Genomic DNA, 57,671 nt, shown 5'->3' with positions numbered 1-57,671 from the left:
CATGATCGATTGTCATTTTGCCAACATTAACTCTGGTGACTACAGCAGCAATGAAGCATGCTCGGGATGTGTTTTTGATCCAATAAAATCGCATTTGCTTCACCTCACTTGACTGATTTCTTGGAGCCGAGCTTTTCTTTATTAGCCTTGATTTCACGACACGCTCTTTCGACTAATTCGCGGTCAAACACGCCTGTATCAATAATGATCTTGGTCGTATCCGGCTGTTTAGGTTTGTTCATTAGCTCGCTCCTTTCTGAAAAGAACACGTTTCGTGCGGTTCAGAGTCAAAAAAAATCTCCTGTACTGTTTTCTTATAGTAATTGGCAATTCGTATTTTAATTTCGTCTTTCGGAATCCGCTGGGCATTTTCATACATTTGCAACGCACTAACGCTGATTCCTATAGCATGTGATGTTTCTTCTCTGCTGGTATCCCCTCGAAGCTCTATGAGTCGCTTAGCTATCAATTGTTTCATAGTTGTTTGCCCCACCTTTCAAAAAACACATTTCGTGTTGTTGATCTTATTATATAGAACACATTATGTGGTGTCAACACGTTTCGTGTCTCTTGATATTTTTTAACACGTATTGTGTTAATATTATGAATGGGTGATAATTAATGGCCACTTTTGGGCAAAAGTTACGTGCAATCCGCACGGGAAACAATCTAACGCAAAAAGACCTTGCTACAATATTCAAGGTCAGTGAAAGCGCGATTGGTATGTATGAAAGAGACGAACGGGAACCGTCATTTAAATTTATTAATGATGTTGCGGACCGTTTTGAGGTAACCACAGATTACTTACTAGGAAGAACTAGTGATACAAATCAAGGTACATCTAAGGTTATTTCAAAAGGAGTAAAAGAATTCCTTAGTGCAATTGAATTAGCTGACGATGAAGCAATTTTGAAACTAAAAGGAATGTTGCGCCACGAAGGTAATGTGTTATCAGATGATGCTATAAGAGAAATTATTTCTTATGCTCGTTACAAAGCAAATCAAGAATAATGCCTGGTAGTTCAAATCCAAGTTCTTCAAAAATGTCCTTAACTTCGTATTCTTCTGTTTGCTCTTGGTCCATGCTGCCACTTCCGTTCCTGTTTCATGATAAAAAAAATAGAACACTTGTTCCTATTTTATTCTAACATGTGCTCCTATGATTGGTAAATCCTCATCAGTTATTTCTTGATAATTATATCTGTGGATCAGCACAGGAACGGTATTAATTGGCTCATACTGGAGTAAAGAGTTACATCTGAAGAACGGCTGCATTTAAACAACAGTTTTACCATCATCTCGTATATCGTCTTTACGAAGTGATGTTTACATATACAACACTAATGTACGAGCAAATTCCCCAACCGATGGGACAGAGAAAAGAGAAGGTATAGAAAGATGAAAAAAGTAGCTTTATTTACTATGGTTTTTGCACTTGTAGCAGTATTATCAGCATGCGGAGATACAAAGGAGAATTCTTCTTCGCAAGCCAGCCAAACAGATACCAAACAAACAGAAATTGAAGCAGAAAACCAGAAACTAAAAGAAGAAGCAGAAGCTTTGAAAAAAGAGTTAGCTGAAAAAGAAGCTTCCGAAGTTGAAACTGCAGCTACTGAGGTGAGCAAAGAAACGCAAGAACCAGAAACTAAAAGTGCTGTTACCGCGGAAATGATGAGTTTAGTTGTTCCTAATCTTGTAGAGGGTGGCGCTGTTGACCAAAAGACATATGATTACTTGGTAAAGAATGCTGATCTCTTTCCAGCTGTAACTGCTGAAACAAAAAAAGCTGCAACTAAGGAAGTAGATAGTAAAATCACTTCGAAGCACCTCTTTAAAAATATTACTCCTTACCTTGATAAGATGGTAAAAGTAACGGGTACCGTTGTGCAAGTACAAGAAGAAGAAACAGATTTCGGTACTGTAGCGTCTATACATATCATGGACGAATCCGGGAACTCCTTGATCGGTTATTATAATAATTCAACAGGAGACATTCTTGACGGTGATGACGTGACAATGCGCGGAGTTCCTACAGCAGTGTATTCTTTTGACAATATAAGTGGTGGAACTACGAATGCTATTATGTTGGCCGTTTCTACAGTTCAAAAAGTCCAATAATTAACTAACAACAGATAGGCCCTTCGGGGCTTTTCTTTCACGCCAAAAACCGAACATACATTCTTACGAGGAGTGAGTTAGATGAAGGCAGCCTTATACATTCGAGTCAGTACCGATAGACAGAACGAGGAAGGCTTCTCCATGGAAGCACAGCATGATTTACTTATGGAGCTGCTGGAGAAGAAAGGAATGGAGCTATACCGTGTCTATTCCGATCCAGGAATCAGTGGTAGAACAATTAAAAAGCGGCCAGGTATTCAAAGACTGATTGAGGATATGAAAGCTGGTAAATTTGAAGCTGTCTTGGTGCATAAGCTAGATCGTTTAAGCCGGAACCTGGGTGACCTGTACGAATTCATCGCCTTGATCAACAAGCTTAATAAGCGGTTCGTCGTAGCCTCCTTAGGTAGCGAGGAAATCGACACACAATCACCAATGGGAAAAGCTTTCCTTTACTTTAACGGAATTTTCGCTGAAATCTATTCGGACAACCTTCGAGAGGAAACTTTAAAGGGTCTCACCAAGAAGATGGAAAACGGCGGGCTGCATATGTCCAAGGCTCCTCTCGGGTACGATATCGAAGTGATCGATGGAGAGCGTAAGCTGATAGTAAATGAATACGAAGCAGAACTGATTAAAGAAGTATTCCAGCTGTACCTTGCTGGCAAAGGGGTAGTGTCCATAGCAAAGCATATGAATGGTCATAGCCGTGGTAAGGAAGGTGGAGTATGGGACAGCAAGTACGTAAGGATCGTACTGCAGAATCATACGTACACCGGACATAACCACTTTAAGCCGGTACTGTGGGAAGAATCCAAAAGAATCATCAAACTTGGGGAACATGAAGCAATTATATCTATGGAGGATTTCCTGAAGGTACGTAAGATGATGGAGCGGCGTGGAGAGAATCATATGAGCAAACATAGTTATGATTATCCGTATGGAGGAATTGTTAAATGCGGGGCATGTGGGGCAACATACATTGGAAATGCGTCAAGACAGACACTCGTAGATGGAACCGTACGAGTATATAGGAGTTACCGCTGCCGAAATCAGTATTCAAACAAAACTTGTGATGCTCCAGGGATTTCAGAACATCACCTTCAGCAGCTCGTCTTCGAGCGACTGCAGATCACCAATAAAAAACTTCAGGACAAAAAAACGAGCGCTCAGGCTAAGAGTGATCAACGAATGCTGCAGAAAGAAATTGAGGTTTCCAATCGACGTCGGAAGAACTGGATGCTTGCCCTCGGTGATGGAAAACTATCTCCTGATGATTATGCCAACTTAATTGACGACGAAGAAGCAAGAATGAAGGCAATCACTGCTCAATACGAAGAGAAAGAGGATTATTACATCAACGAGTTGTCTACCGAAGAGATTAAAGACATGATGGCCAACCTAAAAGATAACTGGGTCCTTATCGAACCCGAGACGCAAAAGCTACTGGTTCAGTCTATGTTCCGTCAGATTGTAATAAAAAAAGAATCAGACAAGTGGGGCATCCTTCAAATGCTCACCGTCTGATTCTTTTTTTTCTTGGAGATTTTCTCTAAACGCCTTCAACATAGTACTTAGTCGTTAAGTACCATCTTGGAGGCGAGGGGAGTCGAACCCCTGTCCGAAGATAACGACACATAAGCTTCTACGGGTGTAGTCACAGTTTTGATGTCACCCGAGTATCGCCCCGTAACCGGCTATACGTTGGGTCAGCCTGATTGTCTTCTTCAGCACACCCCAGGCGGAGATGTGACAGCGTATCCCACTACTTGTTAGCCCCTAATCCTGTCACATGGGCGATGCAGGTTAGAAGCACGCACACAGTTTCTTAGGCTGCGAAAGCGTAGTTTGTTTGTTGTTTGCCGTTTAATAGGCTTTAGCGTTGATGAAGTGGACGCGTCCCCACTACCCGCTACCCATGCTCGAACTATCCCCGTCGAATCCATAAACGCCCCCTCATATAAGAAGGGCTCCAGGATTAATCCGTGAATACGGAGCAAAGGTGCTGCACATCTTTTTCCTCCAAGGTAAAAAGATGTTTCTTTCAAACTCGGCATTCCTGTCTGCTACAAGAACATCATAACACAGGACCAATCACCGATATAGTATAGATTGCTGGAAGACGATCCAACATGCTGAGCAACTGTGCAAGTTTAACCAACACACATATGATGCTCAAGCGTCTACATATTATACCGCGTCCCTCAAGGGAAGTAAAGTTGAGTACCGAGGTGCAGACAATTCATGAGCATGAACAACTTTTCTTAACTATCTTACCCACGATCCGAACAAACTACGCAGCATAAGCAAACATACTGCAACGATTCTTTCCAGCAATCATCAAAAAAAGTTTACCGATACTACTCACAAGCAATTTTCACATGGTACCCGGCAACAACGGGTGTATCTCCCACCATAACTGGAACAATAATCTGAAAGATACCCGCACGGCAGATCAGCGTGTTGCGCCAAACTCATTACACCGCTTCCCCTTAACAAGGAACCTCTAATATACAAAAAAATCCCAAGCTCCACCCCATTACGGGCAAAACTTGAGATCCAAATTTCTAACATAACTCGCGCCTCACACTAACTAACTACCCCGTGCAATTCAACACACAGCAACCCAATCAACGAGCCACCTTCTGCTTCTCGCGCAGTACCCGTTGAATATCGCGTTGTGCGTCGCGTTTGGCTGCAGACTCCCGTTTATCGTACTGCTTCTTACCTTTACCCAGACCGAGCAATAGCTTGGCATACCCGTTACGAATATAGATCTTCAGCGGTACAATACTGTATCCGTCCTGCTTCGACAACCCTAGCAACTTGTGAATCTGCACTTTATGCATCAGCAGTTTGCGTGTACGTGTTGGATCAATTGGATTATGACGGTTCCCTTGTTCAAAAGGACTAATATGCATATTGTGAATATGAATCTCACCGTTTCGAATCGTGGCAAATGCATCACCAATATTCGCACGGCCGTTACGAAGAGATTTAATCTCCGTTCCGGTAAGCACCATGCCCGCTTCATACGTATCTTCAATGAAGTAGTCATGGGAAGCCTTTTTATTCTGTGCAAGCACTTTACTCTGTCCATCATTCTTGCCCATGTCCTCACTCCTTCTCCGTAAAATAAGCCGGTACCTATGCTCTACAGCAGCGCACCACACATTTCCTCAGGTACCACATGCCAGACCTTAATTGTAGCAAGGACCGCTGTTAAAATCAAGAAAGAGGCGGTCTGCGCCGCCTCTTCTCATTACACTCATTTCATGCTCAGCGAAACGCGATTACTTTTTCTTCTTCCGTACAAAAGCCGCCGTTCCGTTGGCAGATGCACCTTTATTCTTTTTGCGCTTACGGCGTGGTGCTCCGCCTTCCTGAACACCGCCCGGTGTAGCTCCTTCTCCGATAAACACACCGCTAGGTGAGGTGTTTTTGCGTCCACTACCGCCTTTGCCACCTTTACCTCCGCCTTTACCGGATTTGAAGCTACCTTCACCGCGACTGCTGCCACTGTTCAGAACATTCCCTTGTCCACCAGTTGAAGTGCCTTCCTGGCCACCCGCTGTAGAGCTATAACCACCTTTGCCCGAGCCGAAACCAAAGCTTACCGCTCCCTTGCTACGGCCAGTTGCTCCGCTGGCATCTCCAGCACGACGCTCACCTCTCGGTTTGCCGCCACCTTTACCACCCGCGCTTCCCGCAGTGTTCGAAGCTCCGCTACGACCGCCACGTCCGCCTTTGCTGCTCTCATCTGCAGATCTGCCACCACGGCTGCCTCCAGCACCAGTAGGGGCACCTTTACCACCACGCGAGCCACTGAATCCACCAGAACCACTCTTCGCGCCGCCGCGTCCGCCGCCACCAGCAGGACGGCCACCTTTACCGCCACGTCCGCCACTGAAGCCACCTGGACGTTCGCCGCGAGGTTTCATGTCGACCATTTCAAAGTCAATGGTGTACTCTTCCATGCTTACACGCGCCACGCGAATCTTCACTTCATCACCGATGCGGAAGACTTTGGAGGTACGTTCGCCAATCAGAGCCATATGTTGATCGTCAAAATGGTAATAGTCGTCCGTGAGCGCACTCAGGCGAATCAAACCTTCTACCGTATTCTCCAGTTCAATGAACATACCGAAGCTGGTTACACTGCTGATCATGCCTTCGAACTCTTCCCCGACCTTATCAAGCATGTACTCAGCTTTCTTCATTTTCTCTGTATCCCGCTCAGCTTCAACCGCCACACGCTCGCGCTCCGAAGACTGCTGCGCAATATCGGCCATACGACCAGCCAAATACTCCTGACGGTTCTCAGGCAAAGCCCCATTGTTCTCAATCACTTCCCGAATGACACGGTGAATGACGAGGTCGGGATAACGACGGATCGGTGATGTAAAGTGACTGTAGAACTCTGCCGCCAGACCAAAGTGACCGGACATCTCGGAATCATACTTCGCCTGTTTCATGGAACGCAGCATCATTGTACTGATAACCGTCTGTTCCTTCGTTCCGTTTATATCCTCAAGCAGGGATTGAAGCGCCCGTGGATGAACCGCGTTGCCACGTCCTTTGACATGGTGTCCGAAATTCGCCGCAAAGGCGAGAAAATTTTGCAGTTTTTCCTGATCTGGATCTTCATGCACACGATAGATGAACGGAACCTTCAACCAGTGGAAATGCTCTGCTACCGTTTCATTGGCTGCCAGCATGAATTCCTCAATGATTTGCTCTGCAATGGAACGCTCCCGTTTCACGATATCCACTGGTTTGCATTCTGCATCCACGATGATTTTGGATTCTTCAAAATCAAAGTCAACCGCACCGCGGCGCATACGCATCGCACGAAGCTTCAAGGCAATCTCTTTCATCAGATGGAAATCGTCCACCAGATCCTTGTAACGCTCCAACAATTCAGGCTCTTCACCTTCAAGAATTTTACGAACGTTGGAATACGTCATCCGCTCTTTGGTCTTAATCACACTTGTGAAAATGTCGTGTTTCACAACCTTCATCTGGTCGTTGAACTCCATCTCACAAGATAACGTCAAGCGATCTACCTGTGGGTTCAAACTACAGATCCCGTTGGACAAACGTTGCGGAAGCATCGGAATAACACGGTCTACCAGATACACGCTGCATCCGCGATTGTAGGCCTCCTGGTCCAGCTTGGAGTTTTCCCGCACATAATAGCCTACATCGGCGATATGAACGCCCAGACGATAGTTACCGTTAGGCAGTTTCTCCACGTTAACAGCGTCATCGAGATCCTTCGCGTCTTCACCATCAATCGTAACGATATTCAGTCCACGCAGATCGCGGCGGCCTTGCTGGATAATTTCTTCTTCCGTAATGGCATCGGGTGCTTTTTCGGATTCTTCCACCACTTCATCCGGGAAGGCTTCAGGCAGCTGATGTTTACGGATTACAGACAGGATATCGATACCCGGTTCATCCTTATGACCAAGAATCTCGATCACTTCACCTTCTGCTGCTGCCCGGCCCTCTGGATAGCTGACGATTTTTGCAACAACTTTTTGCCCGTCAACAGCTCCATTAAAGTTCGTACGTGGGATGAAGATATCCCGGTTAATCCGCTTGTCGTCCGGAATAACGAAGCCGTACACCTCATGGCTTTGGAACACACCTACAACTTGTGTCACAGCACGGGTAACAATACGGACAATCTCACCCTCCAAACGCCCACCGGAAGGACCTTGAGAGGTCACTTTAACAAATACTGTATCGCCATTCATCGCGCTTTTCATGTCATTAGCGTGGATGTACACATCCGGGTGCTCCCGATCCTCAGGGATGAGGAAAGCAAACCCCTTCGCATGAGCCTGCAAACGTCCGCGCACCAAATCCATACGTTCTGGCATACCGTAGCGGTTATTGCGGGTCAGCAAGACTTTGCCGGATTCCTCCAGCGTATTAAGCATAATTAAAAAGGCTTTGAAATCAGCCGCATCTTCAATCTCGAAGTGCTGTTCCAGTTCCTGATAAGTCATCGGTTTATAAGCGGTTTCCCGCATGAAGTCGAGCAATTGTTGTTCTGTTATCATTAATATTCACCTCGGGAAACATAAAAGTGTAATCTTGTCTCATCTCTCTATGTATCGGAAACCTTACCAATAGAAAAGCCATTTAACTCAGGCCTCACTATCTCATACCCTAGTATACACGAATTCAATCCGGCGCATCCGTACCCTGCAAAATAAACCAAGCATGCATGGCCCCTTGCATAACCGCGCTTTCATGCATCATAACAGCATTTATGCTACATGTGTTTTGCTCTCGAAAAGACAGAAAAGAATCGGCCCAGAACAGGGCGAATATGTAGGAAGGTAACCGAACGGAAGTGAGCAGAAATCGAAGATCGGAATCATGTGGTTCATTGGAAAAGACTGGTCATGGATGAATTTATTAAAAAACCTCCGTTTCTTCTCGAAACGAAGGTTAATCATTCAAGCGTTCATTGCTCGAAACTATCGCGTTACATCAGGCACTCCAGCTCTTACTTGGAGACAACCGTAACGATGATAGACAAAATGAAGAATCCTGCACCCAGTACAACTGTTGCACGTTGCAAGAAAAGATCCAGTCCGCGCGCTTTCGTTTTACCGAAAAGATGTTCCGCACCACCGGAGATGGCACCCGCCAAACCAGCGCTTTTCCCGTGCTGCAGCAATACTACAGTGATTAGACCGATCGAAAACACCACGAGCAGCAATTTCAAAGCAATATCCATTCTTTCCACCTCCTACCCATGTGGGCATAACATCTCACCATAAAAACAGTTATTTTAATTGTAACACAGCTATTAACGTGATACAAGTAGTGGCATTTCCTCAATTACTGAGATACCGCCAACATTTTCAACCTTTTTAATCTCGAGCAATTAAAAATCAACTTAATAAAAAAGACAAGCCGGTTACCCGGCTTGCCCGTGAGTTGTCGTAAGACAACTTATTTTTTGAGGTTGTAGAAACCTTTGAGACCATTGTATTGAGCCAGTTCACCCAGTTGATCCTCGATGCGGAGCAATTGGTTGTACTTCGCGATACGGTCTGTACGGGAAGGAGCACCCGTTTTGATTTGACCCGCGTTTGTTGCAACAGCGATATCAGCGATTGTGCTGTCTTCGGACTCACCGGAACGGTGGGAGATTACAGCAGTGTATCCTGCACGTTTAGCCATTTCGATTGCATCGAATGTTTCAGTCAATGTACCGATTTGGTTAACTTTGATCAGGATGGAGTTACCGATACCTTCTTCGATACCTCTACCCAGACGCTCTGTGTTCGTTACGAACAGGTCATCACCAACGAGTTGTACTTTGTCTCCCAATTTTTCTGTGAGCAATTTCCAACCATCCCAGTCATCTTCGGACATACCGTCTTCGATTGTGATGATTGGGTATTTCTCAACCCATGAAGCCAGAAGGTCAACATACTCAGCGGAAGTGTAAGATTTACCTTCGCCAGCAAGTGTGTACTTACCATCTTTGTAGAACTCAGTGGAAGCAACGTCCATACCCAGGAATACGTCAACGCCTGGTTTGTAACCTGCTTTTTCAATTGCTTCGATGATTGTAGTGATTGCTTCTTCGTTAGAACCAAGGTTCGGTGCGAAACCACCTTCGTCACCTACAGCTGTGTTCAGACCTTTGGAGCTCAATACGGATTTCAGGTTGTGGAAGATTTCCGCACCTACACGAAGAGCTTCTTTGAAGCTTGGAGCTCCAACTGGAAGAACCATGAACTCTTGAACATCGATGTTGTTGTCAGCGTGCTCACCACCGTTGATGATGTTCATCATTGGTACTGGCAGTGCTTTAGCGTTGAATCCGCCCAGGTAAACATACAATGGCAGGTCCAGAGCGTCAGCAGCTGCGCGAGCTACAGCCATGGATACAGCCAGGATTGCGTTAGCACCCAGTTTACCTTTGTTTGGCGTACCATCCAAAGTAATCATCAATTTGTCGATACCCAGTTGATCCAATGCATCCATACCGATTACTTCTGGAGCGATTGTTTCGTTTACGTTTTTAACAGCTTGCAGAACGCCTTTACCCAGGTAACGGGATTTGTCGCCATCGCGAAGCTCAACAGCTTCATGGGCACCAGTGGATGCACCGGAAGGAACGATAGCGCGTCCGATTGCGCCGGACTCCAGGTATACTTCAACTTCAACTGTAGGGTTACCGCGGGAGTCGAGGACTTCGCGAGCGTACACGTCAGAAATAATAGTCATGAGTGATAATCTCCTTTAAATTTAAATTTATTAAAAATTAGGACCACTTGTGTTTTCCCTTTTCCACTACGTTAGCAGAATCGTCTTTCGATCTCTGTTATCCCCTGATTTCTTTGAACTTATCGTCATAAGTTGAAATCATGTGATAAAGGCGAACGCTTCGCTTCTTCAGACTATTTCTGCTGCCTTCGTTCAGGGGTAAACGCCAAACTTCCCAATTTCATATATTGTGGCTAAGCAACTTATTTACGGGTAGCGATGACAGATGTACCTGTCATTTCTTCCGGTTTAGGCAATTGCATCAAGTCAAGAATCGTTGGAGCGATATCCGCGAGGATTCCGCCTTCACGCAGGGTAACGTTCGCATCTGTAACGATGAATGGAACCGGGTTCGTTGTGTGAGCCGTGAACGGACGTCCTTGCTCATCGAACACCATATCCGCGTTACCATGATCCGCAGTAATCAGCACAACGCCGCCTTTAGCAAGAACTGCATCCACAACACGGCCCATGCATTCGTCTGTTACTTCTACTGCCTTAATCGTCGGCTCCAGCATGCCGGAGTGTCCAACCATATCAGGGTTAGCAAAGTTCAGAATGATGGCATCATGTTTGTCAGCTTCAATCTCGCGAACACATGCGTCAGCTACTTCATACGCGCTCATCTCTGGTTGCAAGTCGTACGTTGCAACTTTTGGTGAGTTGATCAGCACACGTGTTTCGCCTGGAAGCTCAACATCACGGCCGCCGCTGAAGAAGAAGGTTACGTGCGGGTATTTCTCGGTTTCTGCAATACGCAATTGTTTCTTGTTGTTTTGTACCAAGACTTCACCCAGCGTGTTGTCGAGGTTTTTAGGCGAGTACGCCACATAACCTTCAACGGTCTCGCTGAACAAGGTCAGACACACAAAGTGCAAGCCCACAGGGAACTTCGGACCACGGTCGAAACCACGGAAATCCTGGTTCGTGAATACTTGCGACAGTTGGATCGCACGGTCAGGACGGAAGTTGAGGAAAATGACGGAATCGCCGCTCTCCACCAAACCTACCGGCTGGCCATCCGCTTTAACGATAACCGTTGGTTCAACGAATTCGTCAAATACGGATTTTTCATACGATTCTTCAACCGCTTTAAGTGGATCAGTGTATTTTGGTCCATCACCATAAACGATGGCACGATATGATTTCTCAACACGTTCCCAACGTTTGTCACGGTCCATCGCATAGTAGCGACCTTGAACCGTTGCGATTTGTCCTACACCGACTTCCTCGATTTTGGCAATCAGCTTCTGCATGAACTCTTTACCGCTGTCTGGCATAACATCACGGCCATCCATGAAGGCATGAATGTATACGTCATTCATTTCTTCTTTTTTGGCGAGATCCAGCATAGCGAACAAGTGGTCGATGTGACTATGTACGCCGCCATCGGACAACAAACCATACAAGTGGAGCTTTTTACCGCTTTGCTTCGCTTCGCGAACAGCTTTAACGAGTGTTTCGTTATCGAAAAACTCACCGTCACGAATCGATTTGGAGATACGAGTCAAATCCTGGTATACGATCCGGCCGGCACCAATGTTCAGGTGACCTACCTCGGAGTTCCCCATTTGCCCTTCAGGCAAACCTACAGCTTCACCGCAAGCAGTGAGAGTTGTGTGTGGAAATTGGCTCATAAAACGGTCATAGTTCGGTTTTTTGGCTTGCGCTACCGCGTTGCCTTCCTCCGTGTTACGAAGACCAAAGCCGTCCATAATGATCAGCGCTACAGGTTTTGGAGCTGTCATTACTTCGCCCCCTCAACAAGCGCGATGAACGAAGCCGGCTGCAAGCTGGCACCGCCAACAAGCGCGCCGTCGATGTCGCTTTGTCCGAGGTATTCTGTTACGTTCTCAGGCTTAACACTGCCGCCGTATTGAATACGAACTGCATCTGCTACCTTTTGGTCGTACAGATCCTTCACCAGCGTACGAATGTAAGCAATAACTTCATTCGCATCTTGGGAAGTGGAGGATTTGCCTGTACCAATCGCCCAGATTGGCTCATAAGCGATAACTACTTGTGCTGCCTGATCCGCGGACAGACCTGCAAAAGCAGCTTCCGTTTGCACTTTGCACACGTCTTTCGTTTGATCAGCTTCGCGCTCTTCAAGCGTCTCACCAAGGCAGAAGATTGGAGTCAATCCGTGACGGAATGCTGCGTGCAACTTTTTATTGACAGTCTCATCGGTTTCCGCAAAATATTGACGGCGCTCCGAGTGACCAATAATGACGTAATCCACACCCAGGTCTTTCAGCATCACGCCGCTGATTTCACCTGTGAATGCACCGTTGTCTTCAAAATGAAGATTTTGTGCACCAATTTTGATGTTTGTGCCTTTAACGGCTTCTACCAGAGATGGCAGATTCGTAAACGGTGCGCAAATAACAGTCTCTACGCCTTCAACTTCCGCTTTTCCTTTAACTTCCTGAATGAAGTCATTGGATTCGGAAACCGTTTTGAACATTTTCCAGTTACCTGCGATAATCGGTGTTCTCATGGTTTTCAACTCCTTCATGCTATAGCTTAAAGCTTACTTGTCGTTCAATGCAACTACGCCAGGAAGCACTTTGCCTTCCATGAACTCGAGCGATGCACCGCCACCTGTAGAGATGTGGTCCATTTTGTCAGCCAATTTGAACTTCTCAGCTGCTGCTGCGGAGTCACCGCCACCAATGATGGTGTATGCAGATGTCTCAGCGCAAGCTTCCGCTACTGCACGAGTACCGTGGGAGAAAGGCTCGATTTCGAATACGCCCATTGGTCCGTTCCATACAACGAGTTTGGAGTTTTTAACAACGTCAGCATAGATCTCACGTGTTTTAGGACCGATGTCGATGCCTTCCCAATCTGCAGGAATGTCGCCAACTTCAACAATCTTCGTGTTTGCGTTCGCACTGAAGTCGTCGGAGATAACGATATCAACTGGCAGATAGAAGTTTTTACCCAGTTTTTTCGCTTTTTCAATGAAGCCCAGAGCTACATCCAGTTTGGACTCATCCAGCAGGGATTGACCTACTTCATAACCTTGAGCCTTCATGAATGTGTAGGAAAGACCGCCACCGATGATTACGTTGTCTGCAATGTTCAACAGATTGTCGATCACATCGATTTTGTCTTTAACTTTGGAACCACCGATGATTGCTGTGAAAGGACGCTCAGGGTTGGAGATTGCTTTGCCCAACACTTCAAGTTCTTTCTCCATCAACAGACCGGATACTGCTGGCAACAAGTGAGCGATACCTTCTGTTGAAGCGTGTGCTCTGTGAGCTGCTCCGAATGCATCGTTAACGAATACGTCAGCCAGCTCAGCAAATTGTTTTGCGAGTTCTGGATCGTTTTTCTCTTCGCCTGCGTGGAAACGAACGTTCTCAAGCAACAATACGTCGCCATTGTTCAGTTCAGCGATTTGAGCTTTTACTGTTTCGCCAACGCAATCATCCGCTTTAACGACTTTTTTACCGAGCAATTCGGACAAACGCTCAGCAGCTGGAGTCAAACGCATGGATTCAACCACTTCGCCTTTTGGACGACCCATGTGGCTTGCCAAAATAACTTTAGCGCCTTTTTCGATCAAGTAATTGATCGTAGGAAGCGTGGCACGAATACGTTTGTCATCTGTAATTTTACCATCTTCGAGCGGCACGTTAAAATCTACACGCACAAATGCCCGTTTTCCTGTCAATTCGATATCACGTACACTTTTTTTGTTCATCTGTATTTCCTCCGCACCCATGTATTTGGTGGACCAATCAAGGGCCCAAATCCCTTGTCAATCCTGGTGTTTTTGAGAAATTTGCAAAATGTTGATATATAAAGAGCGGAAACAATAGCATCTGTTTCCGCTCTATGTTATTGCAGATATTACTTGATCATTTTTGCAAAGTGCTCCAAAGTGCGAACCAGTTGAGCAGTGTAGGACATTTCATTGTCATACCAAGCTACAGTTTTAACCAATTGTTGGTCGCCAACAGTCAGAACTTTAGTTTGAGTTGCATCAAACAGGGAACCGAAAGTGATTCCTTGGATATCGGAAGATACGATTTCGTCTTCTGTGTATCCGAAAGTTTGTGGATCGGAAGCTTCTTTCATTACTGCGTTAACTTCTTCAGCAGTAACTTTTTTACCCAATACAGTTACGAGCTCAGTCAGGGAACCAGTAGCTACTGGTACACGTTGAGCTGCACCGTCGAGTTTACCTTGCAGTTCTGGAATAACCAAACCGATTGCTTTAGCAGCACCAGTTGTGTTAGGGATGATGTTTTCAGCTGCTGCGCGAGCACGACGGAAGTCACCTTTAGGGTGTGGAGCATCCAATGTGTTTTGGTCGCCAGTGTAAGCGTGAATTGTAGTCATCAAACCTTGAACGATTCCGAATTTGTCTTGCAGTGTTTTTGCCATAGGTGCCAGGCAGTTTGTTGTGCAAGATGCGCCGGAAATTACAGTTTCAGTACCGTCGAGGATTTCATGGTTTACGTTGTAAACGATGGTTTTCATGTCGCCAGTAGCAGGTGCGGAGATAACAACTTTCTTAGCTCCACCTTTCAAGTGTTTCTCAGCTGCTTCTTTAGTTGTGAAGAAACCAGTACATTCCAGAACGATATCTACGCCCAGGTCGCCCCAAGGAAGTTCTTCTGGGTTACGGTTAGCCAATACTTTAACTTCTTTGCCGTTCACTTTGAAGAAGCCATCGTGTACTTCAACATCGCCATCGAAGCGACCTTGAGTTGTATCATATTTGAGCAAATGAGCCAGCATTTTAGCATCAGTCAAGTCGTTGATTGCTACAACTTCAATGCCCTCTACATTTTGAATACGGCGGAATGCCAAACGACCAATACGTCCAAAACCGTTAATACCTACTTTAATCATGAGTAAGTTCCTCCCAAGTTTTGATTGATTTTTTTATGAAGCTTATATATTCAAGACAGACGGTGAAGTCCGTCAAGACAACAATGGTTGTGGTGCAAAATAAAACCTTATTCCATTTCGGCGACGATGACTTCAGCAGCAGCCTCATCAATAATCAGAATATCTTCCTGACCAAATCTCAGAACAGAGTGTATGGCAGCAGCCTTGCTCTTGCCACCTGCAATCCCAATCACGACATCGGTTCGTTCAATATCCTGGAGTCGCATGCCCAGCGTAAGCATGGTATGTACCACCTCACCCTGATCATTAAAGTAATAACCGAAGGATTCCGATACGGCCCCTTGCTCCTGAAGTTCATCTATGATCTCTGTCGCAAGTTTGCGGCGCCGTGCCATCTCTACGGCATCACCGATTCCATGAATGACGATTCGCGATTTTCGGATCAGCTGCAGAATCTCCTGAACACTCGGGTCCTGGATTAATGATTCATAGGCATGATCACTAAGCAAATCCGGTACATGCAGGAGTTTGTATTGAGCCCCTACCCGTTTTGCCATCGTGGATGCAATCGTATTGGCCTGAATTTCGAGACTTTCTCCCAGCCCACCGCGTGCCGGTACGAACCAGACACCTTTTAGCGATGTTGGTGGAGTCAGTTGCTCTGCGACTTCAGCCGTTGTTGAACCGCCAGTTACGGCGACAACATCGTTATCACTCATAATATTACCCAGAGCCTTCGCTCCGGCTCTGCCCAGTTCCCGTTTGGCAAATGGAGAAATGTCCGAATCGCCGGGAACCACAACTACCTTTTGCAGACCGTAGGCTTGCTTGATGCGTTCTTCCAGTTCGGATAATCCAAACAGCTCTTTGGCGACGGGTTCCAACTGCTGCAGCAATTCATGCCCTGCCTCACTGATCTTCATGCCTGCACTGTCAATTTCAATAAGTCCCTGAGCCTTTAACAAATCGGTCTCAGCCCTCAGAACCCGCTCGGTCATCTGCATGGAATTAGCTAACGTTCTTCGTCCGATCACATCCGATAACATGATCTGGCGCAGAATCGTATACCTCTTCTTCAAGACATCCATGAGATCAGGCAGAAGCTGCTTTTGCACTTCTAAAATCGTTCGCATGCTTTCCACTCCCGCAAGCTTCTCGTTCCAAGCTTTCTTTCATGGCCCTAAAACGTCCCGGGTTAACTTTTTAAGTCCCACGTCTATTCTACCTAAAACTGACGCGACATGCAAGTGTTTCGAATCGTTATTTCGACACATTTCAGGCGTTTGTACGCGCCTATTTTCACAATGTCAATCTCCCATGATCGAGAACAATCTGTTCCATACCATATATAGAAGCAAAGTGAAAATCACATCTATATATTGCTTACTGTCGTTTTTCATATGGCAAGTCCAAAACCTCTTTTAGCATTTACTTATTTGCGTTCTTTATCCACTTATCTTCATCATGATCATCTTCAGCGTATTCCAAACCAACACGGCGAACATCTGCTTGCAATTCAATTATTCATGAGCTATAATCATTATTGCTGTCACATATTTGAAACTTCTATTTCAAAACTGCTTTTATGCAACTATGTTTACAGCAATAATCAATGTGCGCCCGTGGTCCAATGGATATGACGTAGGCCTCCGAAGCCTGAGATCCAAGTTCGATTCTTGGCGGGCGCGCCATTCTTAATTAGCAGCTCATAACCCTTTTAACCAATGAAACCGAATAGGTTTCTTTTTTTTCAAACTTAGTTTGACTTTCTTTGACTTTTTGTTTGAAATTGTTTATGATGTGGGTAATACGGTAACAGTTTATATATAAACACCAATTTAACATTTACATTTCCGAGGAGGTTTTTCACGTGAGTTATATTCCAATGGTCGTTGAACAGAGCAACCGCGGTGAGCGCGCCTATGACATCTATTCCAGATTGCTGAAGGATCGCATCATCTTCCTTGGCAGTGATGTAAATGACGTTGTGGCGAATGCCATCATGGCACAGATGTTGTTCCTAGCTGCGGAAGATCCGGAGAAAGACATTCACTTATACATCAATAGCCCAGGCGGATCCATTACAGCCGGTATGGCAATTTACGATACAATGCAATTCATCAAACCGGATGTATCTACCATCTGTGTCGGTATGGCAGCTTCCATGGGTGCATTCCTGTTGAACGCAGGTGCCAAAGGTAAACGTTTTGCATTGCCTAACAGCGAAATTATGATTCACCAACCACTTGGTGGTGCGCAAGGTCAGGCTTCGGACATCGAAATTCGTGCCCGCCGCATCCTGAAAATGCGTGATACCTTGAACCGTATCATCGCTGAGCGCTCAGGCCAACCGCTGGAGCGTATCGAGAAAGACACAGATCGTGACTACTTTATGAGTGCTGCTGAAGCTGCTGATTACGGTATCATCGATAAAGTCATCGAAAACGTAGGTTCCCAAGGCATCTAAGCCGAGGCGAATCACCAATTAAACGGATATACCATATAGCCAACTCAAACGGCAACGCCAGTTGAGTTGGCCATATGAAAAAAGGACGCTCTCGTCAATATGACGTGGGCGTCCTTTTTTTGAGGATAATTTAAGATTGCATGATACAAATTCAATCGATTCACTTAACTTTCATATCATTACGCTAGCAATAAGCCCAACACATACTTTACTTGTTGGCTGTTAAGCCACTAAATGGCGCTGTGCCTTTAGGCAGCAACTCTTTGTACGTGAACGGGAATTCCGGGAAGCCTTCCGCATAAGCTGTGTACTCATACAACTGGAAGAATACAACTACACCTGTTGGTGTTACATAGAAGTCCTGATCTTTATTCAGGCCTTTGTAGCCTTCAAGGTAGCCACCACGAGCTTTAAGCTGATCTCCCACTTTTTTGCTTACTGTCTCACGCACGGTTTTGTTATTTTGAATCACATCATCCAGACTCAGTTCCTTACCGGAATCCAGGGCAAAGGTGTGTCCTGAACGAGTCGTCATACCATGTGCACCAGCATAGTCCTCATAACGTTGAGTAACCAGACCCAACACACCATTTTCGTTGTACGTCACCACATAAGTGCTCTCAAATGCATATGGACGGTTCGCTGCCGCGTCGCCAAATTCCTTGGTTTGTTTTTTGAAATCTGCTACAAAAACATCAACTTCATCTTTCAGCACCTTGTTGATAGCTGCTTCTGCCTTATCGTTTGCCAGTCCGCTCACCTGAGGATATTGAATATCCACTTCAGCGTTCTTGATGCTGACTTTTACTGTTGCCGCTTTGACTGTCACGCTATTTTGCTTCACTTTGCTCAGCGTTAGTGTCTTGGCTTTTCCATCCCAGTTGCCCTGAACTCCCAAATAATCTCTCATTGCAGAAAACGGAATGTACAAACGGCCATTGATCAGTTTTGCTTCCACTTGCGGATAGTAGTTATTAACTCTAACACTCGGTGCCCCATCGATCATGCTGATGGTCATTGTATTATTAGCTGCCGTTAAGGAGTACTCCTTAGCTTTCGCATCATATTTCAAGCTTCCACCTGCAACATCTTTCACTGCGGTAAGCGATACCCAAGTAGATCCACTTTGAAGGAGTCCTTTTTGAGTAAGTGTTTTACCTCCTGATTTCAGAGTTACCTCTGTAGGTGTTGTCACTTTTGTCGATACCGAAGCTGCCTGTACGGAACTATCCTGCCATACAGCCCCGCTCCCCACAATAATTCCAGCCGCCAGTAGTGCACTTGTCCATTTTTTCCATGATGTCATATATAAAACTCCTCTCTTGAATTCAAATTTGAGTGTCATTGCGTATGTATCCTGATTTGATCGTATGCCTCATACGCTCACCTCTTTATTATAATTAACCCAATTCCGGAAAGGTTTACAGCTCCAGTTACAATGTTGTTCGATCCAGATGCCTATAATGAAGGTTTTGTTACGAACAAATGGACAAAAAAGATACCAAAAAACAGCAATTTAATTCGTCATATTTCATCTCTTCTTTTCAAACTTCATCAAAGTCCGCCTTTATAACAAAAAAGACGCTGTCCATCGGACAACGTCTTTGTCATTATTGCCTTTCGCCCGCTCAAGCATATCTTTAACGGACATCCAGCCTTTATTTACTTCGCTTATTTCATTTCATAAGTAATATTCAGCGTTGTGCTTACTTTAACCTGTCCTGTTTCAATTTCTGTGCTACCAGCAGAATCAGCTGACGCTTTGGACATCAGAGCCTCACTTGCATAGAACACAGGTACATTGGCATCACCTTGGCTTACGGATAGAACAGCACCCAATTGACGTTTAACCGCTTTTGCAATAGCTCCAGCTTTTACATCCGCATTGGCAACAGCTTTCTCAATTACTTGAGCTTCAAAGCTTTCCGGTTTTTCTACCGTAAAACGAACATTTTCAATATTGTTGGCACCAGCTTGGGATGCAGCATCCAGGAGTTCACCAATCTTATCCATCTCCCGGTACGTTACAGTCAATGTGTGATGAGCTGTGTACCCTTTGATCTTCTGTCCGTCTTTTTCACTATACGTGTAGTTAGGCTGTACGTAGAACTGGCTGGTTTGAATATCATCTGCACTGATTTTCCACGTATTTTTCAGCAGATTGCTAACCTTTTGAATTTTAGCTGCATTCGCTTTTTGAGCAGAAGCTGCCGTATCTGCCGTACTGTTCACTCCAATGGAAAGATAAGCGATGTCAGGCTTCACCTGAATCTCACCTGTACCCACAACGTTAATCACGTTTTGCTGTACCCCCTGTACCTCAGCAGCATACGCATAATTACTAGGTGCCACCCACGCAGTACCTCCAACAAGCAATGTCCCTGCAACCATCACCGCGCCCAGCGGTTTCATCCATAGTTTACCCATTACGTTAGCCTCCTTAAGTTTTAACATCTCAAACTCAAATCGATTTGATACCTAACAGACGGGCTTAATTCCAGAATGTTGCACTTGACAGTCTAAAAACGCAAAAAAGCCCCTTTCGGGACTTCTTCATTGGGTTCAAATCATATCTTATTGGTTCTCAAGCTCTTCCTTGCTTACCAGACTAACTAAAGCGTTTACAGCCTGTTCGGCGTCCGCGCCTTCTGCACTAATCTGGATTTCCGTACCAGTACTGATTGCAAGGCTCATGATCCCCATGATACTTTTTGCATTTACTTTTTTGTCGTCCTTCTCGACGAACACTTCAGATGAGTACTTATTCGCTTCTTGAACGAACAGTGCCGCAGGTCTGGCATGGAGACCCGTTTTCAAACGGACAACTACCGGGTGCTTTGTCATGGAAACTTACCCCCTATTATGAAATCTGGACATTAAATACACAATTATATTTATAACATTATACCATATAACCAGAGCAGGACACTAGAAGAAAAAACTCAGGGTGATTGGATGTCATTATTATGACCCATTTTAGCCTTTTTACATCACCTCATTACACCTGAGCAGTTCTCCAAGATCCTTACAGGCTGACTTTAAGCTGGCCTTTTGGTGAAAACTAAAGCAATCAGTTTTGCCAGCAGCCCTACCCTTAATTTAACCGTAACGCTCGGTACGAACCTTCTCTGCCAGTTCATCAATCTTGCGAAGCCGGTGATTCACTCCGGACTTGCTGACTGTACCCTTAAGCAGTTCGCCTACTTCCTTCAAGTTAATATCCGGATGGGCGAGTCTGACTTCGGCTACTTCACGAAGCTTTTCGGGCAACGATTCTAAACCAACTTCCTTTTGCAGCAGTCTGATGTTATCGATCTGTCTGACGGCTGCTCCAATCGTTTTGTTCAGGTTCGCCGTCTCACAATTGACGATTCGGTTGACGGAATTACGCATATCTCGCATGATACGCACATCCTCGAACTTGAAAAGGGCCTGATGTGCACCAATGATACTGAGCAGCTCAATGATTTTCTCGCCTTCCTTAATGTATAGGATGAATCCTTTTTTACGTTCTATACACCGGGCATTGAGATGAAATTCATTCGCCAGATCCACCAGGGCCTGACAATGCTCCTCATACATGGATGCAATCTCCAGATGGTAGGATGAACCCTCGGGATTGTTGACTGATCCTCCCGCCATAAATGCCCCTCGAAGATAAGCACGTTTACAGCAGTTATTATTGAACAGCTCCCCACTGATTCCGGGAGTAAACAAAAACCCTTCCGAAACAATGTACAGATCTTTTAAAATCTCCTGTACCATGGTTGGAATCCGAACAATATATACATTGTTCTTTTTCAGCCGCATTTTTTTGCGGACAAGCAATTCCGTATGCACTTGAAAATGCTTTTTAAGCAGAGAGTATGCCCGTCTTGCAATGGCGGCATTCTCCGTCGAAATATCCAAGATCACTTTTTTATTCGATAACTGCACCGCACCAAGCATACGGATGAGGGCTGAAAGTTCCGCCTTTTCGCAGCACGGTTCGCTTTCGATCATCGTTAGTTCTTTTTTGGTCTGTGCTGCAAACGACATGGGACTTCACCTCTTCCGTAACATCCAATTTTGTACAAGTTGATAGATGTGATGGCTCAGCTTGTCGGCATCATGACGCAGATAAGTCCGGAATAGGACTAGTGTATCCGCAACGACTTGATAGCCGGCACTCTTCAGCACATCCATATCCAACACAACCGGTTTAGCTCCTTTTTCCGCATACTTATTCTGCACCTGCAGCGGAATATCACCATTATTTACAATGACATAGTCGAAAATTTGGTGTCCTACATGTTCATGTACCGCCTTGAGGTGGTCACTCACCGTGTAATTATCCGTCTCTCCCGGCTGTGTCATCACATTACAAATAAACATCTTCATTGCGTCCGCCTCAACGACAGCTTCAGCCAGCTTAGGCACAAGCAGATTGGGCAGAATGCTCGTGTAGAGACTACCAGGCCCAATTAGAATGGCGTCTGCCTGACGAATAGCCTCAACAGCCTCTGGCAACGGCTCCACGTGATCCGGTTCAAGGAAAACGCGTTTGATCCGTAAGCCAGCTTCAGGGATTTTGGACTCGCCCGTAACAATTGAGCCATCCTCCATCTCTGCATGCAGTATAACGGCCTGCCCGGCTGCGGGCAATACCTCACCCCGAACGGCAAACACGCGGCTAAGTTCCCGCACAGCGGTCACGAAGTCGCCCGATATATCCGTCATTGCAGCCAAAATCAAGTTACCCAGGCTGTGGCCTGCAAGCCCCGCGCCTGTATTGAAGCGATAATTCAGCATATCCGACAACAACGGTTCTACATCTGCCAGCGCTGTGAGTACGTTACGAATGTCGCCCGGAGGCGGCATTTGCAACTCATTACGCAGGATGCCCGAACTTCCTCCGTCATCCGCCACCGTCACGATGGCCGTGATGTCCAGCGGCTTCTCCTTCAAACCGCGCAGCATCACGGATAATCCGGTTCCGCCGCCCATGACTACTATTCTCGGACGTTCTCTTCGTGGTCCGGCTTCTTTCATCCCTTCACCCTCTTCAATGACGGTCCCGGTCGGCGTCGCGATGGCTCACGGTGACAGCCTCAGTTTCGCTGCTTCCCAACATTTTGCCCAAATATTCCGATATTGCTACCGAACGATGCTTGCCTCCGGTACAGCCGATTCCAATAATAACCTGGCTTTTGCCTTCCTTCCGGTATTGCGGAATCAGAAAATGCAGCATATCCAGCAGCTTGGTCAGAAACGCCTGCGTCTCCGGCCATTTCATAACATATTCGTATACATCACTATTCTGTCCCGTATTCGGACGTAAATGTTCAATATAATGCGGATTTGGCAAGAAACGAACGTCAAACACCAGATCCGCATCAATCGGAATACCGTATTTGAACCCAAACGACGTAATATTTACCGACAGCATATGGCTTTCCAGATGAGAAAAGCGGGATATAATACGCTCTTTCAGTTGAGCAGGCTTCATCGTACTGGTATTCAGTACCTGAGTGGCGGAATTTTTGAGTTCCTCCAGCATCTTACGTTCCAGCCGGATACCATCAAGCGGCATGCCCTCAGGAGCCAGTGGATGTCTGCGCCTGCTCTCCTTATAGCGCTGGACTAATACAGAGTCTGTCGCGTCCAGGAATAGAATTTCACAATGAATGGTAAAATGATCTTTAATATAGTTCAGTGACTCGGACAAAGCCGTAAAGAACTCACGACCGCGAAGGTCGATAACCAGTGCAACCTTGCCAATTTTGCCGTTCGATTGCTCAATCAACTCCGCAAATTTTGGAATCAATACCGGTGGCAGATTATCCACACAGAAGAAACCAAGATCCTCCAGGCTTTGTACTGCAATCGTCTTGCCTGCTCCGGACATGCCCGTAATGATAATGAGCGTGGCGCCTGTGCCCGGTGAAACTTCACCTTCAAGCATAAATGTCCCCTCCTTATCATATTGCTGTCGGATTATACTGTTACGAGGTTACTAGGAACGCAAGAGAAGACCAGCCGCGCCAACAATACCTGCATTGTTGCCAAGCGTTGCTTCAAGAATTTTAACCCCTTCTTGCAGCGGTTCAGGTGTCAGTTTCGCAAATACAGTCCGTACTTCATCAAACAAAATATTACCCGCTTTGGATACACCGCCACCGATAATGAACATCTCCGGGTTAATCACAGCCGCTACAGCCGCCATCGATTTGCCCAGATAGAACGCTGCACGATTGACGATACGCAGAGCAACTTCATCGCCCGCTTTAGCTGCATCAAATACTTCTTTAGCTGCAATCTTGTCGACGAGTGCCAGTGATGTATGGTCTCCACGCTCTACAGCGTCTTTGGCCATACGAATAATTCCGGTAGCTGAAGATACGGTTTCCACGCATCCCATTTTGCCACATCCGCACTGAATGGCCTCCAGATCAGGAACAACACTGACATGACCAAGCTCACCAGCCATACCGGAGAAACCTTGATAGATCTTGCCGTTCAAGATCAGTCCGCCACCAACGCCTGTACCAAGCGTATAGCATACACAGTTGTCCACGCCCTTGCCAGCACCTGCCCAAGCTTCGCCCAGTGCAGCCACGTTTGCATCGTTATCTATTTTGACTGGCTTGCCCAGACGTTCTTCCAAAATCGAACGAATGGCTACATTCCGAAATCCAATGTTAGGGGCAAGAACGATAATTCCCTCGCGTACATTGGTGAACCCAGCCACTCCTGCTCCCACACCTTCAAGCTGTTCCCAGCTGTAAGGCGATTCGGCAACGATATGACGGACATACTTTTCGATGTTGGCAATGACCGTGTCAACGCCCTTATCCACTTCAGTCGGTCCTTCATACGTATGCATAAGCTGACCGTGTTCATCACATATACCGACCTTGATTGCTGTTCCGCCGAGATCGACCCCAACGTAGATTTTCTCAGACATGCTACAAGCCACCTTTATCTATCTATAATAGTTTAATCCTACGTACCAACTATAATTGAAGGATACGCCTGGGTCAAGACGATAAGACCTTTGCTGTGATTAGCTTCCCCGCTATTGTGAACAACATCACAGGCTAGATTTGAATACGTATACAACCTCATTTGTCTCTATCAAAAACGCAGGCTTCATTCTTCCTCCATAGAGGAGGAAGCCTCAACTCATGATATTTCATATCCACTCGTTCCATGCGTAAAAGATGACAATTGTCATCTGAATCTAATGACAATCCTTACTAATCACGTCTAAGGCAGTTCGGTAAGATGGAAATATCTTATAGAACAGTACAAGGACGTGATTCAATATGAGCTCACCCGTTATAAAGCTTGAACAGGTATGCAAAAGGTACGGCAACAAAGAAGTTGTCAACAATATCTCCTTAGAGATCAACCGTGGTTCGGTTGTTGCGATCCTTGGCCCGAATGGCGCCGGCAAAACAACAACCATGAAAATGATGCTCGGCCTGTCCACAGCTACATCAGGACTTGTGACTGTGCTGGGCCAGAAACCGAATCACAAACAGGTTCGACAGAAGACTGGTGTCATGCTGCAGGATGTGAGCGTAATGGATGGGCTTACCGTTCGAGAGATTATACGCATGGTACGCAGCTATTATCCCGCACCGCTTCATGCAGATCATATCGAAGAACTGACGGGACTCCCTCCAGCCGACTTGAACAAAAGAGCAGAGAAACTTTCTGGCGGACAAAAGCGCAGCCTGAATTTTGCCCTAGCCATGGCAGGTAATCCCGACATTCTATTTTTTGATGAGCCTACAGTCGGACTGGATGCCGAAACAAGAAGACATTTCTGGGAACGAGTCCGCCAACTGGCACAGGAGGGCAAAACCGTAATCTTCACAACGCACTACCTCCATGAAGCAGATGAAGCAGCGGATCGAATCATTCTCTTTAACCGAGGTACCATTGTTGCAGACGGAACACCTGGGAATATCAAGGCCGGGATCACCATACGAACGATTTCCTTTTTAATTACGCATAGCATGTTTGCCAATGATGACGTATCCAACACGGAGATGGCAGCCGAAGCCGATGTCAGTGCACAAATTGAAGATTTGCCTGATGTCGATGGGATCGAGTATCACAAAGATCGTTGCATTCTGCACACCAAAAATACGGATGTGCTGCTCCGTCACCTCATTGAACGCCGGATTCCCGTTAGCGACATTCGAATTGAAACCGGACAACTGGACGACGCCTATGCAAACCTGATGGACACCGTGAAGGAGGAAAATTAATATGTTGATGCTTCTCGCCCAATCCCGTGTTGAAATGCTCCGCATGTCCCGCAATGTCTACTTTATTTTCTGGTCCTTGATGATGCCCGTCGCCTTCTATTTTCTTTATACACGCATATTCACTACAGGAACAACAGATTCTGAACAATGGAATGCCCACTACTTGATGTCTATGACCTGCTTCAGCATCATGGGATCCTCGATCATGACACTCGGTATCCGACTTGTCCAAGAAAGGGCACAGGGCTGGGTCGCTTACCTGCAAGTGACTCCGTTACCCTACTCGATTTATTTTGGAGGCAAAATGGTAGGACAAACGATAATGCACCTGTTTTCCATCATCGTCATCTTTACAGCCGGATTCCTGATTAATGGTGTATCACTTCCTCCTGCTCAATGGATCGGCTCCGCCCTTTGGATTCTGGCTGGTTCTCTCCCCTTTCTTGCACTTGGTACCTGTATAGGAACATTCCGACGGGTGGACACCGCCAGTGGATTGAGCAACGCTCTCTATCTGTCTCTGGCCTTGCTGGGCGGGATGTGGATGCCTCTTGACATTATGCCGAGCTGGCTACGACAGATCGGCAACTGGCTGCCCTCCCATAGCTTTGGAAATGGAGCGTGGGTTATTATAGCCGGAGGCGTGCCTGCCCTGCGAGATATCCTACTTTTGGCAGCATATCTGGTTGGATTTATGTTACTATCCACATATATCCGTAACAAACAAAGGGAGGCGTAATCTTCAAATATGCTTCAGCATTTCGAGCTTTTCCCTAAGCGATATGGCTTTTACCCGTATATATGGATGATCTACCTGGCTATGCCAATCTATTATTTGTGGAACGCACAGGGACATGAGTGGTACATCGGCGTAACCTCCTTCATCGTATTTATCCTGACTTATCGGCAGCTCTACATGACATCAGGTACCTCACTCTTTTCCTACTGGCTAAGCCTACAGATGCTTTGCGTTCTGGTACTAAGCCTGGTGATCGATCCTAATATGTTTTTCCTCGGATTTTTCACAGCCAATTTTATCGGATGGTACACGGAGAAACGTCAGTTCAGAATGTTTTTGGTCATATTCGCCATTGTCCAGACCATCCCAATTGCTTTAAAAATTCAATACCTTAGCGCTTATCGACTCATGTTTTTTGCACCATTTTATCTCATTATGCTTGCTTCACCCTTCGGGATCCGTTCCATGCTGGATCGACAAAAACTGGAGGCCCAGCTGGATGAAGCCCAGCAGCATATCAAGGAATTAATCAAACGTGAAGAGCGAATGCGAATTGCCAGGGATCTGCATGATACCATGGGACATACGCTCTCTCTGATCACACTGAAGAGTGAGCTGGTTACCAAACTCATTGTCAAAAATCCAGAACGGGCCCTACAGGAAGCACGTGAGATTGAGCGTACCTCCCGCGCAGCTTTGCGGGAAGTACGCCAGCTCGTCTCTGACATGCGGGCAATCAGCATGGTTGATGCACTTGCCGATGCCAAAGAAATGTTGAAGAGTGCTGATATCGAGCTTCAATTAATAGGAGAACAGCGCCTATTTCATGATGTGCCCGATCTAACCCAGAACATGGCGAGCCTCTGCCTGCTTGAAGCCGTAACGAATATTGTAAAACACAGCAAAGCCACCTGCTGTGTAATTAAGCTGGAACGAACTCATGAAGGCATAAGCATAAGGGTTAAAGATAACGGTAATGGTATTAGTCCAGATGATCATCAAGGCAATGGCCTAAAAGGCATGTCTGAACGACTGAACCTTATCGACGGCTCCCTCCAGATATCCTCAGACTCTGGAGGAACCGATCTTGTCTTGTCTTTTCCCCTGATCGCCACTGAACACCAAGGAGGAATTCGAGCATGATTCGTATTATGATTGCTGAAGATCAACGAATGCTGAGAGGTGCACTTGCCTCACTTTTAGACCTTGAAGATGATTTTGAGGTCATCGGTGAAGCAGGTAATGGAGACGAAGCTCTGAAGCAGATTGTTTCCCTCCAGCCGGATATATGTCTTATGGATATTGAGATGCCTGTGATGAGCGGGCTGGACGTAGCGGAACGCATACAACAACTCGGACTGCCCTGTCGTATTATTATCCTCACTACCTTTGCCCGTCCGGGATTCCTGGAGCGTGCCATCCAGGCCGGAGTACAAGGATATTTGCTTAAGGACGAGCCGAGCGATCGTTTGGCAGGAGCTATTCGTCGGGTCATGAATGGTGGACGAGAGGTTTCCCCAGAGCTCGTTTTCGGTGCCGCCAAAGAAACGAATCCGTTAACTGAACGTGAGAAAGAAGTGCTTAAGCTCGCAGCCACTGGTATGAATGCGAATCATATCGCTGCCTCGCTTCATCTTTCCTATGGTACTGTGCGCAACTACCTGTCTGAAGCTTTTAACAAGCTTGATGCCAAGAACCGTATGGAGGCCGTCAGCATTGCAGAGCAGAAAGGATGGTTGTAGAAACTAGCGCGCTCGGTTCATAAGCACCAACAATTGTACTAAATACATCCCCTTACATACATCTTCAAGTGAATATGGACAGAGAAAAACGCCTTCCCGGAACGGGAGGCGTTTCTCTACTTTTAAGAATATTGCATTAACCTATCCTTCAGCAGCTATTCAGCTACTGGTCACAACTTCGTTTCCACACGTACGGGCTCTTCCGTTTTTTCCATCTTGTTGACGTCCAGAATATCGAGCAGGAAGACAAAGATCGGAATACCGATGATAAGCCCCCAGATCCCCAGGAAATGTTGAGATAGAATCAGTACGATAAACGTGTAGAACATCGGTAACTTGGTTTTGTGTGCCATCAGCTTCGGATTCAGGAAGTACGTCTCCAGCGCATGAATAATGATGATCATAATGACCACAATCACGCTAAGCTGTAACCCACCCAGCTGATAACCGATTAGACACAGCGGAATCAGTGAGATGATAACCCCCGCAACGGGTACCAGACTCAGCATGAATACCAGAATAGTCAAAGCGAACAAATACGGGAAACCGAGTATCCATAATCCAAGAATCGTCAAAGCTGTATTAAACACCGCAATCAACAATTGAGCCTCGATTACTTTACCAAAAGAAGATACAAACTTGTCTCCGAGATAAGCCACTTCATTATAGAACCAGCCGATTTTGCTTGTTTTGAATTTGGAGGTAAACTTGGAAATCTCCCGCTTCTGCAACAAGAAAAACAGACTCAGGATGATGACCAGCAGAATGAACTCCAACCATTTGCTTAACGCAAAGATGTATTTCAATGCATCGTTGGTATAGTTTTTGATATCGAACGATTGAAGATAACCTGCAATTTTGGAAGCAAAATTATCCCCGTCAGCAGTATCAAGAAACTTCATGATCTCATTTGTTAACTGAACGACCTGATCCACGATCCGTGGTGAATACCTGGAGATGCCCAGTACAATGGCTGCAATAACGATAAGATAGAGCAGTATGACCACGACTTTATAATTAACCGGAAATAAACGATTCAACTTCTCTGTGATAAAATGCTGCAACCTGTTCATGACATACGTCACCAGGAATAACAGCAAAATCATGTGCAGCATACTCCCCATGCTGAATAGAACCAAACAAAACAACAGCAGAATCAGAAAACGCCGCACTGTTGCATTCTGTAACCAATCTTTTATCATTTCCCCCAAAGTCTTCACCTCACAGCTAATATGCCCATTATGTATACGATCTCATGCCCACTTTGGTTTCAAAAAAAGAGAAGCCTTCCGGCTTCTCACATCATGAGACTTCCCGTTGTCTCTTCTACTTAATTTATGCCAAACCATACCCTTTTCATGCTTACTTATCCAGTGTTTCGCTCCAGTCGTGTACAATGCTGCCTTCAAGGTATTTCTCGCAGTCCATTGCAGCCATACACCCTGAACCTGCTGCTGTAATGGCTTGACGATACTTCGTATCCTGAACATCACCGCAGGCGAACACACCCGGAATGTTGGTCTCGGTTGTACCCGGTTTAACGACAACATAGCCGTGTTCATCCAAAGTAATCTGGTTGCTCAGGAACCCCGTATTCGGTGTATGTCCAATGGCTATGAATACGCCATCCGCTTCAAGTAATTCTTCCTGTCCGGTTTCGTTATTGCGGACCTTAAGCCCTTTGACACCAAGAGCCTCAGGCACAACTTCGAGCGGTGTACGATTCAAAGCCCATTTCACCTTCTCGTTGCTGCGAGCCCGATCCTGCATAATTTTCGATGCACGTAATTCGTCCCGGCGGTGAACCAAGGTAACATCTGTTGCAAAACGGGTCAGGAAGCTGGCTTCCTCCATCGCGGAGTCTCCACCGCCAACAACGACGATCTTTTTACCACGGAAAAAGAATCCGTCACAAGTGGCACATGTACTTACCCCACGTCCCACATTCTCCTGCTCTCCGGGAATGCCGAGATAACGGGCCGAAGCGCCGGTAGAGATAATGATCGAATCGGCTTCCAGATCACCGATGCCTCCAACTTTAACCTTGAAGGGCGGTTTACTGAAATCCACTTCTTCCACCCAACCATTTTTGAACTCAGCTCCAAAACGTTCCGCTTGCTTACGCATATTATCCATCAGTTCCGGACCCATAATGCCTTGCGGAAAACCAGGGAAATTCTCAACTTCCGTTGTCGTCGTCAATTGACCACCCGGCTGAAGACCTTCGATAACCAGTGGGTTTAGATTAGCACGAGCCAGATATATCGCTGCTGTCAGACCCGCAGGTCCGGTTCCGATCACAATCGTTCTGTATTTAGACATATAGATACAGCCTCCTTAATAAGGTTGAGAGTGTGTTGAGTGGCGATTAACTTGCTATGATGAAATCCTACAGGCATGTCGGGACCTATTCGTTAAGTTTACCCGTTTTCCAGGCCTATGTATCCTTCACGCAATGAAGTCTATTCCAAAGCGAGAATTTTTAAGGACATTTATTGGACCGGTGGGTTGGAATTGCACACTTTATTAATTTGCCGTGCATATTTGCTGACTGTGGCAGCTGATATGCCATACCGATCGGCTATGCTTTGGTAGGTCACTGGACGACTATGAATTTTAGCAGCCAAATATTCCAATCCCGCAGCCAAGCCTTCAATTTGCTTCGTGCCAGGTACCTCCGGGTGTACGCGAGATACATAATCGGTCCACAGCCGCTCCATTTCTTGCTGTAATTCCGCTTTGGCCTCAGACATCTGTAACGCACGGTCCACGACCGCCTGCCAATGCGAAGAAGGTTTAGCCTCCGTTTGTTCCGTCATCGATTCCATCTTTGGAATCGTGCGCTTACTCAATGCAGTTAGCGGTCGCAGAACAGGAGATTCATCCTGCTCAGCTCCTTCTGAACCAAGACCGTTTAATACGGAACGAGCAGCTTCCACCAATTCCTGATCTTCACCAGGTTCCTGGATAAAGGATTGCAGTGCTTGTTGCACCTCATAATCACCGATCATGCCAAGCGCATGAATGACCTGAAGCTTGGTAGCCCGATCTCCATGTCGCAACGCCCAGAAGAAAGAGGAACGGATCAAGGGATCATTTTTCATCTCTTCAGGTATGCCGTTGCCATAGTTCTCCCACTGTCTGAATTGCTCGTCAAATGGCAGATGATAGTGATAACTTAATTTCTCAGGATCTTTTTCTCCCTGTCTCACAGCCTCAAGACCCGACAGATAATACCGGGATACTTCCGAACCCGGATCCAACTTGCCCACATGACGCCACAGACGTTCAGCTGAATCGTAACGTTCGGTATTATAAGCTGCAACTGCTGCATAATGTGCGAGGGCCGGATCTGCAGCGGTATCTTCATCCTTCAACAGACGACGGAAATGTACATAAGCCGTATCATGTTGACCCAGGATACCCATGGTGGTAGCCAGCTTGTATACCTGTTCGTGCTGAAAAGGCACGATGACACGCAATTTTTTGATCAGAAGCAGCACTTGGTCGGCTCTATTCTCGTTCTGGTGGAAGATCGCCAGATTACACAGTGCATGCAAATTACCTGGCTCCTGCTCCAGGACCTCGGCAATCGTATCTTTGGCTTTGGGAAACAGCCCCATATAATAATAGGCAAGCGCCAAGTTGTTGCGAGCAGCCAAATAATCAGGATAATCCGGTGACATGCCTTCCAGCAGCTCAGCCGCCTGTGCAAACTTTCCTTGCTCCAACAATTCTCGCGCCTGATCGTGCTCAACGACACCTTTACGTGATTTGATCCGGTTCAGTTTGGCTGGTCGATCCAGCTCGTAGTACAGAAGCTCCATCATCTCTTCGGCTTCCGTCATAAACTGACCCTGGGTATCCTCCTCCAAATACGTAACAAGCGCTTGCTCAGCTTCTTCAAACCGATCCATATTCGCATAATTGTTCGCCATGTAGAAATAACATTCCGTCATGGACGGATCTACCACGTCGAGCACATGCGCAAGAACGGCATTGGAAGCCTCGTAATCCCCCTTCTCTGATAATATACCCGCCATATTACAATGATTCACCGGATTTTCCGGTTCATATTCAACAGCTTTACGAAAATATTTTAATGCCTTGTCGACGTGATTACGGTCCAGCGAGCGGACAGCTCTCTCAAAAAAGAAAGAAGCATCCAAGTGAATCGGTATTACATTGGCAAGGTGTCCCTCAGCCCGCAGTAGCTTGCCCTTCATCTTCCAAGGCACCTCCTCTTTGCTTTCATTCATACTCTCCAGTATACCACATCTTAAGGCCCACTTCTCAATATGTAGTTTCATGTCGTTTATGCCAAAAATGCGCAAAAAAGATGACACCCCTCATCCCTTTCGAATGAAATGTCATCTTTTTGCATCATGTACTCTTCCTCATAAAGAGATTCATCAGAATTACAGCTTCAACGCCAAGGATGGCGAAAGAGAGATATCAACCGTTTTGTGGAAAGGGGTCATAAAGTTAACCAGCACAACTTTACACTTATCAGGCAGCTTCGCCTCACGTACAGTTGCCGCCAAATGCCCCACTTCGCCTCCGGTCAGCTCAATCCAATCATCTCCGCAGGAATAACGCAACGTGCCGCTCTTCCATAAATAATGGCCCTCATCCGTCTTAAGCAATTCCCCACGGGAAAGCTCGCCCTCGCTTCCGAACACGAAAGACAGCTGCACCATAATCTGCTCTGGCTGCTCTCCTGCCAGTTTTAGTGTCCAGCCATTTTCGGTTCTTACTACTTCAGTCTGTACAAGAAACGTCTGCTCATGGGTGAGCGCTCGACTCTGATGGGGCAATAAATACCACGGACTGATAGCTGTTCCCGCCGTCTCAGGCAGTTGGTTAATCGGGATCGGACCGTAGTAACCTTTCTTCTGTTCGCCCGTCAGGCGGTAACCTGCTGGCAATCGAGACATGTGCTGCATCGGCACATACCCTGGATTAAAATAGGAGGCCAACTGAACGGCCAGCAGACGTACCGCACCATGACGAAGGGCAAAGAATGAAGGCACCTCCGTCATGACAGTGGCACTTGTATTACCGGACCGAATACGTGCTACAGGTGCGCCGAATTCCGTATGCAACCGGCTGTGCGAGATGCGTCCATGATGACCTGCCGAATCCATTCGCTGTAAATAGTCCTCCCGCACAAATCGTTCATTCAGTATGATCTCGTACCGCTCAGGCAGCTGATCGCGTGCCTTACGTGCCTGCTGAAGCTCCGGCTCCAGCAGCAGCCGGACGAGTGCGTTGACCGAGCAGACGCCGGGATCTGTTAACATTTCCCCCGCCCAATCTGCCATGCCGGCAAAGATCGGATCACCATCCAACCGGGCCAAAATGGCATATGGCAAGTAATACGGTGATAAATCATGCACGCTCCCCAGATCCTGGCGACCTGAGTAATCCGTAACAACCTCACCTGTTGGATGTACAAGATACACCATCATGCGAAGATTGAGTCTCACCGATTCCAGCAATTCGGGACGGTCTAACAGGCGTGCCGCATGAATCAACATGATGTCGCTAACCGCGTTGTAGATTCCGTTGCTTCGTTCAGTCCACTCCCCATCAGGCGTAATGTCCATACCTTCAGTCAGCCACTGCTCTACACGCTGCACAGCTTCCTCCATGTCAAACAATTGATGCAGGAAACCGAGCGCCGCGCATAGCACCCAGCGATGATTCGGCGTATGACAGCCTCCAGTCAGCAAGACTGGAGCAGTTCGTTCCAGAAACAGGCGCATATTGTCCAACACAGGTTGCAATAGCTCCCAGTCCTGTTGCTGAAGAAGTTGGTATAACTGGGCATATCCCACGACGAGAAATGCAGTATCCGGTGGAGAATGGGAATTGGTCCAACCGGGGGAGATAGAGCCGTCTCCATGCTGATTACGTAGTACGTACTCCGATGCAAGCCGCAGACGATTTAACAGATCCTCATCCCGATAATAGATCGAATCCGGATTGACGAGTGCTGCACCCCAGTAACACATGTCCGTAGGTGTTCCGGTCGTATGGTTGACCCAGGCAATACCTGTAGAGGGATCAATCGTCCCTCCAAAATAACGGCTTTCCGAATCAAGCACTTGCCGTAATATCCCTTTTTGAACTGCTCTGTCATTGCTTTCCACCAGTTGTCTGTACATATCTATTCCCTCCAAACGAATGCATTTAACGATGTGCCAACGACCTGCGTTTGCGCTATGCCCCTTACATCAACCCTTGACCGCCCCAAGCATGGCACCGCTAACAAAATATTTTTGCAGCCATGGATAGACAAGAAGAATCGGTACGGTTGCGAAGATAACAGTGGCAGCCTTGAGACTTTCCGGAGTTAAAGGTGTACGGTTTGCCCCCTCCATCTGTGTAAGCTCGCTGACCATGTTATTCTGTACCATTTGGAAGAGCTTCAGCTGTAGTGGGTACAGCTTTGGATCATTGATATACATCAGGGAATCCTGGAAGCCATTCCAGCGTCCAACCGCATAGAAAAGGGCCAGAGTAGCCAGCACAGGCATGGATAAGGGCAAGATGATTTTAAAGAGCGTGTGTATATGTGAGCTACCATCAATTTCTGCCGATTCCTCCAGACTTTCCGGTATGCCCCTGAAGAACGAAATCAGGATAATCAGGTTAAACGGACTCACGAGACCCGGCAGAATCAGTGCCCAAACCGAATTGAGCAAGTGCAGGTCACGAATGAGCAAGTACTCGGGAATGATCCCGCCACTGAAGAACATCGTAATGATGATCACATACATGAAGAGCTTGCGACCTTTCAATTTTTTCTTGGTCAGCGGATAAGCCGCAGCGAGCGTGAACATCATGCACAGCACTGTAGTGGCGATCGTAAGAACAGTCGTATAACCGAGTGAATAGATCATTGATTGATCAGAAAACACCTGAATATACGCATCCCAATTGAATTCTTTGGGGAATATGGTCACTTCACCCGATGTAATTGCCCGGTTCGAACTGAACGATATCGCAATCGTGTGCAGAAATGGAGCCAGACAGAATATAACAAACAGGGTGATAAAGGAGATATTAACGATATCAAAAATCCGGTTTGAGGTGCGTTCACTCATCTGCGCACAACTCCTTTACTAATGGTCTATACAAATTAGCCGATTGGCGTATCTTTCATTTTTGAGCATCTATAAAATACCTTCACCGGTTGCCTTTTTCGAAATATAGTTGGAGCCGAGTACGAAGATCAGTCCCACAACGGCCTGGAACAATCCAACAACGGTTGCGAGCGTATACTGTCCTGATTCAAGACCGACCCTGTATACAAAAGTACTAAGTACATCCGAATATTCACGAACGGCCGTGTTACCGATGATATAAGGGCGATCAAAACCGATGCTGACCATATGTCCAAGATTAAGAATAAGCAAGGTGACAATGGTTGGTTTGATACTTGGCAACGTGATATGCCAGATTCTCTTCAGCCGCGTTGCGCCATCAATCTCAGCCGCTTCAAACAACTCCCTGTTCACGCCGGTTAATGCGGCCAGATATAAAATGGTTCCCCATCCTGCACTTTGCCAGACACCTGTGAACAGATACGTAACAAGCCAAGGATTTTTCTCTGTCAAAAATGGTATCGGATTTAAGCCCATGCTCTCCAGTACTCCGTTAACCATACCGGATTGATTGCCGAACAATTGGTATACAATCCCCCCGATGATGACCCATGAGATAAAGTGAGGAATGTACAGAATCGTCTGCGATATTTTTTTGAACCATTTAAATCGAACTTCATAGAGCATAATGGCAAGTATGATTGGAGCAGGGAACGAAACGATCAGATCAAGAAAATTCAGCATAAAGGTATTGCGTAATGTGGTGTAGAAGTCTCGCATCCCAAACACCTCACGAAACGCATCAAAACCGATCCACTCACTGCCGCTGATACCCTGAAACAGGTTGAAGTCTTTAAAGGCGATCTGCACACCGTACATCGGTCCATAACGGAAAATTACAAAGTAAATGAGGGGCAAAGAAATCAGTGCGTACAATTGCCAGTACCTTTTCAAATATGTGAGGGTCATGTCGGTTTCCTCCTATCAACAAAGAAACGGCAGTGCCGCCAAGCCGGCGGCACAGGTCCCTTTCAAAGTTAAGCATTCGTATGGTTATCTGTCTCAAATCATGAAAGAATAAGATGGTGTATTTTGCAATGAGCTACTGTAAGGCTTCTTCAAGCTCTTTCTTCAGCTCTGTGCCGCCCAGGGACATGAAATCATTCATTTCCCGTTCATATACTGCGTCGAATTCTTCAGGCTTCGCCATCGCTGTTTTAACAATGATGACGTTCAGCTTGTCTTTGAGCGCTGTACTGTACTTCATCTCCGCCTCAATCGGTTTGTCAAAGATGATCGGTCCTACCGTGTCCGTGTTGGCGATATCAATCGACTGTTTTAATAAATCCTGGTTGTTTTTCGGAAAGCCCAGAATCCATGCTTTTTCATTCGTTGCCTGATCGCCAATATTTTTACCGTTCGAGATAATCGCTGTATCCCCTGCGTTAAACAAACGATCCTTCGCTTCCTGGGATGCATCGTCCTTCACAACTGGAATGCCATCTACCAGATCATAATTCTCCCCTTCCAAACCGCTGTAGATATCGATCAGGTTGTTGTCGGAGGCCATCCAGTCCAAATATTTAATTGCTTCCACAGAACGTTTGCTGCTCTTCGGAATCATAATATACATCCCGTTTGTTCCGTAGCGGGACTTGATGTGTTTGTTATCTGCATTCGGATTCGTGTATACATCAACCGGCAGTACTTCGCTACCGTCCACATTTTTGCGCAAATTATCCAGTGTACCATCTCCGTAGAACATGGCATCGACATCTTCAGACCAGTAACCTACGTTGCCATTCTGTATGTCCTTACCTAACTGTGTTTTATCTTCATCCAAACTGAAATCTTTACTGATCAGTCCTTCATTGTAGAGCTTGTTCAGGAATTTCATCGAATCTTTGAATCCTTCATGCAAAGGCAATTCATAACGTTGACCATAAGTCAGATCTCCACTTACCGGTTTGATAAACGAATAGATTAGTGTCTCGAACTGAGCCGGTGCAAGTGCCATACCCATTGGGATGTTTTTGCTGCCAAGCCCGCCAGGATCCTTCTCTTTAAACGCTTTCAAAGTGCTATAAAGTTCATCCGTGGTTTTCGGCACCGGTAATCCCAGTTTATCGAGCCAATCCTGACGAATATAAGAGCTATATCTGCCTGTGATCGCACGTTTACCCGGTACGGCGAACTGTTGCCCTTCCACTTGCCCAAATTTCAATGTATCTTCACCCAGGAATTTCTTCAGGTTTGGTCCATACTGATTAATCAGTTCACCGACATCCGTTAGTCCGCCCTGCTGGGCATAGCGGTAAAACACGCTGGAGTCATAGACAAAGACAATATCGGGGACATCTGTATTGCTAGCCATCAGGACATTCAGCTTGGTGACTTCCTCTGAACGCTGAACGGGTACAAACTGCACATCAATGTTGTTGGGGTCGCCGAACTTCTCCTGAATCATTTTAGATAGATAGTTGTTCGTAATGGTGTAAGGCGAAGGACTGTTCCCACGATCGAAAATCTCCACCTTTAAGGTAACGCGCTCACTACTGCCTGATGTGCCACCTTCTGCTGATTCTTGATCTGATGCAGACGAGCACCCCGCAAGTAGTGAAACGCCCATTACCATCGTAAGCGCCAGACCCATCCATTTCTTGAGACTCCCTTTGGTTGATTTTCTTGTCATTTTGTCATCCCCTTTGGCTATGCGTGAATGTTTAAAGCTTGCCCAGAGTATTCCACATCTTTGCTCACTCTTGCAATAAACTCGTTTCGCAAACGCTTACATAAGGATAATAGTTTATCTCCTGTGATGATTTTCGCAGACTGACTATATTCTTCGATGCTCTGTTAATGCCCGCGGTGCCTGCAGTCGTCTTCACTCAAGCTTTCCCCTCTCCGGTTCAACTGTAATCAGATACAATAAACCATTTTCATATACTGCCTATATTCGTAAAAGGGCCTAAAACAGGCATAAAACTATGGGGTTCTTGCATAAACACAGGCCTCAAGCCCAATTTAGAGGTCATACTCACAGCAAAAAGGTGAACTTCTACACGTCTTCTCCTGAGAGAAGTCCGCATGAATTCCACCCCATTGTTTGTCATAATGTACTCGCATATTAAGTCTGTGTTTACGACTCGGGATCGTGAGGTTCACGTTTCATACGGCGATAGTCTCCTGGTGTAATACCCTCAACCCGTTTGAATACACGTCCCAAGGTAATTCCATTGGCATACCCCACCTTTAAGGCTATGTCCTGCAAGGAAAGATCCGTACTCCGCAGAAGCCGCTCCGTTTCCTTCATCCGCAATTCTGTAAGGAAGTCGACAAACTTCATATTGAACTCTGTCTTGAACAAATAACTCGCATGTTTGCCGGTAATCTGGAATCGATCGCTCAGATGTTTTAGCGAAAGATCAGGATTCGCAAACTGTTCTTCGATATAGTTTTTCATTTCATTGACCATCGCTTTGTAGCTCTTGGTTTCAGTTACCGACACATAAGTTCTGAACAAGTCCGTCAGATCATCAAACAGAATGTCTTTGATGCCTTCAAGTGTCTCCGCTTCTTTCATCAGCATCAACCACTTGTTTATGTTTTCCTCCGATAATTTCTCCTGCAGCTGTTCGGACATGACCGCTACTTCCCGGCTGAGCATCTGTAGCATCGCTTGAATCAAGGAGTGAATCTCATCATCTGGCAGCTTATCACGCTCAAAAGCCGCGAAGATCTCCTCCAGTTGATCACGCCACTGACTGCTCGACATCCGAAACCGTTTAACAAAATCAGCAATCATCTGCAAATAGGTATAGGTATCAAGCAGCTGCTGCTGGGTTTCTCCATACCCGGCCAGAGCAACATCACCGTCTCTCAGCAATCTGCGGTGCATCACATTCTCAGCCGCTACGTATGATTCACGAATAGCCTTCATGCCTTCCGCGATCGGTCCGATACCGAAACTTAATGATATACGCAGATTCTGCTCAACCCAGGATCGGCATTCCTCTGCAACTAAGCGAATTTGCTCAGTCATATCCGGGTTACCGTCTGTGGACAGGAAAAGGATCGCAATCTGATCCGAGCTGACCCATTCCGTCCAGCATTGCATGCCCGCATTGCGTGAGAGCTCTTGCAGAACATTCATTAACGCAAATTTGAGTGTATTCTGCTCACCTCTCGTAAACCGTTCCTGAAATCCCTTCTCATATCGGTTGATTTCACCAACCACAACAGCGAAGCATGACGAATGATCCACGCCAGTTAACGGGGAAAGATCCTTTAATCGCTCTACCGCATGATCGAGATTCTCCCCATTCAGCAGATCGTTAAAAAGTTTGCTGCGCTGCAGCAGCACGTTTTCCCTGCTCTTTTTGTCCGAATCCATCATATGGTTAATCAGGTTTTCCAACACGCCATCAATCAATTTCATCTCATCGGTCCGTGAGCCCGATTGCTCAAGCACCCGAATCTGATGAGCCTCAATCCGATTCATAATAATCTGGATGGGTTTATAGTTGCGACGAGTAATATAGATAATATAGACGATCGCACAAATGACGGTAACTACCGCAATAATCACCCATACATAGGAAACTACTGAGACCCAACTGTATAAGTTCCCCTCCTTGATCCCACTCGAGATCGTCCAACTCAATCTTTCCAGCGAAAGGGTGTTCAGCTCTTGCCCTTCTACAGCACCTTCACGATCTGAATGCGCATCGTAAACAACCTGACCGTCACGGTCAAGAATGCTCATGAAAGAAAGCTGTCCATTAACCATGCTATCAATGCTCTGCTCGATGCTGCTCATCTTGATATTAATGACAAGCGCCCCATCGGAGCCGAATGGCAAGGGCATATCCTTATCCACCGTCAATACCCGAATAGGCGTACGCTGATTAACTCCTGCATCGTATTCCCTGACAGGCTGCCAGCCTGAATTAAGAGAACCAGACTCGATCCGGTCGATCCACGCCTTGTCTGAAAAGCTGTCTACATCCTTGGAGCCGCTCGATGTTAAAACGCTTTCATTTTTCTTGTCATACAAATAAATCGATTGGATCCACGGGTTGGAATTCGTCAGCTCACGCAAGCTCTGTGCAATGCTGTACACGGTCTCCTTGCCCACCTGGTTCTGGCTATTAAAATAATACTTATAGGACTGCTCACTCTGCACCGCTTCCGTAACCGACAACTCAATATCCCGGATCGTCCGGTCCAGACTGTCCACCAAATAGCTGGAAGAGATACGGTCTGCTTTCCTTGTTTCTTCCCTGGAGATGTCATTAATGAAAACAAAAGCGATAAAAATGAGTACGGTCATGGTAAGAAAGAAAATAGGAAAATAAGAAAACAGTAAACGATAATACCAAGTCCGGGACAATAGACCCCACTCCTCACTCCACGACACCGTTATATAATAGCCGTGGTTCTACTGTTCATCACATCAGTTACATCTCTGAGATTGAATTCCCCTATACACGCAGCCATAAAAATCAATTTTAAGTTATTATAGCACAAGCCCCCAGGCAGCAAATCAGTAATCGATTCCCTCTTTCTCCTTAATTCATCCGCATCTCTATCCTAATCCATCATAAAAAAATAAAACCGTGCTGAGCAGCAAACTACTCAAACACGGTATAGTAAACCTGGATTCACACAATCTGTGCAGCATAATTAAATCCCTGAATCTTTAAACAACGTCGCCATGGAGCCACCATCCACAATAATGCGAACAGCACGCGCAAGCATTGGAGCTACGGGCAACACTTTGAAGCATTCGGGATGATCATCTGGCAGTGCGATGGAGTCTGTGACTACCACCTCGGCTATAGACGGGTGATTGAGCTTACTCAGTGCCCCGTCCGAGAACAGACCATGTGTTGCGCATACATATACATTTTTGGAGCCACGCTCCTTCAACCCTTCAACAACATTAAGAATTGTCGTTCCGGTATCGATCAAATCTTCAATAATAATTGGAGTTCGACCCTCCACATCACCAATAACGTGCGTAATGATCGATTCATTGTGGCTAGGCCGCTTCTTGATCATAATGGCAAAAGGGGAATCCAGACGATTCGCCAGTTTCTCCGCCATTGAAGCTCGTCCCGCATCAGGGGAAACAACCACCGGATTTTCAATCCCTTTACTCAGTAAATAATCACTGATGAGATCCAATGATGTCATGTGATCCACAGGAATATTGAAAAATCCTTGAATTGCCGCTGCATGCAGATCAATGGTAACTACCCGGTTTGCCCCGGCAGTAGTTAACACATCCGCAACCATTTTGGCCGAGATCGGCTCACGCGGAGCAGACTTGCGTTCCTGACGGGCATATCCGTAATAAGGAACAATAATATTTACCGTACGGGCAGAAGCCCTTTTGGCTGCATCAATCATGACGAGCAGTTCTACGAACAACTCATTAATCGGATGAGATAATGATTGAACCAGAAACACATCACAGTTGCGGATCGTCTCTTCGTAGTGAACGTATATTTCTCCGCTCTTGAACCGGGACAGTTTGATCTTGCCTAGTTGTACACCCAGCTTGTCGCATACCTGTTCTGCCAGCTTAGGGTTCGATGAACCGGAAAAAATACGTAACGAATGCTGCATAATGCCCTCCCGAGGGTTGAAGTCCCAATATAATCCTTTATCAGTCTAAAAGTGAATGTTCAAAAAGGCCGGTTTTCAGTACCGAGAAGATGGGATAAAGCTAGAAATGGAGTAGCGGAACGTAGGCAAAACTACGTGAGCAACGAACATTTCGGCTGAATTCCAGCTTCGATGCTGATGATGCCATTAGGCATCCTTCGTAATCAAAAGCGGACTTTTTTGAACTACCTCTAAAAAGGTTATTTCCTACCCTCATTATACTCCACTACCTTATACATTTAAAGAAAGGAACGAGCGCTGTCGACCTTCAAAAACGGCTACCTCCGTACAGCCTAGCTCGCGGAGGAGTGCCTCGGCCTCAGGCAGATAATCCCCCAGCTTCAGCGGGTCATGTGCATCGGAGCCAAGGGTCAGCGGAATCCCCAATTGAATGGCCTCTGTTAACATCCGGCGACCAGGGAACATCTCAGCACATGGCTTCGATAATCCCGATGCATTGAGCTCCATGGCACAGCCACTTTTCGCGATAGCTTGCAGTGCTGCGTTTTCAAGGACTATACGCTCTTCAGTCTGCTCTGGTGCCGGAGTGAAGCCGAAGCGTTTGATCACATCCGTATGACCCATAATATCGTACAATCCCGTCGCTGCTGCTTTGCTCACAGCATCATAGTACTGACGATAGACTTCCAGTACGTCTTTGCCTTCCCAATGATGGGTCTGGCGAAAATCCGTAATGTCCCATTCCCCGAGAAAATGAACCGATCCTATCACATAGTCCCATGGGTAGCGTTCAATAATGGCCCGAATTTCGGTCTCCCAGCCTTCAATATAGTCGCCTTCGAGGCCGACACGTACATCGATCTGACCACGGTACCGCTCCTTCAGAGAAAAACACTCTTCCACATAACGCGGTAGCTCGTCCATGGGCATTGCCATCTCAGGATAATAGTGAGCAGGGTCTACATGCAGCAGAGGCATGTGATCCGACAACCCAATCTGCGACAGGCCAATCTCCACCCCACGCTGTACATACGCTTCCAGCTTGCCAACTGCATGACCACACCGCTCATGGTGAGTATGATAGTCTATAAGCACGGGCTCGCCTCCTAATCGCGGCGAGGCCGCTCGTGGCGACGGCTCAGCTCTGACATGATGTCATCCAGCGGCAGCTTGCGCTCTTGCAACAGAACGAGCAAGTGGTACATTAGGTCACTGACCTCAAGGCGAAGCTCGTCATTGTCTTTATTTTTGGCGGCAATAATCGTCTCGGACGCTTCTTCACCGATTTTTTTCAAAATTTTATCAACGCCTTTATCGAACAGGTACGTCGTATATGCACCTTCCGGACGCTCACGTTCGCGCTCTGCAATGACCGATTCCAGTTCAGCCAGTACTTCAAAACGACTTTCGGAGCTAGCACTTGCAGTAGTTGCACTAGAATCGCCTGAAGTCTGGTCTGCGGATTTCTCTGGCAAACCCACGATTTCATTATGGAAACACGTCACCGCTCCGGTGTGGCAAGCAGGCCCGTTCGGCTTCACTTCAACCAGCAAGGTGTCACCATCACAATCGTATTTCAATGAAGTAATCGTCTGTACATTGCCTGAAGTTGCGCCCTTGTGCCACAGCTCTTGACGCGAGCGTGACCAAAACCACGTTTCACCGGATTCCAGCGACAACTTCAGCGATTCCCGATTCATATAAGCCATCATCAGAACTTGACGAGTTTCTGCATCCTGCACGATGGCAGGCACCAATCCGTCGCTCCATCGAATGTGTTCCACAACCTCTTCCAAGGACAGCTGCTCCTTGATTTCATTGCTTCCTTTAGTCACGGATCTCCACCCCTTGCTCTCTCAAATGTTGTTTTAACGCCGGAACGGCGATTTCTTTGTAATGGAATATCGTTGCCGCTAGTCCTGCATCCGCTTTGCCTGTCGTGAACACATCATAGAAATGGGATTCCTTCCCCGCACCACCCGAGGCGATAACCGGAATACGTACCGATTCGGATACCGCTGCTGTCAGTTTCAGATCGAACCCATCCTTCGTTCCGTCCGCGTCCATACTTGTCAGCAGAATTTCGCCAGCGCCTAAGATCTCCGCCTGTTTAACCCAGTCCAGCGCCTTAATTCCTGAAGGTTTACGTCCACCATGCGTATACACTTCCCATTCGCCCCAAGCCTCATTATACTTGGCGTCTATTGCAACCACGATACACTGGGAGCCAAAGCGGCGTGCTCCATCTGCAATCAGCTGTGGATTAAGCACAGCTGCCGTATTTACCGCAATCTTGTCCGCTCCTGCACGCAGAATGCGCTTCATGTCTTCCACCTTGGAGATCCCTCCACCTACGGTAAAAGGAATGGCGATCTCGCCTGCGGTTTGCCGCACCACTTCTTCCATCGTTTCGCGGCCTTCCACCGAAGCGGAGATATCGAGAAACACCAGTTCGTCCGCACCCTCGCGGTCATACAGCGCCGCCAGCTCCACCGGATCACCCGCATCGCGGAGATTGACGAAGTTAACGCCTTTGACAACCCGGCCGTCTTTCACGTCCAGACAAGGAATGATTCTTTTTGCCAGCATGCTCCTCTTCCTCTCTCCTGATGATCGTTATCGTGCAAATGTTTATTTAAGCTTATATAGTACCGCTATTATTTATTAACCGCTCCCACCGCTTCGGACAGATCAATACTGCCAGTATACAGCGCTTTGCCCACGATTGCTCCTCCGACACCATCTTCCGCATGCTTGCTTAAGCGAAGCAAATCGTCCATAACACTAACTCCACCGGAGGCAATCACCGTACGGCCACTCGCCTTGGCAAGAGACACGATCGCTTCTACGTTAGGGCCCTGCATCATACCATCACGGGAGATATCTGTGAAGATGAAGGTTTCGGCACCGAATGCCGCCAGCTCTTTCGCGAGTACCTCAGCCTGAACTTCCGATGTCTCAAGCCATCCGCGTGTCGCCACATAGCCATTGCGTGCATCGATACCAATAGCTACTTTATCTCCATACCGCCCCAGTACTTCTTCTGTAAAAGCGCGATCTTCAATCGCAGCTGTCCCGATAATAAGACGACTTACACCGAGGCCCAGCAAACGTTCTACATCAGCTACTGTACGAAGACCTCCACCTACCTGAACAGGCACGTTCACGGCCGAAGCAATACGCCCAATCAGCTCATCATTCACGGGATGACCTGCTTTTGCACCATCCAGATCCACCAGATGAACGTATGTACCACCTTGCTTCTCCCAGGAAAGAGCAACTTGAACCGGGTCATCGTTATATACCGTCTCCTGATTGTAATCTCCCTGCACCAGTCTTACACATTTGCCGTCCCGGATATCAATTGCCGGATATATGATAAAAGATGACATACAAGGCCTCCTGAATATATTCATATTTGTGCTCTAGTTTAGCTACGTATTATTTTATAAGGATGAAATTAAAAAATCATAGAATCCCGAATTATGATTACGCCTTAGGTCGTCCAGTCAATGCCAGGAAGTTTCCAAGCAGCTTCATACCCAGTTCTCCGCTCTTCTCCGGGTGGAACTGCATGCCGAAATTGGAGCCTCTGCCAACAATCGCCGTAACCGGATGTCCGTAATCGGTTACTGCCAAAAGATCGCTCTCTACGTCCGCACGTGCATGATATGAATGGACAAAATAGACATGACTTGCCTCAAGCCCCGCGAATAGTGGATTTTCCGGGTGCAGGAACTGCAATCGATTCCAGCCCATATGCGGAACCTTTAAATCTCCCGGTGCGAATCGCACGACTTTACCCGGCAAAATATTCAATCCTTCATACTCACCATGCTCCTCACTTGAGCTGAACAAAAGCTGCATGCCCAGACAGATGCCGAGCAGCGGCGTTGATCCAGCTGCTGCTTCCTTCACCACAGCGTCCAATCCACTATCTCGCAAGTGCACCATGGCATCGCCAAATGCACCTACACCTGGCAGAATCACACCATCTGCACCAAGAATCGCATCCCGGTCACCTGTGACCAGCGCTTCGTAGCCAAGACGTTCGACCGCTTTGCCGACGCTGTGCAGGTTCCCCATACCGTAATCGACAATTGCAATCGCCATGTCTACAGCACTCCCTTCGTGGAAGGCACACCCGTTACACGCGGATCAATCGTTGTTGCCTCATCCAATGCACGCCCCAGTGCTTTGAAGATTGCCTCGATCATGTGATGCGTATTTTGTCCGTAGTGCACGATAACGTGCAATGTAATGCGTGCTTCCAGCGCCAGTTTCCACAGAAACTCATGTACCAGCTCGGTTGAGAAGCTACCCACTTGCTGAGACGGGTATTGTGCACGGTACTCAAAATGAGGACGGTTGCTGACATCGATGACTACCTGAGCGAGAGCCTCATCCATCGGAACAAATACACTCGCATAACGTTTGATGCCTTTCTTGTCACCCAATGCTTCACGAAGAGTCTGTCCCAGACAGATCCCGATATCCTCCACTGTGTGGTGGTCATCAATATCAACATCACCACGCGCCTGTACGTTCAGATCGAATTGTCCATGCTTTGTGAACAGATCGAGCATATGATTCAGGAAAGGTACGTCCGTTTCAATCTCGGATTGCCCAGTGCCATCTACGGCAAAAGAAAGCTGAATGTTCGTTTCATTTGTTTTGCGGTCTACCTCTGCCTGACGTACAGCACCCTTGTTCTGAAGGTCCAAACCATTATCCTGCTTATCCATTATCCGATTCCGCCTTTCCTTCCTGTTCTAACCGTACAGCGATCGCACGGGCGTGTCCTTCAAGCCCCTCATGCCGGGCCAGTTCTATAATAGCTGCTCCATTTTGGAGCAGCGCTTCCTTGCTGTAATAGATCAAACTCGATTTTTTGATAAAATCATCCACGTCCACAGGTGAACTGAATCGGGCCGTTCCATTTGTCGGAATAATGTGATTCGGTCCCGCAAAATAATCCCCTACCGGCTCCGAACTATACGGGCCGAGGAAGATCGCTCCGGCATTCTCGATCCGGCCAGCGTAAGCCATGGGCTCCTGCACCATGATCTCCAGATGCTCCGGTGCGAGCCGGTTCACTACATCGATTCCCTCATCGATGGAATCGACCACAATAATCGCGCCATACTGCTCCACGGAAGCAGCAGCGATATCACGCCGCGGCAGCGCTTCTAGCTGCTGCCGCACTTCGGCCTGCACGGCTTCCGCCAGCACGGCCGAGGTTGTGACGAGAATGGCCGATGCCATCTCGTCATGCTCCGCCTGCGACAACAGGTCGGCGGCCACATACACCGGATTCGCCGTATCATCGGCGAGCACCACAATCTCACTCGGCCCGGCGATACTATCGATATCGACTGCGCCGTACACCTCGCGCTTCGCGAGCGCCACGTAAATATTGCCCGGTCCACAGATCTTGTCGACCGGGGCAATGCTCTCCGTGCCGTAAGCAAGGGCGGCGATCGCTTGAGCGCCGCCAACCCGGTACATCTCGCTCACGCCTGCTTCCGCAGCAGCCACGAGAATGTACGGGTTAATGCCTTCGCCGCCGTTCGTTGACGGCGGCGTCACCAAAACAATCTCCGGCACGCCAGCCACCTGTGCCGGAATCACGTTCATCAGCACAGACGAAGGGTACGCTGCTTTGCCGCCAGGTACATAAACGCCGACCCGCTTCAGCGGCCGGATTACCTGACCCAGCAAACTGCCGTCCGGCTGCCAATCCATCCATGAGTTGCGTTTCTGCTTCTCATGAAACGCACGAATGTTAGCGGCGGCCTGACGGATCGCCGTCACGAAGGAAGGCTCCACAGCTGCATATGCTGCCTGCAGCTCTTCCTGTGGCACGCGAAGCTCCGCAGCCGTCAGCTTCGTGCGATCCAGCTGCTCTGTGTAACGCAGCAGTGCCGAGTCTCCTTCCCGGCGAATGTCACTGACAATGCGCCGTACCGTTTCATTTTGCTCCGGTGTACCGTATTCCACTTCGCGCTTCAGATCAAATTCCCGTGCAGGTACAATTTTCATGCGTACATCCTCCCTATCCCTGTAGTGCCTGTGATGCGACTAATATCCGTTCATGCTATATGATCAATCATCGATTAGTGATTTACGTTTCATCTTACATACTTCATTTATCCTCGAAAAATTCCTGCCGATACCTCATTCGAGGCTGGAATGACCTGCTGGAGTGCATCACATAATGCTTGAATCCGTGCGTTCTTCATCCGATAGCTTACCCGATTGGCAATAAGGCGACTTGTGATATCCAGAATGCCCGTCATCTCCACGAGTCCGTTCTCACGTAACGTCTGACCAGTCTCCACCAGATCGACGATTCGATCAGCCAGCCCGATCAACGGCGCCAGTTCGATGGAGCCATTCAGTTTGATAACTTCAACCTGCTGTCCTTGCTCGCGGAAATACTGGGACGCAATCCTCGGGTACTTTGTTGCCACCCGCTGCTGAATGCCAGGCGTCCAGTCCGGTAGTCCAATAACAGACATGCGGCACTGTGCGATTCCCAAGTTCAACAATTCGTAAACGTCCCGATTTTCCTCAAGCAGAACGTCTTTACCCACTATGCCAATATCCGCTACTCCATACTCCACATACGTTGGCACATCTACGGGCTTCGCCATGATGAATTCCATCCCAGCTTCCGGCACTTCGATGACCAGCTTGCGTGTATCGTCCACGTCTACCGGAATATCAAGCCCTGCTTGACGGAACAGTTTGGAGGCTTTCTTATAGATTCGGCCCTTTGGCATGGCTACCTTCAAAATATCCGACATCTCAGCGTCCTCCTCCATTTTCATGTCCGTACGTGATAATCTGCTCAGCCTGGATTGACTTGTTGCCAGTTAGCGCCTCTGCCCCATCTTTAGGAAGGAGGTATGTTACTACATTTTGACCGATGCTGCGTAGTCTCGCCGCCTCCGTTAGAGCCTCAGCCCGACATTCAGATGTATATTGAATAAGTACAGGCTTCTTCTCTTCCATCGTAATTCCATGAACACCATCGATAATCCGATTTGTTTTGAGTGCAAACCCTGTAGCTGGTAATGAACGGCCAAACTGCTGTAATAGATTATCATATCGTCCGCCACTGCATACCGGGGATCCGAGCTCTGCCGCATACCCTTCAAACGTCATGCCTGTATAATAGGAGAAATCACCAATCATCGTCAGATCAATCAACACATGCTCAGACACACCGTACGCTTCCAACACTTCGAATACAGCACACAGATGCGCAATGGACTGTGCTGCTTCAGTGCTTGAACTCAGCTCTCCTGCGTGTGTACATACTTCTTTACCGCCACGCAGACGCAAGATGGCTTCAAGCTGCTCCTTCAGTTTCGGCTCCAGATTCAATGCTTCAATGGATTGGCGATAGCCGACATAATCACGGCCCAGCAATCCTTCTTTCAACTGCTCCTGTTGTACCGTTTGACCCGGAATGACTTCTTCCAGTAACCCGTTCAGAAATCCCATATGACCCATCGCAATTTTAAAGGAAGATACACCCGCTGCCTGCAAAGAAGCAATCGCAAGGGCTACAACTTCTGCATCCGCCTCTGGCGAATCATCACCGACAAGCTCTACACCTGTTTGGAAAAATTCTGCCTCACGTCCTGCTTCCTCTTCAATGGAACGAAACACATTTGCATGATAGGACAGACGCAGAGGAAGCTCCTCATCCTTTAATAGAGAAGAGACCACCCGTGCTATCGGAGCTGTCAGATCTGATCTTAGTACGAGCGTAGTCCCGCGACTGTTTAATAATTTAAACAGCTTGCGATCCGAAGTGGAACTCGCTACCCCAACGGTATCGTAGTATTCAATCGTTGGCGTAATGATTTGACGGTAACCCCAGCGTTCCATGCATTCCAGTACATTCCGCTCAATGGTTCGCAGCTTGGTCACCACATGTGGTGTATAGTCACGAAAACCTGTCGGTTTTTCAAAGCCTTTTGGTTTGGACATTGGTATTATTCACCCCGAGTCAGTAATTTAAGATTGGTAGACGTTCTATTTCAACAGGATTTATGTAGTGTAAATCCCCATTCTATCTTGTAACCTGAATTCTTATTGTTGCTGCCAGGCAGCCTTCAGAAAACGTTTAGTACGTGTTCATTTATGCTTAATTATATTCAACTTTCATCATTTTCTTTAACATGGTAAAGTGCTAACAAACTAAAGTATATGGGATATGATAACATGAATGACCATCCATCGTCAACAATACAACCCCTTTTGGGTGCTTGTACTACATCCTCTATTTAGATCTTTAATCTAATTATGTGTATACGAAAAAAGCTGCCATCAGCAGCTTCCTTATTTCAGTCCGTTCGTCTTAATGCTCTTCCCGTGACTGAATCAATTCAGGTTAATTTTCGTCCTTGTATTCTTTGTAATGATCTTTTGCAGATGGATCCGTAAGCCGTCTCCCAAAATCATTACTCATCGGTCTTTATGACAATCTCCTCCGTTGAAGCACTCGAGCGAGACAGATCACGAAGTGGATTCCCTCCAACAAAAGCCCCTGGAGCTACATCCTTATGGACAACTGCGCCTGCGGCTACAACGGCACCGTCTCCAATGGTCACACCCGGCAGGATGGTTGAATTAGCACCGATCAATACATTCTCCCCGATAATCACCTCACCGAGTCTGTACTCTTTAATAAGATACTCATGAGCCAGGATCGTAGTGTTGTAACCAATCACGGAATTTTCACCTACCGTAATTTTCTCCGGAAAGAACACATCCACCATCACCATCAACCCAAATGCCGTATGTTTACCCACCTTCATGCCAAGCATGCGACGATAGATCCAGTTCTTGACCGATAGAATCGGGCAGTACCGTGACAACTGAATCCAGATAAAGTTACGCACGCCTTTCCACGGACTCACTGTCTTATAGATATGCCAAAGTGCGTTATGGCCTTCTACGGGATAGCGGGTTACTTTTCTCATGAACGTTCCGTTTCAATCAGCTTGAGCAAGTCCTTCATGTCGTGCAAAATGTAATCCGGGTTATAGCCGCTCAATACGGCCTCTCCCTTAAGGGACCAGGCTACGCCTGCCGCAAGCGCACCCGCGTTCTGTGCCGATTGAATATCGACTGGGCTGTCACCCACCATTAATGTTTTGGAAGGATCTGCACCCAACTCTTCGATCGCCTTCAGGACCGGTTCAGCATGCGGTTTGGGATTGGTTACATCGGTAACCGTCACAATTGATTTCATATACTTCAACAGGTCGAAACGCTCCAGCACCTTAAGCGTAGATGGGCGAATCTTCGTCGTGACAACACCCATCACGATTCCCGCCTCATGAAGAGCTTCAACAACCTCAATCACGTGAGGAAACGGTTGAACCATCGCCTCATGATGAACGTCGTTGTAAGCCCGATATCCTTTGACATACTCCGCAACATCCTCTTTGCCAGAGAACGTACGCATCTGATTCTCCAGTGTTCCCCCCATATGAGGAATGATCTGTTCGCGTGTCCAAGGGGTAGATAACTGCAAATCCTCCATCACATGAAGGAAAGAGTTGATAATTAGTTCATTCGTATCAATAATCGTTCCATCCAGATCAAACAAAACCGTGTCAATCATGTTGCATTACTCCTTTTTCTCTTCAGCTTGCTTCAGATCCTCTTTGGTCGAGACTGGAGTTACATTGTCCTCTTTGCCTGCAACCGGGCCTGTGTGCACCATATCATCCGATGATTCTGAAGGGACTTTGGAAGATACAATTGGATCGCTATACCGTACATCTGCCTTGCCTGTCATTCTTCTCACAACGATGAAGACTATCGCAACAATAATGATTCCAATAGCCAGCAGCTGCGAAATTCTTACGTTACCATAGGCTGGATCAAGATATCCTTGCTCAAAGCCCATAGCTGTCATCGGTGACCATAACCCATTAACCATGGAGGCAACCCATTGAGGAGCCTGGAATCCCAGACTGTCAGTACGCAGCGCTTCGATAAAGAATCGACCGATCGAGTACCAGATAAAATAGGACATAAACAGTTCACCAGCACGCAGAAACTTCTGACGACGAAGCACCAGCAAGATGACCAAACCAACAAGACTCCACATCGATTCATACAAAAATGCAGGATGATGGAATACACCTTCCACGTTCATCTGATTAACGATAAAGTCTGGCAAATGAAGCTTGTCTCTCAAAAATGATTCTTCTACAGGACCGCCATAGGCCTCTTGGTTTACAAAGTTACCCCAGCGTCCGATCATTTGTCCAACAATCAATCCAGGTGCACAGATGTCGGCCATACGCCAGAAATTATACCCTTTACGACGGAAGAAAATGACTGCACATATGATCGCACCAATCAGTGCGCCATATATGGCGATACCACCATTCCATATTTTAAAGACATCCCAGAAATTATCCTTATAATCGTCCCATCGAAATGCCACGTAGTATATGCGGGCACCGATAATGGCAGAAGGTACACCAAGCAGAACCATGTCCATAAACACTTCCTGCGGAATGTTATACCGTTTGCCTTCCCGGATGACGAGCAGCAAACCTACAAGTGCCGCTGTACCGAGAATAAGCCCGTACCAGTGAACCTTTAACGCTCCGATGGAGAACGCTATCGGGTTCAACAGTAATAATGTATCCATTCATTCACACTCCTATAAATTGACTCATTCACAAGCATGACCAATTGCTGCATGTCCAACACTCTATACAGAAGTAGAACACATCAACAATTGGCCTTTAATTATATAATAGAGCCTTCTCTTCTTAGTCCATGTCTTCCATATCTTCAGAGATCGTTGCTGTCAGTTTGTTCGTAAATTGCAGCGCAGCGTTAAGTCCCATTTGCTTAAGACGATAGTTCATCGCCGCAACTTCAATAATTACAGCCAAGTTCCGTCCCGGACGAACAGGAATGGTTACCAGAGGTACATCTGTATCGATGATACGTGTTGTCTCCTCATCCAGACCTAGGCGATCATACTGCTTATCCTGCTGCCAAGCCTCTAGACGCACTACCAGGGTGATCCGTTTATTATTACGCACAGCCCCTGCACCAAATAATGTCATCACATTGATAATCCCAACTCCCCGAATCTCAAGTAGGTGACGGATGAGCTCTGGTGCTGTTCCGTGCAGCTGGAAGTCTGATGTTTGCCGGATTTCAACTGCATCATCCGCAATCAAACGGTGTCCACGCTTCACCAATTCAAGTGCCGTTTCACTCTTACCAATACCACTACTGCCCGTGATTAGCATACCGACTCCATTCACATCACACAGTACGCCATGAATCGTTGCCGTTGGCGCAAGCTTACGCTCTAGGAATCCGGTAATACGGCTCGATAAAATGGTTGTAGCCATGTTGCTGCGAAGCACGGCCAGATTCTGCTCCTCACTGATTTCGATTAGTTCCTGTGGTACTTCCAGTCCACGAGTCACCAAGATACAAGGTGTTTCTTCCGTGCATAGGCGCTGCATCCGATCACGACGCTCGGCCTCAGGCAACATGGAAAAAAAGGCCAGCTCTGTTCTCCCAAGCAGCTGTACCCGTTCTTGTGGATGGTATTCAAAATAACCGGCCATTTCGAGGCCAGGACGGTTTAAGTCGTCTACAGTAATGACTCTCTTCAAACCTTGAGATCCGGAAACGACCTCAAGCTGGAACTGCTGTACCAATTCAGATACTTTCACTTTTTTCGCCATTTGTCTCTTCCTTTCAGCATTCGCTGCCTCTCTATGTACATCAGCATTTTTGCGTCAATTCCATTCCATTATTAGCGCATTCATTTTGTTTGTTTCAGGTTACAGATTTTACAAAACAAAACCAGCCTTCAAATAATCTTAAATGAATTCAGTGTTGAATGCAATCGTGAACCATGGCCGCCCATTAATCAAAAAAGCCCCTTCCAGCAATAACGGAAGGGGCTCAGATTACAATGTATAATTGCGTTAACTGATAGATTCCATCGTTACCGATGAATCTCAGTACTATTAGTCTTGAAGAAGAACGTTTACTTCAGTCTCTTTGTCAAAGATATGAACTTTGTTCATGTCAATTGCCATTTTAACTGTGGAACCATCACGAGTGTTGGAACGTCCGTCTACACGTGCGATTGTAGTGTCGTTACCTACACCGCTCAAGTAGAGGAGCATTTCGTGACCCAGGTTCTCTGTTACGTCTACGTGTGTAGAGAATACAGAGTTCGGGGATGCTTCCAGGAATACTGGCTCTTCGTGAATGTCTTCTGGACGAACACCCAGAATCACTTCTTTACCAATGTATCCTCTTGATTTCAGCACTTGTGCTTTACCTTGTGGGATTTCAACGTCCACACCAGGAGCTACGAAATGCAGGCTAGCACCTTGTTCAGCCAATTTACCCGAGATAAAGTTCATTGTCGGGGAACCGATGAAACCAGCTACGAACAGGTTAGCAGGGTGGTTGTAAAGCTCTTCCGGAGAAGCTGCTTGTTGGATGATACCATCCTTCATAACAACGATCCGATCACCCATTGTCATTGCTTCGATTTGGTCATGCGTTACGTAGATAACAGTTGTTTCCAAACGTTTCGCAAGTTTAGTGATCTCAGCACGCATTTGACCACGCAGTTTGGCATCCAAGTTGGAGAGAGGCTCATCCATCAAGAAAACTTGTGGATCACGGACGATCGCACGTCCCAGAGCGACACGCTGACGTTGACCACCGGACAGTGCCTTAGGTTTACGCTCAAGCAAATGCTCGATATCCAGGATTTTAGCTGCTTCACGTACACGTTTGTCGATCTCATCTTTTTTCACTTTACGCAATTTCAGACCAAACGCCATGTTTTGGTATACGCTCATATGCGGATACAAGGCATAGGATTGGAACACCATCGCGATATCGCGGTCTTTAGGAGCAACATCATTAACGACACGGTCACCGATATAGAGTTTACCTTCAGAAATTTCCTCAAGGCCTGCGATCATACGCAGTGTTGTTGATTTACCACAACCGGACGGACCTACCAGTACCAGAAACTCTTTATCTTTAATGTCCAGGTTAATATCAACTACTGTTGCTTTATCAGAACCCGGGTATTTTTTGAAAATATGCTCTAAACGTACACCAGCCATGATTGTTGCCTCCTCAGAGATCATTTTGTAATCGAATACATTTTGTAGTTTTATATTAACCCATTTGCATGATGTTTGACTATTCGCAAACTGCACAAAAATATCAAAGCTTTTTCGTCACTTTGTACATAAGCAATAAAAGCCGTACCAGAACAGCACTTTCGAAGTTCCTAACATCATATCCGATTTCCTGTTTGATCTTATCCAAACGATATACCAAAGTATTTCGATGAATGAAAAGTCGCTTGGCCGTCTCACTCACATTACAATCGAGATTGAAGAAGGTCTCCAGCGTAGCCAATGTCTCACTATCACTAAATAACACAGTACCTTTGCCCGTTTCCTGTATAAAACGAAGCCGTTGTTGCACAGGAATGCTATCTACCAAACGTTCGAGTTGCAGATTCCAAGGGAGATGGATGTGTTGTGCGACATGGAAAGCTCTGCCCAAGTGTACACTCTCTTGAAGAAGTGCCGTGACAGGAGATAGCTGCTTTGCAGGGATACACGGTAAGGATGCAGACAAATGAAAGACACCTGCCCATTCACTGGCTACCAACTCATAGAGCCCCAAACAAAAGGCATTCAGTAGATCCTTTCTGGCTTCAATAGTATCCTCTTCCGCTTCACCCGTGACAATCTGTTCATCACCTAGAAACACCCACTCCTGTGCTCCCACAGGAATTAGTATAATTTCTTCTCCGAAGTAACTTTCAAGCAACTTGTTCAATTCCTTCGAACGTATGCGATGAGCATCAGGTGTCTCACATTGCAGTAGAAATGGGATTTTCTCTGTGTTCAATTCTCCATCCAACGAAAAATGATCTGGAATAGGTTCCTGCTGGACTGTTTGCTCAACCTGCTTCCGAAGCCACTGTCCCAATTCAGCAAGCTGTTGTTCTCTATCGTTTTCATATATCACAGGCTTTTCTTCATCTAATGCTTCCCTATGATTGCTAATGAGAAGTTCAATTAAACGCTGAACTTCCAGCGTAACGGCATCAACAGAACATGCCCAATATAAAACAGTACCTTCTTCCTCGTTCATCCCGACTTTAAAATATATAAGTTCTTGTGTACGCCAACTGCTTACATCCTTTGCCAAACCAACCATCATCTCGTCATCACGTATGAAACCTTCGGCCTCTTTTGTAAGAGTATTATGAGCCACTGGAAGAGTTTTAGGATAAGCTGAGCTAAATCCATATTGATTCCATTCTTCTATAGTTATCACGGATTCGTCCAATGTAGTACCTATAATTGCTTCGATTTGTTGTTTTAGATCAGGTATGAGCTTCATATAATGAACGCCACCACTCTGCTTTTTTCTATTATTTTATCATATCTTGCGCAGCATCGCTTTTTTCAGTCTTTATTAGAATTCCCACAATATTAATTTATTTATTTGTAACAAAAAAAGAGTAATTGATCAAATTAATGATCAATTACTCTTTTTAAAAAGATGAGTCATGAAGGGCTCGAACCTTCGACACCCTGATTAAAAGTCAGGTGCTCTACCAACTGAGCTAATGACTCGAAAACTGGTGGAGGATGATGGATTCGAACCACCGAACCCGTACGGGAGCAGATTTACAGTCTGATGCGTTTGGCCACTTCGCTAATCCTCCAGGATTACATGGTGGCTCGGGACGGAATCGAACCGCCGACACGAGGATTTTCAGTCCTCTGCTCTACCGACTGAGCTACCGAGCCTTATTTAATTTTTAGATTAATGGCGGAACCGACGGGATTCGAACCCGCGATCTCCTGCGTGACAGGCAGGCATGTTAGGCCAACTACACCACGGTTCCAGGCATTAATGGTGCCGGCGAGAGGACTTGAACCCCCAACCTACTGATTACAAGTCAGTTGCTCTACCAGTTGAGCTACACCGGCGTATATGGTGGAGGCTGAGGGGATCGAACCCCCGACCCTCTGCTTGTAAGGCAGATGCTCTCCCAGCTGAGCTAAGCCTCCTGGGTAATATGGTAGCGGCGGAGGGGATCGAACCCCCGACCTCACGGGTATGAACCGTACGCTCTAGCCAGCTGAGCTACACCGCCATATTAATAATTGAACTTGATTGCTTGTCCATCTTAAGGTAAAGATGGCGGAGAGAGAGGGATTCGAACCCTCGCACCGCTTACGCAGTCTAACCCCTTAGCAGAGGGTCCCCTTATAGCCACTTGGGTATCTCTCCAAATAGACAATCATGAACAATGCTTACAAGGATTGCTCCCTGAAAACTAGATCCGAAACG

Annotated in this window: 50 protein-coding genes, 9 tRNA genes and 1 other RNA gene; 9 read left to right on the top strand and 51 right to left on the bottom strand. The window is 46.7% G+C overall.

Annotation, left to right across the window (positions count from 1 at the left end; all coding sequences use genetic code 11):
- Positions 1–104: 104 nt before the first annotated feature.
- Both DC345_RS31775 and DC345_RS18035 read right to left on the bottom strand, forming a co-directional pair.
- Positions 105–242, bottom strand: coding sequence for a hypothetical protein (locus DC345_RS31775; RefSeq protein WP_181586635.1), 138 nt, complete (start codon positions 240–242; stop codon positions 105–107).
- Positions 242–478, bottom strand: a complete 237-nt coding sequence (locus tag DC345_RS18035; protein WP_113054233.1) for a helix-turn-helix transcriptional regulator — start codon at positions 476–478, stop codon at positions 242–244. The genes DC345_RS31775 and DC345_RS18035 overlap by 1 nt, the downstream gene beginning before the upstream one ends.
- A 143-nt stretch (positions 479–621) precedes the next feature.
- Between DC345_RS18035 and DC345_RS18030 the strand changes: the two genes are divergently transcribed.
- The 3 genes from DC345_RS18030 to DC345_RS18020 all read left to right on the top strand — a co-directional run bounded on the left by DC345_RS18030 (position 622) and on the right by DC345_RS18020 (position 3,645).
- Positions 622–1,011: a helix-turn-helix domain-containing protein gene (locus DC345_RS18030; RefSeq protein ID WP_113054232.1), complete on the top strand. Its 390-nt coding sequence runs from the start codon at positions 622–624 to the stop codon at positions 1,009–1,011.
- A 387-nt stretch (positions 1,012–1,398) separates the two neighbouring features.
- Positions 1,399–2,118 (top strand): hypothetical protein, encoded by a 720-nt coding sequence (locus DC345_RS18025; RefSeq protein ID WP_113054231.1) that lies wholly within the window; start codon positions 1,399–1,401, stop codon positions 2,116–2,118.
- A gap of 81 nt (positions 2,119–2,199) precedes the next feature.
- Complete coding sequence (locus DC345_RS18020) at positions 2,200–3,645, top strand: recombinase family protein (protein ID WP_113054230.1); 1,446 nt, start codon at positions 2,200–2,202, stop codon at positions 3,643–3,645.
- 66 nt (positions 3,646–3,711) lie between these two features.
- Here the strand turns inward: DC345_RS18020 and ssrA are convergent.
- From ssrA to DC345_RS17970, 10 genes are all read right to left on the bottom strand, one after another.
- Positions 3,712–4,074: a transfer-messenger RNA gene (ssrA, locus tag DC345_RS18015) on the bottom strand.
- 674 nt (positions 4,075–4,748) lie between these two features.
- Positions 4,749–5,231: an SsrA-binding protein SmpB gene (gene smpB / locus DC345_RS18010; protein WP_024629496.1), complete on the bottom strand. Its 483-nt coding sequence runs from the start codon at positions 5,229–5,231 to the stop codon at positions 4,749–4,751.
- Positions 5,232–5,411: 180 nt separating this feature from the next.
- On the bottom strand, positions 5,412–8,189 hold the full coding sequence (gene rnr / locus DC345_RS18005) for a ribonuclease R (protein ID WP_113054229.1): 2,778 nt from the start codon (positions 8,187–8,189) through the stop codon (positions 5,412–5,414).
- 452 nt (positions 8,190–8,641) lie between these two features.
- A complete protein-coding gene (gene secG, locus DC345_RS18000; RefSeq protein ID WP_024629498.1) occupies positions 8,642–8,875 on the bottom strand; it encodes a preprotein translocase subunit SecG in 234 nt (77 codons plus the stop codon).
- 218 nt (positions 8,876–9,093) lie between these two features.
- Positions 9,094–10,380, bottom strand: coding sequence for a phosphopyruvate hydratase (gene eno / locus DC345_RS17995; RefSeq protein WP_076291983.1), 1,287 nt, complete (start codon positions 10,378–10,380; stop codon positions 9,094–9,096).
- A gap of 242 nt (positions 10,381–10,622) precedes the next feature.
- On the bottom strand, positions 10,623–12,167 hold the full coding sequence (gene gpmI, locus DC345_RS17990) for a 2,3-bisphosphoglycerate-independent phosphoglycerate mutase (RefSeq protein ID WP_113054228.1): 1,545 nt from the start codon (positions 12,165–12,167) through the stop codon (positions 10,623–10,625).
- On the bottom strand, positions 12,167–12,919 hold the full coding sequence (gene tpiA, locus DC345_RS17985) for a triose-phosphate isomerase (protein WP_063566490.1): 753 nt from the start codon (positions 12,917–12,919) through the stop codon (positions 12,167–12,169). The genes gpmI and tpiA overlap by 1 nt, the downstream gene beginning before the upstream one ends.
- Before the next feature lie 33 nt (positions 12,920–12,952).
- Positions 12,953–14,134 carry a phosphoglycerate kinase gene (locus tag DC345_RS17980; RefSeq protein WP_113054227.1) on the bottom strand — a complete coding sequence of 394 codons (1,182 nt, stop codon included), beginning with the start codon at positions 14,132–14,134 and terminating at the stop codon, positions 12,953–12,955.
- Positions 14,135–14,283: 149 nt separating this feature from the next.
- Positions 14,284–15,291: a type I glyceraldehyde-3-phosphate dehydrogenase gene (gene gap, locus DC345_RS17975; protein WP_056695277.1), complete on the bottom strand. Its 1,008-nt coding sequence runs from the start codon at positions 15,289–15,291 to the stop codon at positions 14,284–14,286.
- A 107-nt stretch (positions 15,292–15,398) separates the two neighbouring features.
- Complete coding sequence (locus tag DC345_RS17970; protein ID WP_076291987.1) at positions 15,399–16,424, bottom strand: sugar-binding transcriptional regulator; 1,026 nt, start codon at positions 16,422–16,424, stop codon at positions 15,399–15,401.
- A gap of 483 nt (positions 16,425–16,907) precedes the next feature.
- On the opposite strand from DC345_RS17970, the gene DC345_RS17965 reads away from it, so the two are divergent.
- Both DC345_RS17965 and clpP read left to right on the top strand, forming a co-directional pair.
- Positions 16,908–16,982: transfer RNA gene (locus DC345_RS17965), tRNA-Arg, on the top strand.
- A 179-nt stretch (positions 16,983–17,161) separates the two neighbouring features.
- Positions 17,162–17,758, top strand: coding sequence for an ATP-dependent Clp endopeptidase proteolytic subunit ClpP (gene clpP / locus DC345_RS17960; protein WP_072735760.1), 597 nt, complete (start codon positions 17,162–17,164; stop codon positions 17,756–17,758).
- A 208-nt stretch (positions 17,759–17,966) separates the two neighbouring features.
- Here clpP and DC345_RS17955 read toward each other — a convergent pair whose 3' ends face one another.
- The 7 genes from DC345_RS17955 to DC345_RS17925 all read right to left on the bottom strand — a co-directional run bounded on the left by DC345_RS17955 (position 17,967) and on the right by DC345_RS17925 (position 24,704).
- Complete coding sequence (locus DC345_RS17955; RefSeq protein ID WP_181586634.1) at positions 17,967–19,064, bottom strand: stalk domain-containing protein; 1,098 nt, start codon at positions 19,062–19,064, stop codon at positions 17,967–17,969.
- Positions 19,065–19,429: 365 nt separating this feature from the next.
- Entirely contained in the window at positions 19,430–20,185 is a 756-nt protein-coding gene (locus tag DC345_RS17950; RefSeq protein ID WP_113054225.1) for an SIMPL domain-containing protein, read from the bottom strand.
- A gap of 147 nt (positions 20,186–20,332) precedes the next feature.
- The gene (locus DC345_RS17945; protein WP_017691248.1) at positions 20,333–20,602 is read right to left on the bottom strand and encodes an HPr family phosphocarrier protein; all 270 of its coding nucleotides are present in this window, start codon (positions 20,600–20,602) and stop codon (positions 20,333–20,335) included.
- 255 nt (positions 20,603–20,857) lie between these two features.
- Positions 20,858–21,796 carry a DNA-binding protein WhiA gene (gene whiA / locus DC345_RS17940; RefSeq protein WP_076291990.1) on the bottom strand — a complete coding sequence of 313 codons (939 nt, stop codon included), beginning with the start codon at positions 21,794–21,796 and terminating at the stop codon, positions 20,858–20,860.
- Between the two features lie 6 nt (positions 21,797–21,802).
- Positions 21,803–22,789 carry a gluconeogenesis factor YvcK family protein gene (locus DC345_RS17935; protein ID WP_113054224.1) on the bottom strand — a complete coding sequence of 329 codons (987 nt, stop codon included), beginning with the start codon at positions 22,787–22,789 and terminating at the stop codon, positions 21,803–21,805.
- 13 nt (positions 22,790–22,802) lie between these two features.
- Positions 22,803–23,702: an RNase adapter RapZ gene (rapZ, locus tag DC345_RS17930; protein ID WP_053782949.1), complete on the bottom strand. Its 900-nt coding sequence runs from the start codon at positions 23,700–23,702 to the stop codon at positions 22,803–22,805.
- 51 nt (positions 23,703–23,753) lie between these two features.
- A complete protein-coding gene (locus DC345_RS17925; RefSeq protein WP_063566497.1) occupies positions 23,754–24,704 on the bottom strand; it encodes an ROK family glucokinase in 951 nt (316 codons plus the stop codon).
- Between the two features lie 361 nt (positions 24,705–25,065).
- On the opposite strand from DC345_RS17925, the gene DC345_RS17920 reads away from it, so the two are divergent.
- Genes DC345_RS17920 through DC345_RS17905 form a run of 4 tightly spaced genes read left to right on the top strand, consistent with a single transcriptional unit; the run spans position 25,066 to position 28,500 of the window.
- Entirely contained in the window at positions 25,066–26,019 is a 954-nt protein-coding gene (locus DC345_RS17920; RefSeq protein ID WP_113054223.1) for an ABC transporter ATP-binding protein, read from the top strand.
- Position 26,020: 1 nt separating this feature from the next.
- Positions 26,021–26,758 (top strand): ABC transporter permease, encoded by a 738-nt coding sequence (locus DC345_RS17915; RefSeq protein WP_113054222.1) that lies wholly within the window; start codon positions 26,021–26,023, stop codon positions 26,756–26,758.
- Between the two features lie 9 nt (positions 26,759–26,767).
- On the top strand, positions 26,768–27,901 hold the full coding sequence (locus DC345_RS17910) for a sensor histidine kinase (protein ID WP_113054221.1): 1,134 nt from the start codon (positions 26,768–26,770) through the stop codon (positions 27,899–27,901).
- A complete protein-coding gene (locus DC345_RS17905; protein WP_113054220.1) occupies positions 27,898–28,500 on the top strand; it encodes a response regulator transcription factor in 603 nt (200 codons plus the stop codon). Before DC345_RS17910 ends, DC345_RS17905 begins: the two co-directional genes overlap by 4 nt.
- Before the next feature lie 170 nt (positions 28,501–28,670).
- On the opposite strand, the gene DC345_RS17900 is transcribed toward DC345_RS17905, so the two are convergent.
- The 32 genes from DC345_RS17900 to DC345_RS17745 all read right to left on the bottom strand — a co-directional run bounded on the left by DC345_RS17900 (position 28,671) and on the right by DC345_RS17745 (position 57,611).
- Entirely contained in the window at positions 28,671–29,702 is a 1,032-nt protein-coding gene (locus tag DC345_RS17900; RefSeq protein WP_113054268.1) for an AI-2E family transporter, read from the bottom strand.
- A 160-nt stretch (positions 29,703–29,862) separates the two neighbouring features.
- Positions 29,863–30,822, bottom strand: coding sequence for a thioredoxin-disulfide reductase (gene trxB / locus DC345_RS17895; RefSeq protein ID WP_113054219.1), 960 nt, complete (start codon positions 30,820–30,822; stop codon positions 29,863–29,865).
- 170 nt (positions 30,823–30,992) lie between these two features.
- Positions 30,993–32,726: a tetratricopeptide repeat protein gene (locus DC345_RS17890; protein WP_113054218.1), complete on the bottom strand. Its 1,734-nt coding sequence runs from the start codon at positions 32,724–32,726 to the stop codon at positions 30,993–30,995.
- Positions 32,727–32,918: 192 nt separating this feature from the next.
- The gene (locus DC345_RS17885) at positions 32,919–34,670 is read right to left on the bottom strand and encodes a hypothetical protein (protein WP_113054217.1); all 1,752 of its coding nucleotides are present in this window, start codon (positions 34,668–34,670) and stop codon (positions 32,919–32,921) included.
- Between the two features lie 69 nt (positions 34,671–34,739).
- The gene (locus tag DC345_RS17880; protein ID WP_113054216.1) at positions 34,740–35,612 is read right to left on the bottom strand and encodes a carbohydrate ABC transporter permease; all 873 of its coding nucleotides are present in this window, start codon (positions 35,610–35,612) and stop codon (positions 34,740–34,742) included.
- Between the two features lie 69 nt (positions 35,613–35,681).
- Positions 35,682–36,581, bottom strand: coding sequence for an ABC transporter permease (locus DC345_RS17875; RefSeq protein WP_113054215.1), 900 nt, complete (start codon positions 36,579–36,581; stop codon positions 35,682–35,684).
- Positions 36,582–36,714: 133 nt separating this feature from the next.
- Entirely contained in the window at positions 36,715–38,304 is a 1,590-nt protein-coding gene (locus tag DC345_RS17870; protein WP_113054214.1) for an extracellular solute-binding protein, read from the bottom strand.
- Between the two features lie 447 nt (positions 38,305–38,751).
- Positions 38,752–41,004, bottom strand: coding sequence for a helix-turn-helix domain-containing protein (locus DC345_RS17865; protein ID WP_113054213.1), 2,253 nt, complete (start codon positions 41,002–41,004; stop codon positions 38,752–38,754).
- Positions 41,005–41,297: 293 nt separating this feature from the next.
- Positions 41,298–42,245 (bottom strand): ribose-phosphate diphosphokinase, encoded by a 948-nt coding sequence (locus DC345_RS17860; RefSeq protein WP_076292000.1) that lies wholly within the window; start codon positions 42,243–42,245, stop codon positions 41,298–41,300.
- Positions 42,246–42,515: 270 nt separating this feature from the next.
- Positions 42,516–43,340: a histidinol-phosphatase HisJ gene (hisJ, locus tag DC345_RS17855; RefSeq protein WP_113054212.1), complete on the bottom strand. Its 825-nt coding sequence runs from the start codon at positions 43,338–43,340 to the stop codon at positions 42,516–42,518.
- Positions 43,341–43,351: 11 nt separating this feature from the next.
- Positions 43,352–44,080: a bifunctional phosphoribosyl-AMP cyclohydrolase/phosphoribosyl-ATP diphosphatase HisIE gene (hisIE, locus tag DC345_RS17850; protein ID WP_113054211.1), complete on the bottom strand. Its 729-nt coding sequence runs from the start codon at positions 44,078–44,080 to the stop codon at positions 43,352–43,354.
- A complete protein-coding gene (gene hisF / locus DC345_RS17845) occupies positions 44,073–44,834 on the bottom strand; it encodes an imidazole glycerol phosphate synthase subunit HisF (protein WP_113054210.1) in 762 nt (253 codons plus the stop codon). Before hisF ends, hisIE begins: the two co-directional genes overlap by 8 nt.
- A gap of 68 nt (positions 44,835–44,902) precedes the next feature.
- Positions 44,903–45,637, bottom strand: coding sequence for a 1-(5-phosphoribosyl)-5-[(5-phosphoribosylamino)methylideneamino]imidazole-4-carboxamide isomerase (gene hisA, locus DC345_RS17840; RefSeq protein WP_113054209.1), 735 nt, complete (start codon positions 45,635–45,637; stop codon positions 44,903–44,905).
- A gap of 97 nt (positions 45,638–45,734) precedes the next feature.
- Positions 45,735–46,358: an imidazole glycerol phosphate synthase subunit HisH gene (gene hisH, locus DC345_RS17835; protein WP_113054208.1), complete on the bottom strand. Its 624-nt coding sequence runs from the start codon at positions 46,356–46,358 to the stop codon at positions 45,735–45,737.
- 2 nt (positions 46,359–46,360) lie between these two features.
- Positions 46,361–46,990, bottom strand: a complete 630-nt coding sequence (gene hisB, locus DC345_RS17830; protein ID WP_146752143.1) for an imidazoleglycerol-phosphate dehydratase HisB — start codon at positions 46,988–46,990, stop codon at positions 46,361–46,363.
- The gene (gene hisD, locus DC345_RS17825) at positions 46,983–48,287 is read right to left on the bottom strand and encodes a histidinol dehydrogenase (RefSeq protein ID WP_113054207.1); all 1,305 of its coding nucleotides are present in this window, start codon (positions 48,285–48,287) and stop codon (positions 46,983–46,985) included. Before hisD ends, hisB begins: the two co-directional genes overlap by 8 nt.
- Before the next feature lie 107 nt (positions 48,288–48,394).
- On the bottom strand, positions 48,395–49,054 hold the full coding sequence (hisG, locus tag DC345_RS17820; protein WP_113054206.1) for an ATP phosphoribosyltransferase: 660 nt from the start codon (positions 49,052–49,054) through the stop codon (positions 48,395–48,397).
- Position 49,055: 1 nt separating this feature from the next.
- Positions 49,056–50,249, bottom strand: a complete 1,194-nt coding sequence (locus DC345_RS17815) for an ATP phosphoribosyltransferase regulatory subunit (protein ID WP_113054205.1) — start codon at positions 50,247–50,249, stop codon at positions 49,056–49,058.
- A 473-nt stretch (positions 50,250–50,722) separates the two neighbouring features.
- Positions 50,723–51,244 (bottom strand): acyltransferase, encoded by a 522-nt coding sequence (locus DC345_RS17810; RefSeq protein WP_113054204.1) that lies wholly within the window; start codon positions 51,242–51,244, stop codon positions 50,723–50,725.
- On the bottom strand, positions 51,241–51,891 hold the full coding sequence (gene ppaX / locus DC345_RS17805; protein WP_063566519.1) for a pyrophosphatase PpaX: 651 nt from the start codon (positions 51,889–51,891) through the stop codon (positions 51,241–51,243). The genes DC345_RS17810 and ppaX overlap by 4 nt, the downstream gene beginning before the upstream one ends.
- Positions 51,892–51,897: 6 nt before the next feature.
- Positions 51,898–52,935 (bottom strand): prolipoprotein diacylglyceryl transferase, encoded by a 1,038-nt coding sequence (lgt, locus tag DC345_RS17800; protein ID WP_113054203.1) that lies wholly within the window; start codon positions 52,933–52,935, stop codon positions 51,898–51,900.
- 124 nt (positions 52,936–53,059) lie between these two features.
- A complete protein-coding gene (gene hprK, locus DC345_RS17795) occupies positions 53,060–53,998 on the bottom strand; it encodes an HPr(Ser) kinase/phosphatase (protein ID WP_113054202.1) in 939 nt (312 codons plus the stop codon).
- Between the two features lie 288 nt (positions 53,999–54,286).
- Positions 54,287–55,411, bottom strand: coding sequence for an ABC transporter ATP-binding protein (locus DC345_RS17790; protein WP_113054201.1), 1,125 nt, complete (start codon positions 55,409–55,411; stop codon positions 54,287–54,289).
- 103 nt (positions 55,412–55,514) lie between these two features.
- Positions 55,515–56,711, bottom strand: coding sequence for a PucR family transcriptional regulator (locus DC345_RS17785; protein WP_258530705.1), 1,197 nt, complete (start codon positions 56,709–56,711; stop codon positions 55,515–55,517).
- A 163-nt stretch (positions 56,712–56,874) separates the two neighbouring features.
- Positions 56,875–56,947: transfer RNA gene (locus DC345_RS17780), tRNA-Lys, on the bottom strand.
- A 6-nt stretch (positions 56,948–56,953) separates the two neighbouring features.
- A tRNA-Tyr gene (locus tag DC345_RS17775) sits at positions 56,954–57,039 on the bottom strand.
- 9 nt (positions 57,040–57,048) lie between these two features.
- Positions 57,049–57,124: transfer RNA gene (locus tag DC345_RS17770), tRNA-Phe, on the bottom strand.
- Positions 57,125–57,144: 20 nt separating this feature from the next.
- Positions 57,145–57,222 (bottom strand) — tRNA-Asp (locus DC345_RS17765).
- A 9-nt stretch (positions 57,223–57,231) separates the two neighbouring features.
- Positions 57,232–57,307, bottom strand: a tRNA-Thr gene (locus tag DC345_RS17760).
- A 5-nt stretch (positions 57,308–57,312) separates the two neighbouring features.
- Positions 57,313–57,388, bottom strand: a tRNA-Val gene (locus tag DC345_RS17755).
- Positions 57,389–57,397: 9 nt separating this feature from the next.
- A tRNA-Met gene (locus DC345_RS17750) sits at positions 57,398–57,474 on the bottom strand.
- 45 nt (positions 57,475–57,519) lie between these two features.
- Positions 57,520–57,611 (bottom strand) — tRNA-Ser (locus tag DC345_RS17745).
- Positions 57,612–57,671: the final 60 nt, after the last annotated feature.

This window comes from Paenibacillus taichungensis (assembly GCF_003287275.1).
GTDB lineage: Bacteria > Bacillota > Bacilli > Paenibacillales > Paenibacillaceae > Paenibacillus > Paenibacillus taichungensis_A.
The sequence above is the reverse complement of the archived record's forward strand: the minus strand, read 5'-3'. Positions and strand labels throughout refer to the sequence as shown.

What these genes read in the sequence shown, in the direction of transcription:
- DC345_RS31775 (WP_181586635.1), bottom strand. Translation starts at nt 242, where the DNA reads ATGAACAAACCTAAACAGCCGGATACGACCAAGATCATTATTGATACA.
- DC345_RS18035 (WP_113054233.1), bottom strand. Translation starts at nt 478, where the DNA reads ATGAAACAATTGATAGCTAAGCGACTCATAGAGCTTCGAGGGGATACC.
- DC345_RS18030 (WP_113054232.1), top strand. Translation starts at nt 622, where the DNA reads ATGGCCACTTTTGGGCAAAAGTTACGTGCAATCCGCACGGGAAACAAT.
- DC345_RS18025 (WP_113054231.1), top strand. Translation starts at nt 1,399, where the DNA reads ATGAAAAAAGTAGCTTTATTTACTATGGTTTTTGCACTTGTAGCAGTA.
- DC345_RS18020 (WP_113054230.1), top strand. Translation starts at nt 2,200, where the DNA reads ATGAAGGCAGCCTTATACATTCGAGTCAGTACCGATAGACAGAACGAG.
- smpB (WP_024629496.1), bottom strand. Translation starts at nt 5,231, where the DNA reads ATGGGCAAGAATGATGGACAGAGTAAAGTGCTTGCACAGAATAAAAAG.
- rnr (WP_113054229.1), bottom strand. Translation starts at nt 8,189, where the DNA reads ATGATAACAGAACAACAATTGCTCGACTTCATGCGGGAAACCGCTTAT.
- secG (WP_024629498.1), bottom strand. Translation starts at nt 8,875, where the DNA reads ATGGATATTGCTTTGAAATTGCTGCTCGTGGTGTTTTCGATCGGTCTA.
- eno (WP_076291983.1), bottom strand. Translation starts at nt 10,380, where the DNA reads ATGACTATTATTTCTGACGTGTACGCTCGCGAAGTCCTCGACTCCCGC.
- gpmI (WP_113054228.1), bottom strand. Translation starts at nt 12,167, where the DNA reads ATGACAGCTCCAAAACCTGTAGCGCTGATCATTATGGACGGCTTTGGT.
- tpiA (WP_063566490.1), bottom strand. Translation starts at nt 12,919, where the DNA reads ATGAGAACACCGATTATCGCAGGTAACTGGAAAATGTTCAAAACGGTT.
- DC345_RS17980 (WP_113054227.1), bottom strand. Translation starts at nt 14,134, where the DNA reads ATGAACAAAAAAAGTGTACGTGATATCGAATTGACAGGAAAACGGGCA.
- gap (WP_056695277.1), bottom strand. Translation starts at nt 15,291, where the DNA reads ATGATTAAAGTAGGTATTAACGGTTTTGGACGTATTGGTCGTTTGGCA.
- DC345_RS17970 (WP_076291987.1), bottom strand. Translation starts at nt 16,424, where the DNA reads ATGCGAACGATTTTAGAAGTGCAAAAGCAGCTTCTGCCTGATCTCATG.
- DC345_RS17955 (WP_181586634.1), bottom strand. Translation starts at nt 19,064, where the DNA reads ATGACATCATGGAAAAAATGGACAAGTGCACTACTGGCGGCTGGAATT.
- DC345_RS17950 (WP_113054225.1), bottom strand. Translation starts at nt 20,185, where the DNA reads ATGGGTAAACTATGGATGAAACCGCTGGGCGCGGTGATGGTTGCAGGG.
- DC345_RS17945 (WP_017691248.1), bottom strand. Translation starts at nt 20,602, where the DNA reads ATGACAAAGCACCCGGTAGTTGTCCGTTTGAAAACGGGTCTCCATGCC.
- whiA (WP_076291990.1), bottom strand. Translation starts at nt 21,796, where the DNA reads ATGTCGTTTGCAGCACAGACCAAAAAAGAACTAACGATGATCGAAAGC.
- DC345_RS17935 (WP_113054224.1), bottom strand. Translation starts at nt 22,789, where the DNA reads ATGAAAGAAGCCGGACCACGAAGAGAACGTCCGAGAATAGTAGTCATG.
- rapZ (WP_053782949.1), bottom strand. Translation starts at nt 23,702, where the DNA reads ATGCTTGAAGGTGAAGTTTCACCGGGCACAGGCGCCACGCTCATTATC.
- DC345_RS17925 (WP_063566497.1), bottom strand. Translation starts at nt 24,704, where the DNA reads ATGTCTGAGAAAATCTACGTTGGGGTCGATCTCGGCGGAACAGCAATC.
- DC345_RS17920 (WP_113054223.1), top strand. Translation starts at nt 25,066, where the DNA reads ATGAGCTCACCCGTTATAAAGCTTGAACAGGTATGCAAAAGGTACGGC.
- DC345_RS17915 (WP_113054222.1), top strand. Translation starts at nt 26,021, where the DNA reads ATGTTGATGCTTCTCGCCCAATCCCGTGTTGAAATGCTCCGCATGTCC.
- DC345_RS17910 (WP_113054221.1), top strand. Translation starts at nt 26,768, where the DNA reads ATGCTTCAGCATTTCGAGCTTTTCCCTAAGCGATATGGCTTTTACCCG.
- DC345_RS17905 (WP_113054220.1), top strand. Translation starts at nt 27,898, where the DNA reads ATGATTCGTATTATGATTGCTGAAGATCAACGAATGCTGAGAGGTGCA.
- DC345_RS17900 (WP_113054268.1), bottom strand. Translation starts at nt 29,702, where the DNA reads ATGATAAAAGATTGGTTACAGAATGCAACAGTGCGGCGTTTTCTGATT.
- trxB (WP_113054219.1), bottom strand. Translation starts at nt 30,822, where the DNA reads ATGTCTAAATACAGAACGATTGTGATCGGAACCGGACCTGCGGGTCTG.
- DC345_RS17890 (WP_113054218.1), bottom strand. Translation starts at nt 32,726, where the DNA reads ATGAAGGGCAAGCTACTGCGGGCTGAGGGACACCTTGCCAATGTAATA.
- DC345_RS17885 (WP_113054217.1), bottom strand. Translation starts at nt 34,670, where the DNA reads ATGTACAGACAACTGGTGGAAAGCAATGACAGAGCAGTTCAAAAAGGG.
- DC345_RS17880 (WP_113054216.1), bottom strand. Translation starts at nt 35,612, where the DNA reads ATGAGTGAACGCACCTCAAACCGGATTTTTGATATCGTTAATATCTCC.
- DC345_RS17875 (WP_113054215.1), bottom strand. Translation starts at nt 36,581, where the DNA reads ATGACCCTCACATATTTGAAAAGGTACTGGCAATTGTACGCACTGATT.
- DC345_RS17870 (WP_113054214.1), bottom strand. Translation starts at nt 38,304, where the DNA reads ATGACAAGAAAATCAACCAAAGGGAGTCTCAAGAAATGGATGGGTCTG.
- DC345_RS17860 (WP_076292000.1), bottom strand. Translation starts at nt 42,245, where the DNA reads ATGCAGCATTCGTTACGTATTTTTTCCGGTTCATCGAACCCTAAGCTG.
- hisF (WP_113054210.1), bottom strand. Translation starts at nt 44,834, where the DNA reads ATGCTGGCAAAAAGAATCATTCCTTGTCTGGACGTGAAAGACGGCCGG.
- hisA (WP_113054209.1), bottom strand. Translation starts at nt 45,637, where the DNA reads ATGTCATCTTTTATCATATATCCGGCAATTGATATCCGGGACGGCAAA.
- hisH (WP_113054208.1), bottom strand. Translation starts at nt 46,358, where the DNA reads ATGGCGATTGCAATTGTCGATTACGGTATGGGGAACCTGCACAGCGTC.
- hisB (WP_146752143.1), bottom strand. Translation starts at nt 46,990, where the DNA reads ATGGATAAGCAGGATAATGGTTTGGACCTTCAGAACAAGGGTGCTGTA.
- hisD (WP_113054207.1), bottom strand. Translation starts at nt 48,287, where the DNA reads ATGAAAATTGTACCTGCACGGGAATTTGATCTGAAGCGCGAAGTGGAA.
- hisG (WP_113054206.1), bottom strand. Translation starts at nt 49,054, where the DNA reads ATGTCGGATATTTTGAAGGTAGCCATGCCAAAGGGCCGAATCTATAAG.
- DC345_RS17815 (WP_113054205.1), bottom strand. Translation starts at nt 50,249, where the DNA reads ATGTCCAAACCAAAAGGCTTTGAAAAACCGACAGGTTTTCGTGACTAT.
- DC345_RS17810 (WP_113054204.1), bottom strand. Translation starts at nt 51,244, where the DNA reads ATGAGAAAAGTAACCCGCTATCCCGTAGAAGGCCATAACGCACTTTGG.
- ppaX (WP_063566519.1), bottom strand. Translation starts at nt 51,891, where the DNA reads ATGATTGACACGGTTTTGTTTGATCTGGATGGAACGATTATTGATACG.
- lgt (WP_113054203.1), bottom strand. Translation starts at nt 52,935, where the DNA reads ATGGATACATTATTACTGTTGAACCCGATAGCGTTCTCCATCGGAGCG.
- hprK (WP_113054202.1), bottom strand. Translation starts at nt 53,998, where the DNA reads ATGGCGAAAAAAGTGAAAGTATCTGAATTGGTACAGCAGTTCCAGCTT.
- DC345_RS17790 (WP_113054201.1), bottom strand. Translation starts at nt 55,411, where the DNA reads ATGGCTGGTGTACGTTTAGAGCATATTTTCAAAAAATACCCGGGTTCT.
- DC345_RS17785 (WP_258530705.1), bottom strand. Translation starts at nt 56,711, where the DNA reads ATGAAGCTCATACCTGATCTAAAACAACAAATCGAAGCAATTATAGGT.